Origin of the sequence: Pleionea mediterranea, assembly GCF_003148745.1 — a bacterium.
Taxonomy (GTDB): Bacteria; Pseudomonadota; Gammaproteobacteria; order Enterobacterales; family Kangiellaceae; genus Pleionea; species Pleionea mediterranea.
Genome location: NZ_QGGU01000004.1, coordinates 192,917 through 250,587, shown reverse-complemented (window position 1 = coordinate 250,587; position 57,671 = coordinate 192,917). Strand labels below are relative to the sequence as shown.

Annotated in this window: 44 protein-coding genes and 1 pseudogene (1 of these 45 cut by a window edge); 21 read left to right on the top strand and 24 right to left on the bottom strand. The window is 43.9% G+C overall.

The window, feature by feature from the left end:
• A protein-coding gene (locus C8D97_RS06675) for an efflux RND transporter periplasmic adaptor subunit (RefSeq protein WP_109762974.1) crosses the window boundary here: on the bottom strand, positions 1-897 show its 5' portion. It extends 246 nt beyond the left edge of the window; 897 of the gene's 1,143 nt are visible here — the first part of the coding sequence; its start codon is at positions 895-897; its stop codon lies beyond the left edge, outside the window.
• A 224-nt stretch (positions 898-1,121) separates the two neighbouring features.
• Positions 1,122-2,972: a DUF885 domain-containing protein gene (locus C8D97_RS06670; protein WP_109762973.1), complete on the bottom strand. Its 1,851-nt coding sequence runs from the start codon at positions 2,970-2,972 to the stop codon at positions 1,122-1,124.
• A 713-nt stretch (positions 2,973-3,685) separates the two neighbouring features.
• Between C8D97_RS06670 and C8D97_RS06665 the strand changes: the two genes are divergently transcribed.
• The 8 genes from C8D97_RS06665 (at position 3,686) to C8D97_RS06630 (ending at position 13,730) form a co-directional block, all read left to right on the top strand.
• Positions 3,686-4,369: an RDD family protein gene (locus C8D97_RS06665; RefSeq protein WP_109762972.1), complete on the top strand. Its 684-nt coding sequence runs from the start codon at positions 3,686-3,688 to the stop codon at positions 4,367-4,369.
• Positions 4,366-5,346, top strand: coding sequence for a stage II sporulation protein M (locus C8D97_RS06660; protein WP_109762971.1), 981 nt, complete (start codon positions 4,366-4,368; stop codon positions 5,344-5,346). Before C8D97_RS06665 ends, C8D97_RS06660 begins: the two co-directional genes overlap by 4 nt.
• Complete coding sequence (locus C8D97_RS06655; protein WP_109762970.1) at positions 5,343-7,004, top strand: DUF4129 domain-containing protein; 1,662 nt, start codon at positions 5,343-5,345, stop codon at positions 7,002-7,004. The genes C8D97_RS06660 and C8D97_RS06655 overlap by 4 nt, the downstream gene beginning before the upstream one ends.
• The gene (locus tag C8D97_RS06650; RefSeq protein WP_109762969.1) at positions 7,001-8,392 is read left to right on the top strand and encodes a DUF4350 domain-containing protein; all 1,392 of its coding nucleotides are present in this window, start codon (positions 7,001-7,003) and stop codon (positions 8,390-8,392) included. The genes C8D97_RS06655 and C8D97_RS06650 overlap by 4 nt, the downstream gene beginning before the upstream one ends.
• Positions 8,389-9,432, top strand: coding sequence for an AAA family ATPase (locus C8D97_RS06645; protein WP_245411406.1), 1,044 nt, complete (start codon positions 8,389-8,391; stop codon positions 9,430-9,432). The genes C8D97_RS06650 and C8D97_RS06645 overlap by 4 nt, the downstream gene beginning before the upstream one ends.
• The gene (locus tag C8D97_RS06640; RefSeq protein WP_109762968.1) at positions 9,429-10,775 is read left to right on the top strand and encodes a DUF58 domain-containing protein; all 1,347 of its coding nucleotides are present in this window, start codon (positions 9,429-9,431) and stop codon (positions 10,773-10,775) included. Before C8D97_RS06645 ends, C8D97_RS06640 begins: the two co-directional genes overlap by 4 nt.
• Before the next feature lie 241 nt (positions 10,776-11,016).
• A complete protein-coding gene (gene prmA, locus C8D97_RS06635) occupies positions 11,017-11,907 on the top strand; it encodes a 50S ribosomal protein L11 methyltransferase (protein ID WP_109762967.1) in 891 nt (296 codons plus the stop codon).
• 53 nt (positions 11,908-11,960) lie between these two features.
• On the top strand, positions 11,961-13,730 hold the full coding sequence (locus C8D97_RS06630; RefSeq protein ID WP_109762966.1) for a DUF3426 domain-containing protein: 1,770 nt from the start codon (positions 11,961-11,963) through the stop codon (positions 13,728-13,730).
• 120 nt (positions 13,731-13,850) lie between these two features.
• Here C8D97_RS06630 and C8D97_RS06625 read toward each other — a convergent pair.
• Positions 13,851-15,320 (bottom strand): annotated as a pseudogene (locus C8D97_RS06625) (serine hydrolase).
• 392 nt (positions 15,321-15,712) lie between these two features.
• On the opposite strand from C8D97_RS06625, the gene C8D97_RS18505 reads away from it, so the two are divergent.
• The gene (locus C8D97_RS18505) at positions 15,713-15,844 is read left to right on the top strand and encodes a hypothetical protein (protein ID WP_280951653.1); all 132 of its coding nucleotides are present in this window, start codon (positions 15,713-15,715) and stop codon (positions 15,842-15,844) included.
• Positions 15,845-16,184: 340 nt separating this feature from the next.
• Here C8D97_RS18505 and C8D97_RS06615 read toward each other — a convergent pair whose 3' ends face one another.
• From C8D97_RS06615 to C8D97_RS06585, 7 genes are all read right to left on the bottom strand, one after another.
• The gene (locus C8D97_RS06615; RefSeq protein WP_170115166.1) at positions 16,185-16,772 is read right to left on the bottom strand and encodes an ion channel; all 588 of its coding nucleotides are present in this window, start codon (positions 16,770-16,772) and stop codon (positions 16,185-16,187) included.
• 473 nt (positions 16,773-17,245) lie between these two features.
• Positions 17,246-18,745: an amidohydrolase family protein gene (locus C8D97_RS06610; RefSeq protein WP_109762962.1), complete on the bottom strand. Its 1,500-nt coding sequence runs from the start codon at positions 18,743-18,745 to the stop codon at positions 17,246-17,248.
• 161 nt (positions 18,746-18,906) lie between these two features.
• Positions 18,907-19,497 (bottom strand): HNH endonuclease, encoded by a 591-nt coding sequence (locus tag C8D97_RS06605; RefSeq protein WP_170115165.1) that lies wholly within the window; start codon positions 19,495-19,497, stop codon positions 18,907-18,909.
• Positions 19,498-19,507: 10 nt separating this feature from the next.
• Entirely contained in the window at positions 19,508-20,467 is a 960-nt protein-coding gene (locus C8D97_RS06600; protein WP_109762961.1) for a DNA cytosine methyltransferase, read from the bottom strand.
• A 171-nt stretch (positions 20,468-20,638) separates the two neighbouring features.
• Entirely contained in the window at positions 20,639-21,004 is a 366-nt protein-coding gene (locus tag C8D97_RS06595) for a hypothetical protein (RefSeq protein ID WP_146196094.1), read from the bottom strand.
• A 303-nt stretch (positions 21,005-21,307) separates the two neighbouring features.
• Positions 21,308-21,613 (bottom strand): hypothetical protein, encoded by a 306-nt coding sequence (locus C8D97_RS06590; RefSeq protein ID WP_109762959.1) that lies wholly within the window; start codon positions 21,611-21,613, stop codon positions 21,308-21,310.
• A 64-nt stretch (positions 21,614-21,677) separates the two neighbouring features.
• Positions 21,678-22,973, bottom strand: coding sequence for a threonine/serine exporter family protein (locus tag C8D97_RS06585; protein WP_109762958.1), 1,296 nt, complete (start codon positions 22,971-22,973; stop codon positions 21,678-21,680).
• A gap of 363 nt (positions 22,974-23,336) precedes the next feature.
• Between C8D97_RS06585 and C8D97_RS06580 the strand changes: the two genes are divergently transcribed.
• Positions 23,337-27,785 (top strand): two-component regulator propeller domain-containing protein, encoded by a 4,449-nt coding sequence (locus C8D97_RS06580; protein WP_109762957.1) that lies wholly within the window; start codon positions 23,337-23,339, stop codon positions 27,783-27,785.
• A gap of 176 nt (positions 27,786-27,961) precedes the next feature.
• Here the strand turns inward: C8D97_RS06580 and C8D97_RS06575 are convergent, their stop codons facing one another.
• Positions 27,962-28,453 carry a tetratricopeptide repeat protein gene (locus C8D97_RS06575; RefSeq protein ID WP_170115164.1) on the bottom strand — a complete coding sequence of 164 codons (492 nt, stop codon included), beginning with the start codon at positions 28,451-28,453 and terminating at the stop codon, positions 27,962-27,964.
• Between the two features lie 306 nt (positions 28,454-28,759).
• On the opposite strand from C8D97_RS06575, the gene C8D97_RS06570 reads away from it, so the two are divergent.
• Complete coding sequence (locus C8D97_RS06570; RefSeq protein WP_109762955.1) at positions 28,760-29,443, top strand: Crp/Fnr family transcriptional regulator; 684 nt, start codon at positions 28,760-28,762, stop codon at positions 29,441-29,443.
• A 165-nt stretch (positions 29,444-29,608) separates the two neighbouring features.
• Here the strand turns inward: C8D97_RS06570 and C8D97_RS06565 are convergent, their stop codons facing one another.
• A complete protein-coding gene (locus tag C8D97_RS06565; RefSeq protein WP_109762954.1) occupies positions 29,609-30,331 on the bottom strand; it encodes a 1-(5-phosphoribosyl)-5-[(5-phosphoribosylamino)methylideneamino]imidazole-4-carboxamide isomerase in 723 nt (240 codons plus the stop codon).
• Between the two features lie 119 nt (positions 30,332-30,450).
• Between C8D97_RS06565 and C8D97_RS06560 the strand changes: the two genes are divergently transcribed.
• Together C8D97_RS06560 and C8D97_RS06555 are read left to right on the top strand one after the other, a co-directional pair.
• Positions 30,451-30,774 (top strand): hypothetical protein, encoded by a 324-nt coding sequence (locus tag C8D97_RS06560; protein WP_109762953.1) that lies wholly within the window; start codon positions 30,451-30,453, stop codon positions 30,772-30,774.
• 187 nt (positions 30,775-30,961) lie between these two features.
• Positions 30,962-33,346, top strand: coding sequence for a TonB-dependent receptor domain-containing protein (locus C8D97_RS06555; protein WP_109762952.1), 2,385 nt, complete (start codon positions 30,962-30,964; stop codon positions 33,344-33,346).
• A gap of 64 nt (positions 33,347-33,410) precedes the next feature.
• Here C8D97_RS06555 and rarD read toward each other — a convergent pair whose 3' ends face one another.
• Both rarD and C8D97_RS06545 read right to left on the bottom strand, forming a co-directional pair.
• The gene (gene rarD / locus C8D97_RS06550; protein ID WP_245411405.1) at positions 33,411-34,322 is read right to left on the bottom strand and encodes an EamA family transporter RarD; all 912 of its coding nucleotides are present in this window, start codon (positions 34,320-34,322) and stop codon (positions 33,411-33,413) included.
• A gap of 3 nt (positions 34,323-34,325) precedes the next feature.
• Positions 34,326-34,781 (bottom strand): thioesterase family protein, encoded by a 456-nt coding sequence (locus tag C8D97_RS06545; RefSeq protein ID WP_109762950.1) that lies wholly within the window; start codon positions 34,779-34,781, stop codon positions 34,326-34,328.
• A 58-nt stretch (positions 34,782-34,839) separates the two neighbouring features.
• Here C8D97_RS06545 and C8D97_RS06540 point away from each other — a divergent pair, with 58 nt between their 5' ends.
• From C8D97_RS06540 to C8D97_RS06530, 3 genes are all read left to right on the top strand, one after another.
• On the top strand, positions 34,840-35,928 hold the full coding sequence (locus C8D97_RS06540) for a YheT family hydrolase (RefSeq protein ID WP_109762949.1): 1,089 nt from the start codon (positions 34,840-34,842) through the stop codon (positions 35,926-35,928).
• A gap of 81 nt (positions 35,929-36,009) precedes the next feature.
• Entirely contained in the window at positions 36,010-39,093 is a 3,084-nt protein-coding gene (locus C8D97_RS06535; protein ID WP_109762948.1) for a hypothetical protein, read from the top strand.
• Between the two features lie 357 nt (positions 39,094-39,450).
• Positions 39,451-39,795 (top strand): DUF5362 domain-containing protein, encoded by a 345-nt coding sequence (locus tag C8D97_RS06530; protein ID WP_109762947.1) that lies wholly within the window; start codon positions 39,451-39,453, stop codon positions 39,793-39,795.
• Between the two features lie 264 nt (positions 39,796-40,059).
• On the opposite strand, the gene C8D97_RS06525 is transcribed toward C8D97_RS06530, so the two are convergent.
• Positions 40,060-40,629, bottom strand: a complete 570-nt coding sequence (locus tag C8D97_RS06525; RefSeq protein ID WP_109762946.1) for an outer membrane beta-barrel protein — start codon at positions 40,627-40,629, stop codon at positions 40,060-40,062.
• A 237-nt stretch (positions 40,630-40,866) separates the two neighbouring features.
• Between C8D97_RS06525 and C8D97_RS06520 the strand changes: the two genes are divergently transcribed.
• Positions 40,867-41,466 carry a hypothetical protein gene (locus C8D97_RS06520; protein WP_109762945.1) on the top strand — a complete coding sequence of 200 codons (600 nt, stop codon included), beginning with the start codon at positions 40,867-40,869 and terminating at the stop codon, positions 41,464-41,466.
• 102 nt (positions 41,467-41,568) lie between these two features.
• On the opposite strand, the gene purH is transcribed toward C8D97_RS06520, so the two are convergent.
• The 4 genes from purH to polA all read right to left on the bottom strand — a co-directional run bounded on the left by purH (position 41,569) and on the right by polA (position 47,556).
• Positions 41,569-43,140: a bifunctional phosphoribosylaminoimidazolecarboxamide formyltransferase/IMP cyclohydrolase gene (purH, locus tag C8D97_RS06515; protein WP_109762944.1), complete on the bottom strand. Its 1,572-nt coding sequence runs from the start codon at positions 43,138-43,140 to the stop codon at positions 41,569-41,571.
• 102 nt (positions 43,141-43,242) lie between these two features.
• The gene (gene fis / locus C8D97_RS06510; RefSeq protein WP_245411412.1) at positions 43,243-43,521 is read right to left on the bottom strand and encodes a DNA-binding transcriptional regulator Fis; all 279 of its coding nucleotides are present in this window, start codon (positions 43,519-43,521) and stop codon (positions 43,243-43,245) included.
• Positions 43,522-43,535: 14 nt separating this feature from the next.
• On the bottom strand, positions 43,536-44,522 hold the full coding sequence (gene dusB / locus C8D97_RS06505) for a tRNA dihydrouridine synthase DusB (protein ID WP_109762942.1): 987 nt from the start codon (positions 44,520-44,522) through the stop codon (positions 43,536-43,538).
• Between the two features lie 295 nt (positions 44,523-44,817).
• Positions 44,818-47,556, bottom strand: a complete 2,739-nt coding sequence (gene polA, locus C8D97_RS06500; RefSeq protein ID WP_109762941.1) for a DNA polymerase I — start codon at positions 47,554-47,556, stop codon at positions 44,818-44,820.
• A gap of 523 nt (positions 47,557-48,079) precedes the next feature.
• Here polA and C8D97_RS06495 point away from each other — a divergent pair.
• Both C8D97_RS06495 and C8D97_RS06490 read left to right on the top strand, forming a co-directional pair.
• Positions 48,080-48,640 carry a TRAP transporter small permease subunit gene (locus tag C8D97_RS06495; RefSeq protein ID WP_109762940.1) on the top strand — a complete coding sequence of 187 codons (561 nt, stop codon included), beginning with the start codon at positions 48,080-48,082 and terminating at the stop codon, positions 48,638-48,640.
• Positions 48,637-49,986, top strand: coding sequence for a TRAP transporter large permease (locus C8D97_RS06490; RefSeq protein ID WP_109762939.1), 1,350 nt, complete (start codon positions 48,637-48,639; stop codon positions 49,984-49,986). The genes C8D97_RS06495 and C8D97_RS06490 overlap by 4 nt, the downstream gene beginning before the upstream one ends.
• A 430-nt stretch (positions 49,987-50,416) precedes the next feature.
• On the opposite strand, the gene C8D97_RS06485 is transcribed toward C8D97_RS06490, so the two are convergent.
• Positions 50,417-51,514, bottom strand: coding sequence for a TRAP transporter substrate-binding protein (locus C8D97_RS06485; protein ID WP_109762938.1), 1,098 nt, complete (start codon positions 51,512-51,514; stop codon positions 50,417-50,419).
• Between the two features lie 349 nt (positions 51,515-51,863).
• On the opposite strand from C8D97_RS06485, the gene C8D97_RS06480 reads away from it, so the two are divergent.
• Positions 51,864-54,998, top strand: a complete 3,135-nt coding sequence (locus C8D97_RS06480; RefSeq protein ID WP_109762937.1) for a DEAD/DEAH box helicase — start codon at positions 51,864-51,866, stop codon at positions 54,996-54,998.
• Positions 54,999-55,019: 21 nt separating this feature from the next.
• Here the strand turns inward: C8D97_RS06480 and C8D97_RS06475 are convergent, their stop codons facing one another.
• A complete protein-coding gene (locus C8D97_RS06475; RefSeq protein ID WP_109762936.1) occupies positions 55,020-55,439 on the bottom strand; it encodes a group II truncated hemoglobin in 420 nt (139 codons plus the stop codon).
• 74 nt (positions 55,440-55,513) lie between these two features.
• On the opposite strand from C8D97_RS06475, the gene C8D97_RS06470 reads away from it, so the two are divergent.
• Positions 55,514-56,497 (top strand): carbon-nitrogen hydrolase family protein, encoded by a 984-nt coding sequence (locus tag C8D97_RS06470; RefSeq protein WP_109762935.1) that lies wholly within the window; start codon positions 55,514-55,516, stop codon positions 56,495-56,497.
• Positions 56,498-56,536: 39 nt separating this feature from the next.
• Here C8D97_RS06470 and C8D97_RS06465 read toward each other — a convergent pair whose 3' ends face one another.
• From C8D97_RS06465 to C8D97_RS06455, 3 genes are all read right to left on the bottom strand, one after another.
• Positions 56,537-56,806 carry a type II toxin-antitoxin system RelE/ParE family toxin gene (locus tag C8D97_RS06465; protein WP_109762934.1) on the bottom strand — a complete coding sequence of 90 codons (270 nt, stop codon included), beginning with the start codon at positions 56,804-56,806 and terminating at the stop codon, positions 56,537-56,539.
• Positions 56,803-57,063 carry a CopG family ribbon-helix-helix protein gene (locus C8D97_RS06460; protein ID WP_210204876.1) on the bottom strand — a complete coding sequence of 87 codons (261 nt, stop codon included), beginning with the start codon at positions 57,061-57,063 and terminating at the stop codon, positions 56,803-56,805. The genes C8D97_RS06465 and C8D97_RS06460 overlap by 4 nt, the downstream gene beginning before the upstream one ends.
• 149 nt (positions 57,064-57,212) lie before the next feature.
• Positions 57,213-57,671: transposase (locus C8D97_RS06455; protein ID WP_425348729.1), on the bottom strand; the 459-nt coding region annotated here is incomplete at its 5' end.

Sequence of the window (57,671 nt, the reverse complement as noted above, 5' to 3'; positions counted from 1 at the left end):
ATCTTTTGTTACCGCATCATTTGCAATCACAAACACATAATTTTTATCCGCGGTGGGAATAAGTGCTTCTTCCGGGATCATTAAAGTGGTACGCGGGTTCGCCTGTAACGTAACGCGCATTAACAAACCCGGTTTTAATTGTCCTTCGGCATTATCAATATAGGCGCGCACCACCACCGAGCGGGTGATGGGATCAATCCGGCTGTCGATGCTCATTACTTCACCTTCAAAGATCCTTTCGGGAAATGCCCGCGTTCTGGCCTCAATCATCAAGCCCGGTTTGACGGCTGACAGAAACAATGCCGGAACCGAAAAATCGAGTTTTAAAGTGCGATCATCATCGATGGTTGTGATGAGTTTGCCCGGCTGAGTTACCGCACCGACACTGATATTACGCAATCCCAATACACCATCAAACGGCGCAACAATTCGCCGTCGTTCAATGCGCGACTGAATAGCGTCCATTCTGGCCCGAGCCGTTTCCACTTCACGCTGTTGTTGATCCAGCGTTGACTGGGTGGCAGCATTTTTTTTCGCCAGAGGTTGCAAACGTTGCACCTGCTTTAATGCTTCCGACAATCGTGAACGTTCTTCAGCCAACAGGGCTTTTTCTTCCGCATGATCCATTTCAACCAATAACTCACCCTGTTTCACACGTTCGCCATCGGTAAAGTTTACCGCGGTAACCCGTTCGGTAACGGTTGCCGTTAACTCGACGCTCTCATTGGCTTTTAATGTGCCCAGTGCTTCTACCTGATCCACCAGTGATTGCTGTTTTACTTCAGCCACAATCACCGATACCGGAGGTTGCTCAGCTGCGGTTAAAGCTCCGGCCAAAAACAGAGCAATGCATGCGCAGCCGCGGGTGAGTGTTAATCGACGCTTTATTGAGTGCATAACGGTTTTCAACCTTTTAAAAATACTATTACCTTAACAATACGAAACTATTGCCCGCTTAGAGCCAATGGGCGATACGCTCGCCCATTGGCTCTTTATAACGACTAAATTGCTTTCAAATACGGAAACATTTGATATTGCTTGAACTTACTAAACGACGGTTTGCTTAACAGTTATTTTAGTAAACGTTGCTACCATTGGTTTCCGTAATTCGATAAGAAGCGTTAACCAGCAAGTTCGACTGTTTGTGCCTGGTCGATTGCCAACGTTTCTGTAATGTATGTGTTAACGATCTTTTCCAGAATATCCAGAGGCACGGCACCATTTTTTAACACCACATCATGAAAGTCTCTTAGATCAAAACGATCACCCAGTGCATTTTTGGCTTTTTTCCGCAGCTCAAGAATTTTCAACATGCCTACCTTGTAAGCCGTAGCCTGACCCGGCATAACGATATATCGCTCTATTTCCGACACCACATCACTTTTCGCCATGCCTGTATTGGCCAGCATATAGTCTATGGCCTGTTCGCGCGGCCAGCGTTTGGCATGAATGCCAGTATCCACTACTAAGCGTACAGCCCGGAATAATTCCGCTTGCAAACGTCCCAGATTATCCAGCGGGTTTTGCTGGAAACCGAGTTCCCACGCCACTTGTTCGGAATACAACGCCCAACCTTCAACATAGGCGGTAAAAGGCGCAAATTTTCGAAACATGGGCACATCTTCCAGCTCCTGCTGAATGGCTATTTGAAAATGATGGCCGGGCACCGCTTCGTGGTAGGCCAAGGTGCGCATGCCGTATTTCGGTGTGGCTTTTATGTCGTACAAATTGGCGTAAAAAATACCGGGACGAGAACCGTCCAGAGCCGGTTGCTGATAATAGGCACCGGGCGATGTTTTCTCTTTAAACTCCGGAATTCGCTTAACCTCTACCGTGGCTTTTGGCCGAACCCGGAAGGCATCATCAAGGCCGGTATTTATTTCATCAATAATGGTTTGATAGTCTGCCAAGATCTGTTCACGGCCGGCATCGGTATCGGGGTAATAAAAACGCTCATCATCCGCCAACTGCTTCATTGCAGCGGTAAAGCCATCGGTGGTATCGAAGCCTTGCTGTGCCAGAATATCCAGCATGTCGGCCTGAATACGATCCACTTCACTTAATCCCATCTGATGTATTTTTTCGGCAGAATAATCCGTTGTGGTAAACAGTTTTAACGCAAGTTTGTAAGCCTTATCGCCATCGGGCAGCTTCCAGATACCGTCACGACTGTCGGCTTTATCGCCAAGCGATTCAAAGTACTGAATAAATCCATCGTAAGCCTGATGCACACTGTCGATAATCGCCTGTTTTGCATCAGCCAGAATTCGCGTTTGCTCAGCCGGTTCAATGTCGGCCTTTTCCATTTTTTCCTGCAGCGAGGTGTAGAGAATATTTTGCTCCACCGGTTGCGCGACAAACTCTTTCATTTCCACCAGTACCCGATCAATCACAAACTGCGGTGGAATAATGTCGTTTTGTTCACGCAGTGTTAGCCCACGGCCAATCTGCTCGAACTTGGTTTTTACCGCGTGTAACCGGGCCACGTAATCTTCCGCATCTTCCAGCTCATTCACCTGATGCTGGGCATCCATAAACGAAGGAAAGTTCGATTGCGCACCGAACAGCTGATTTACCGGATAATTGTGGAATCGATAGGGTTCCATCTGGACCATAAAGTCCATTAAATAAAGTAAGATCTCACGGGATAAAAGTTGATCCTCGGTCATGTCCTGTTTGTCGTAACTGAGCAACATTTCGCGAAAATGTTTAACTTTGTCAAACATTTCGTTGGTTTGCTCTGGCCCGGCGTCATCCAGTTTACTCTGATGACCTTTGATGCCGATATTTTCCAGCACATGCAGGCTGCTCAGGGTTTCCGGGCTGTCTTTAACCATTTCGTACAACACACGGTTAAAGAATAGATCCAGCGTTACCGGACGAAAATTTAGGTTGTACCAAACAAATCCGGAAACCAGGACAATAGCCAGCAATATTAAGCTAACCAGCCAGATGATTATTTTTTTTATCATGAAGGAACCCAACCAAGGTTTGTTATTAGGCATTAAACATAACAAAACAACGGTTAGATATCAGAAAAAAGATGTTGCAAAGTTTAAAGCAAAAAAAAAGCCCCGCTGACTAAGCGGGGCAATATTAGGGGTCGAAATATCAGTCAGTTCAACTAGGATGAAAACTAAAGTCTACGCTGCCTGAATGCACTCATTCTATAGCGGTAACAGTGATTAAAGGTATCCACGGATAACAACTGGGTGCGATCCACGGCTTTAACCGGACTTATATCAAGCCTGACCGAAACAAAGTTCTAAACCAGACTTTGATTATAAAAGACTGAACTTCTATAAAAGACAGTACTCTTGAAAAAGACATGTGAATAACCTTAGCCTTCAAATCGACCTTATCGAGTTGCCGCTTAAACTTAAAGCAGCAAAAGGTAATTTTGAGAATCGGTACTCAATTTATTCCAAATCATCGCCAACTGGTTGATTCATAATCGAATTATCGCCAATTAGGCATCCCAAAAAAAATACAGTACACTGCTGATCAGGAAATTAGCCTTAGTTCATCTGTCTTTGCAATTCAGGGTGCCAAAGGCTCGCTAACTGACTCAATAATAATGATGGATATTTTAATGGCCACGCGGTTTTCACAATTAACAGACATAGTTTTAACAATGCACAACCGTTTTACGCTTTGCGCCGATTCGCTGCAGTAACGCTCACCGATGCTCGACACCAATCATCAGGTAGAAGTACCCGAAGGACTTGAAATCAACCTGCCAGTGGCAGGGCCGGTTCCCCGAGCTTTGGCATTTATGCTCGATATGCTGATCCGGATTGGCATTTATATGTTGCTGAGTTTTGTGCTGGGCATCATGGGGCACTTTGGTCGCGGCATTCTGTATGTGTTTGTTTTCCTACTGGAGTGGTTTTATCCGGTGTTGTTTGAAGTATTAATGCAAGGCGCGACGCCTGGCAAAAAAATGATGGGACTGGCGGTTGTTCATGACGATGGCACCCCGGTGAGCTGGAGCGCTTCGCTGGTGAGAAACCTGTTGCGGACCGCGGATATGTTCCCACTGCTTTACCTCACCGGTTTACTCAGCATGATGCTCAATAAACAGTTTAAACGACTGGGTGATCTGGCCGCAGGCACCCTGGTGATCCATAAAAAATCCTACAGTCATCGCGGAAAACTCAAAGTTTGCCCGGCAAAACAATCGCCCGTTGCGCTAACGCTGGATGAACAAAGCGCTATTTTGCACTTTGGCGAACGCAGTCAACAACTCAGCAAGGCACGCAATCATGAGTTGGTATCGCTGCTTGATCCTCTGGTGGACGGAAACTCCGACGAACAAAAAACCGAAAAGCTGCTCGGTATTGCCAACTGGTTGAGAGGACACCGATGAGACAGCAGGAGTTTGAACAACAATACCAGTCTCAGTGGGCAGCTTTTGCCGAAAAACTGTCTTTGCTTGAACGTCGTAAACAACGCCATCAACTGCCAGATGACGATCGCAATGATTTTCCACAAGATTATCGGGCCATTTGTCACTCATTGGCCATTGCCAAAGAGCGCCAGTACAGCCCTCAGCTAATTGAACATTTAGAAACGCTGGTATTACGTGGCCACCAGATTTTGTATACGCGGCGCACTCAACTGTTGCATCAAATAGTTGCCTTTATCGCCAATGGCTTTTCCTACCGGTTACAACAACATTTAAAATTATTCTGGACCACCCATGCCATCTTTTATGGCCCTGCAATTATTTTATTTATACTGACGTTGTTAAATCCCGATATGGTCTATTCCATTATGCCACCGGATCAGGTCAACCAACTGGAAGCCATGTATGATCCGGAACAAAAATCGATTGGTCGTCTGCGTGAATCCGACACCGACTTTTTAATGTTTGGTCATTACATTAAAAATAATATTGGCATAGGTTTTCGAACCTTTGCCACAGGTATACTGTTTACCCTCGGCTCACTATTTTTTCTCATCTTTAATGGCGTCTACTTTGGTGCCGTAAGCGCGCATATTGTTGCCATTAAATACCAGTCTACTTTTTTCTCTTTTGTTATTGGTCATGGCTCATTTGAACTGACGGCGATACTGATTTCAGGCATGGCCGGAATACTGCTTGGCTGGTCACTGATTGCGCCCGGTAACATCAGCCGACTGGACGCTTTAAAATTAGCCAGTAAAAAAGCCATTGAATTGATGTATGGTGCCATTTTATTTTTAGTGATAGCGGCATTTATTGAAGCCTTCTGGTCGTCCAGCAGTAACCTGACCAACACCACAAAATACATTGTGGGTGGGTCACTCTGGTTTCTGGTTTACCTGTATCTGCTTTGGCCGCGCAAGGCGGTGCAATCATGAACTTGCAGTCGATCACCGCCAAAGTAAAACCACGACTCGGATGGGAAGCGCTCGATCTCGGCTTTCGTATGGTGCAACATCATTGGCGAGATTTATACACGCTCTGGTTTGGCATTACCCTGCCAATTTTTATTCTGGGAGTGTTGCTGTTCCATAATCATCTGCTGTGGTTTTTAATTGCTTTCTGGTGGATAAAACCATTATTTGATACCAGTTTATTAAACTACATCAGTCAGGCACTGTTTGATCAACGCCCCGGTTTTAAACAATCCATTCAACAATTCCCGAGTTATGCGTTTAAACAATGGTTCGCTGCATTAACCTGGCGCCGTTTCAGTTTAACCCGACCAATGGATCTGGCAGTGAGTCAGCTGGAAAATTTATCGGGTAACTCACGCAGTCGTCGACTCGGCACTTTACATGCGTTTAATGCAGGTGCCTGCAGTTGGCTAACCTTGTTATTTCTATTTTTTCATCTGTTATTTTATGTCAACCTGCTGTTACTGGTTGTCTGGCTAACGCCGGATATTTATCTGCAACAACTGGGCGATGATGTAATCGACTGGTTATGGAGTTCCGAGTCTATAAGCGGTCAGATTATTCAGGCAACACTGATATACCTTTTACTTGGATTTTTTAGCCCATTTCATATGTTGGGCGGCTTTTCGATTTACATCAATCAACGCACCATTTTAGAAGCCTGGGATATCGAATTGGTATTTCGACAACTGGCACAGCGCATTAACAAACAGCAGCATAAAACACGGCGCAGAAATCGGGTTCAACTGTTGTGCGTTCCTGTTTTATGTTTGATGATGATTACACTGTCCGAAAGTCAGGCTGTTATATCTGAAAACCAACCCGTTACGTCAGAAAACCAGACTGCTATATCTGAAAACCAGCCCGTTACATCAGAAAACAAGGAACTGAAGCAAGAGCAACAAAAAAATCTTACCAAGCAACAGGCCAAACAGCAGATAAACGATATTTTGGATAACGAACCTTTCCGGCGCCATCAACAGCAGAGCCAGGTAACTTTTGATTTTGACTGGGACTGGAATTCCAATGACCAGAAGCAGGAGTCCTCTGACTTTAACATTTTAAGTTTTTTTAAAAGCCTCGCTACCATTGCCGAATGGTTGCTCTGGTTAGTGGTTATTTTTATAGTGTTCTGGTTAATCGTAAAACTTACTGACTTAAAGCACTTTTTCCGGTTTGGTAAAAAGAAAACCATTAAACAAAATCAACCGGATCTGTTATTTGGTCTCGACATGCGTGCCGACTCATTACCTAAGCACCCGGAAAAAAACAGCTGGCAACTGTGGCAAAAAGGGCAACACCGACAAGCCTTATCCTTATTGCTTAAAGCCACCATTGTGCAACTAATAGAACACTGTCATTGTGATTTTGAAGCGGGCGATACCGAACTGGAATGCGCGGCTCTGGTACGTCGACGCGCGCCAAAAAACTGCTCCGCTTACTTTGATGAATTGATACAGATATGGCGCTTATACGCCTACGGCCACCAACTGCCAAAACCGGAAAAAGTCGAGCACTTATGCAATAGTTGGCCGAGCCTGTTTTCAGACAGTCGCTTTAATCAAACGGTATCTATGGAATCATCCGTCGCCAGCAATAATTCGGGGGCTGCCACATGAGTGACAACATCAGCTCCGCCATAAACGAAAGAAGACGACGTCCATTGTTGAGCTTTGAACTGAGCGTGAACAGCTCCACCTGGATTTTCAGTGGTGTGATTTTATGCCTGGGTTTGCTTGGCAGCTGGCTGCTGACTTTTGCCAACAAAACTTTTTACGAAAAAAATATTGGCGCTAGCTATGAAGCACGAAAAAATCCTTTTCTGGCGGCGCAGTTCTTTCTACAAAAAAACAATACAGAAGCAAGCTTTGATCAATCTTTCAGCCGACTCGATAAGCCACTTGATCCCAGCAGCAGTATCATTATCAGCAACAGTCGCAAACCATTAAGCAAGGCACGGATAGAAAATCTAAAACACTTTGTGCAACAGGGTGGTCATCTGATCCTGAAAGCCACCGAGTTTTACGACGATGAACGCCGTACCAGCGATGCGCCGATTTTACAATCACTTGGTGTTCGACTTTATCCTTTTCAAGGCTGGATATCACAGCATAAAGATGATGAACCCAGCGAACATTCAACCCATGATGGTACTGACAATAATGAGAATGATTTTAACGATACTGATTTTAACGATACTGATTCTAACAATGATAAGCCAAACGATTCAGAAGTCTCATACTATGAAACAAGCTACGATAACACCACTTATTTAAATATTGATCCGGATCAGCCTGCCACAGAAATTGTTTTCAACCATGCATCTACTTTGATGGACACCAGCGGAAATGCTGTATGGATAGATGGTTCCGACAACGCCACTCATTTGTTGCGATACGCAATGGGCGATGGGTTTATTACCGTGTTAAGCGATATGTCCATCTGGCAGAATAATCGTATTGATCAAGTTGATCATGCGCTGTTTTTGCATCAGCTTACCCAGGCCAGCCCGTCAGTTATTATTATTTATAATCCTCAGTTTGATTCACTGCTGAGTTTACTTTGGCAACACGGTTATTATGTGGTTATTGCGTTAGGTGTTTTAATGCTTATGCTGATTTGGCACTTTCAGGTTAAAACTGGGCCCGTATTTGCTCAGTTTTCAAACCAAAATCGGCAGCTGTTGCAACACATTAGAGCCGCAGCCGAGTTTAAATGGCAACAATATGGTAAACAATATGGCCAACAAACGGGCCAACAGAAAAATGGTCAGCAACTGCTCAGCAATACGCGGCACACTGTTTTAAAAGCGATTCAGCGCAAACATCGTGGTTTTTCAAACTATTCCGAAGAAAAACAACTGAGTCTGCTGCAACAACATTCAGCACTCGATCGCCAGCAGTTACAACTGGCGCTGCTAACCGAGCCCAAAGATCAAAAACAATTTACCCAGTGCATTCGTTCACTGCAGTTACTTCGACAAAAACTTTACGGACAACGATTATGATTGATAACGAAACACCACAAGCTGACCAGTCAATGTCTGATGGTACTCTTGATAGAAATTCGGATAACACCACTGATAATAATAGCGTTTCCCAGTGCGCGGAACTGATTAGCCAGATGAAACAACAAATAAGTCAGGTTTTAATCGGTCAGGATCAAGTATTGCAACAGTCACTGGTGTGTTTGTTTGCCAGTGGTCACTTGCTACTTGAAGGTGTACCCGGTATTGGAAAAACCTTGTTGGTAAAAGCACTGGCAAAAACCTTTGGCGGCAAGTTTTCTCGCATTCAGTTTACCCCCGATTTAATGCCCAGCGATGTAACTGGTCACGCCATTTATGATCCAAAGTCGGAGCAGTTTAAAATGCGTAAAGGCCCGGCATTTACTCACTTGCTACTGGCCGATGAAATTAATCGCGCACCGGCAAAAACTCAGTCATCACTGTTAGAGGTTATGCAGGAACAACAAATCACCATTGAAGGCAACGCTTACAAAACCGAAACGCCGTTTATGGTAATGGCCACTCAAAATCCTCTCGAGCAGGAAGGCACTTACCCATTGCCTGAAGCCGAACTGGATCGCTTTTTAATGAAAGTTCAGGTGACCTACCCAACCACGGAAGACGAAGTCACACTGGTGAAAAATGTCACCACCGGGCAATTAAACAGTTACCGTTTACTGTCAGCCATTAAACCGATTGCCGAACCCGCAGACATTGAACAGTGCCAGATGGCGGCTGCCAACATAGACGTTGACGACAGTCTTTTCGATTACGCTGTACGCATTGTTGCTGCTACCCGAGACTGGTCTGGCATAAGAGTTGGCGCCAGCCCACGAGCCAGCATTGCTCTTATTCGATGCGCACGCGCACTGGCATTAATTCGTCAGCAAAATTTTATCACCCCCGATGAAATCAAATCGGTGGCCATGCCGGTGTTACGCCATCGCATTCAGTTATCAGCCGAACTGGAAATTGAAGGCGTTGCAGTGGACGATGTGATTGACGATATTCTCAGTCAGGTAGATGCACCAAGACAATGAGACCGTCACAAACATTTTTAATTGGTTTAGCCTGCTGGTTTGTTCTGGCATTAATCATTGCCGCCTACGCCATTGCCGAATCTGCTTTTGAATATTTGCCCAGACTAACCAGCCTGGGCATAAACTTCTGGCTGTTTGCTGGCGCAAGTTTTTTATTAATTGCTGTTATGGATCTATTTTCCTTACGACAATTATCGTCCCTGACATCCAGTCGCAAGGTATCTCACAATTTGGCGGTGAGTGCATTTACCGATGTCACCCTGTCGATCAAAAATCCATTGTCGCGCTCTGTGCAATTATTTGTAAACGATCACTACCCGGAACACAGTGAAATAAAAGGACTGCCCTATCAAGTAAACCTGAAAGGTCACAGTCACTGCAGCGTCACCTATCAGTTTGCCCGTCATAAACGTGGCGATGCAGAATTTGGTTCTACCCGGCTGTTAGCCAGTTCACGGTTAAAGTTATGGCAACGACTTGTATTAACCGCGAAGCCACAAGCCATTAAGGTTTACCCTAATTTTGCCGCCATTCATCAATACATTTTATTATCGGCGGATCAGCAAACTTCACAACTGGGTATAAGACTGGCACATCGACGGGGCGATGGTCTGGAGTTTCATCAATTACGGGAATATCGCCTGGGTGATACCTTGCGGCAGATTGACTGGCGCGCCAGCTCGCGACTGAAGAAACTCATTTCGAAAGAATATCAGGAAGAAAAAGATCAAAATATAATTTTTCTACTCGACTGCGGTCGCCGTATGCGGACACAGGATCAACAGCTGAGTCATTTCGATCATTCATTAAACGCACTGCTTTTGCTGAGTTATATTGGTCTTAAACAGGGTGATGCGGTTGGTTTGTTAACCTTTGGTGGCATCAATCGATGGTTGGCGCCACAAAAAGGCACCCACATCATTAACACTCTGCTTAATCAGGTTTATGACTGCCACCCAACCCTTGCCGCATCGGATTTTATTGAAGCAGCCACAGAATTAAACAAACGCATTCGCAAACGCTCTCTGGTGGTACTGATTTCAAATTGTCGAGATGAAGACTGGGTGGAACTTGAACCCGCCATCAACTTATTGAACAAACACCATCTTATTTTGCTGGCAAACTTACGCGAACAGTCGCTTGATGATGTGCTGGATAAACCCGTTCAACGTTTTGAACAGGCACTCACCTACGCCGAAACAACCGAATATTTACAACAACGACAGCAACTGAATAATCAAACCCGGAACAAAGGTGTGATAACTCTGGATACGGTTCCCAAACAATTGGCGAGCCTGCTAGTGAACCAATATTTTGACATTAAGCGCAGTGGCAAACTCTGATATGATCGGCTCCTTGGATATAATCAAGACCTTGAATAGGCTCAAAACCTTAAATGGTCGCTGTAAATTGAACTTCCCGATAACGCCTTCTGCGAACACTCGCTGGCTCGAAAACACCATGGCTGTAAAACCAACCATGACTCAATAATTCAGTTACCGTTATCCAATTACAATAACTCTGTTTAAATATCTCAGTTTTAATAACTCTGGTTCCAGATGACAGAAACAACAGGTGAACAAGATGCCCTGGTTACAATTAAAATTCGCAACTGAACAAGCACAGGTTGATGAGGTTTCCGATTACATGATGGCGCTTGGTGCCTTATCGATTACCTACGAAGACGCCGAAGATAATCCTATTCTGGAACCTTTACCGGGCGAAACGCCCCTGTGGCAAGCACTTATTGTAACGGCATTGTTTGATGCGACTGTCGATACCACCGCAACACTAAACGAAATCAAACAAAGTGCGCACTCGAGCGCTATTAAAAACCCAACATTTGAAGCTCTGGAAGACAAAGACTGGGAACGTGCCTGGATGGACAGTTTTCACCCCATGCAATTTGGTCAGCGGTTATGGATAGTACCCAGTTGGCGGCAACCGCCAGAACCTGATGCGGTCAATCTGTTGCTCGATCCCGGTCTTGCTTTTGGCACCGGCACTCACCCGACAACCTCCTTATGTTTGCAATGGCTTGATGGTGCAGATTTAAGCGATAAGTCTGTGCTCGATTACGGTTGTGGCAGTGGTATATTGGCCATAGCTGCGGTATTGCTGGGTGCAAAGCAGGTGACGGCCATTGATATCGATCCGCAGGCGCTCACCGCAACGCTCGATAATATGCAACGCAATAATATTGCCGAGCATCTTATTGAACGCGGCCAGCCCGAACTCGCAGAAGGCAAAACCTACAATCTGGTGGTCGCCAATATTCTGGCCGGTCCGTTAAAACAATTAGCGCCTTCCATCGCAAGTAAAGTAAGCGAAGAAGGTGAGCTGGTATTGTCTGGGCTGCTGGCCGAGCAAGCAGAAGAAATTAGCCAAGTTTATGAAAAATGGTTTACTATGAAGCCAGCGATCATTGAAGGCGACTGGATTCGGCTTGAAGGCATTAAACGACCTGACCGATAAAGCGCCTTATTATTATCGATCGATAAAATAAATTATAAGGAAGTCTGCGCCCGATGTCGCAATCAATTTATACGCGCTGTCCTGAATGCTCGACGGTTTTTCGCGTAACAGAACAGCATTTAAAACTTGCCAAAGGCCGTGTTCGCTGCGGTGCCTGCCTGCATATATTTAAAGCCACCGAACATCTGGTGCGACCAAAAGATGCCGCACAAGAAGGTTCTGAAAAAAATGAGTCAACAGCCGATCGCGGCGAAAAACCTCATTCCATGGATAAGCTGCACGAATTGCAACAGCAAGCCTACCGCGAAGAGTCAACCGATGAGACAGAGGATTCACACGACCTGTTAACCGCACCACCCTCTGCCGAAATGGACATTCACTATAGCGAAAAGAAAGCTCAGACAACGCAGTACCCCATCGGTAATTTTGCAAAAGAAAACAACAATAAATCCGAGCAAGACCCTGCTGGATCTGATGACGTTAGTGTTAGAGACGATAGTTCTACTGAAAACAGTGTTAAAGAAGAGATTCACCCAGTAGAACAGGAAGCTGAGCCAAACAATAACCAGGAAGCTAAATTGTCAGACACGGCAGAGCCGTTCGAACCAAGCATGGATGACATTGACGCCTTTGTTGAAACACCCGACTCAACCACTCTCAATAACACTATCGATACCAATATTGATGGCCCAACGACGCCTATGGATGTTGAGGAAGCAACCGATGCTTCGTCACAGGGATCAGAGACGTCCAATCATGATGCAAACTGGTCGCAGGCTCCCGATCATGGCGAATTTGAATTCGATGATGATGAACAGCAAGACTCTTTAGAACACAGCTCTTTAGAACAAGACGCTCAACAGCAACAAGCTACAGAACAGCCTCAATCTGGGCAGGAAGATTTAACTCCGGAGTCGACGCAATCATTTAACACCTCTCCGCTGGATGTGGACGATGCAGCTGAACTCGAGTCAGATGAATTCGAATCCACTGAATCGCAGTTTGATCAAGCGAGCAGTGATGACACAGACGTTAATGATTTTCAGAATACTGATGAGCAACTTTTTGCAGAAGCTGAAACCGAGACAAACATTTCAGAACAATTCATTGATCAGGAAAACGAATTTGATCATGAAGACTTTCCTGAACAGGAAGAAAGTTTTGAACCAGACAACGGCTTTGAACAAGAAAACGATCTTGAGCAAAAAGACAGCCTTGAGCCAACAGAATCTACACTAGATGATACTGAGTCTCAAACACCATCATCGCGACAGCAGTTAAACACAGGTTTAAGTGATCAGGATCTGGAGCCGGATCCACTGGATGAATTTGACGATATAGTCACCCGCAAACAGCATAAATACAAATGGCTGGCGGCATCCGGATTATTACTGATACTGGTGAGCTGGGGTGGTTATACCCTGTGGAGTGAGCGGCAAACGCTGGCCTGGGATGACACCTGGGGGCCGTTGGTTCACACCCTGTGCAAAGCTGCGCCTTGTGCCATTGAACAGCGACGAGATGTGGCGGCGATAGAATTGTTACAGCGAGATATTCGCCCCAGTGACAGTGATCCGGATATTTCCGACTTCCGGTTGATGATCCAGAATAATGCATCGTTTGAACAACCTTATCCAACCGTTGAAATTCATTTCACCGATACACAGGGCAAAATATTATCCACCGAAGTGCACACGCCGGATCAATATTTATCAAATGAATTAAAAACAACTCAAATGCCACCAAACCAGAAAGTATTGATTCTGGTTAAAGCAAAGCAACCTCATGCACAAGCGTTTGGCTTTGAGTTTCAGTTTAAATAAATGTAAAACGATAAAATTATAGACCGTTTTATAACTTACTCTCTCTAACAAGATACGCCAGTTCATCTGAAATCCAGTGCGACTAACTGACGTATCATTTGCTAAAAACGATTTACAAATCTATTTACTCAATTTTTCCAGACGACGTTTTGCTTCTTTAAATTCTGGATTAATTGCGAGTGCTTGTGTCGAATTTACCCGGGCGCGCTCTTTATCGCCGATAGCCAAATATGCTTCCGCCAAACTGTCATAAACATTTGCGGACTTACTATGAAGGGCTTTATTGAATTCGAATGCTTTTATGGCATTGTCAAATTCTTGCTTTTTAACAAAAAAATAGCCCAGTGCATTAATACGGCTCTCATCAATCGAAAAAGTCTGCGAGAGTTCTTCCTTAGTTTTAACCATCAATTGCTTGAAATCAGCAAACTTTTTGTCCGTAATCAACTTGTAAATCTTATCACTCAGTACAGGATTAAACGAAATATTAGTATCACCGCCTAGTATATCAATAGCATCAAACGCAATTCGTGGCAGTTCATCGTCAATTCCATTATTCGTTAAGCTGATGATAATTCGACTGGACTCAGGAAAATAGGCCAATAGCGACTTAAAGCCTCGCCAATGACCTCCGTGGGCAATCAGTTTTTCTCCCGTAGGTGCGGTCCGCAAACTCAGGCCATATCCATATTGTTTTTTACTACCGTCACTTAAGGGCACGGGACTTGTCGCTTCCTTCCAGCTCGCCTTAGTGATGACTTTGTGATTGAGTAATGCCTTTTGCGACTTCAATAAGTCTTCTACTGTTGAATAAATTCCACCGGCCCCTGAAACATAGAGTCTCGGAATCTGATCATAAGGTCGTAGTTGGCCATCAAATTGTCGACGGAAGCCATAGGCTCGATTTAAAAGCTCACCTTTATTAGAAGGATGCAAAACCAAGGTATCATTCATATTCGCTGGTTTAAATATGGACTGATGCATAAATTTATGGAATGAGGATTGAGTTACTCGCGCTATCAATTCTGCCAAAACCATGTACCCAGTATTGCTGTACGCCATCTGTGCTCCAGGATTAAAGTGAAGCTTCGGGGCTTTCTCAACAATAATATTAAATGCATCATGATGCGTAACCGCTGATTTAATTTCACCTGCTCTGAATTTTTTTTCTAGCAGTTTCAATGCATCGGGTATCCCTGACTGGTGCGTTAATAAATGCCGAATAGTAATAGTTTTATAAGGAAATTTCGGGAGATATCGATGAACTGGATCAGAAAGCTTTAACTATTTTTTATCTCGCAAGTGTAAAACTGTAACAGCCGTAAACTGCTTGGCAATCGATCCAATATCAAATTGATGTTGTTGAGAAAGTCGGCTTTTCGTCGCATCGCCATTGATCCCATAAGATGCGCTGAATGTTACACCGTCATTTTCATAGATCAAAAAGCTCCCATTGCAGATGTTAGCTTGATAACAGGAGTCGAAATACTGTTTTAACACAGCTTCCTTTGACTTTTGTTCACTTGTTTTTGCGTTAGCCAGCAAACACACAAAGCTGATTAGCAAAACTAAATATCGATTTATTTTCATTGGAATTCTCTACCTCTTTTATAAACAGAACTAAAGGTTAACCAATTAGTGTGCCAAACAAATTACTCATTAAAATTCATAAAGTTACAGGAAGCACTGTCGTTTTTTATCTTTATTGGCGTATTAAAATCGAAGCACACGAAGAACAAATTTGTATCAGAAGCGAGACACTTTCTTTTTAATGTTATCGTAAATTTATAATCGATAATTCTGAAACGGAAGTGCGCCAAAAGTTACAAATATATTTCTTCGTAGCTTTTGTTGTTAGTACTATTTTGGTGGACTACTAAGTAATGGCTGTCCTTTTTATATTTAGGTAAAACTGCTTAACCTCACCAAACGAAACGCCAGCCAACACAAGCACGGTTTCCAATTTAGTACTCAGGATTATTTTGAACTGGTGGAAACCAGTGGTCGCATCATACGGGAAGGCAAAACGCGGTTATATTGCCGACAATCTGCCGCCCATTTTAGAGCGCTTAAGTTTAGAGCCCGAAGGGTTTATTCAATTGATGAAGCGTTAGGATGATATAGCCTGCCTTAAAGCCATCGGCACCCCGTCCACCCTTACTTTATTGAGTCCACTGAACAAAAATTTATTAAAGGCATTGGACTCAGTCGAAGGCTGTACATCTAAACCATCCAATAACAAATCTTCAACACACATCACCATACAAATCGAAAGGCTTCGAGAGTGGCGCTCGCCTTAACCAGCCACCAATAGAAATATTCACTCCTGATTAACTCAAAACATAAAGTATTTACAGTCAATATCTTCAGATGATGACTCATTAATAACCGAACCCTATGACTTTGGTAACTTAAAAAATCCTTTTTAAATTATGGCTGTCCTTTCTATATTTATTATTTAGTGCCGTCTGATTGTTTTTTCATGGGGAGGCTTGCAACAAGGCCAACTAAAAAAGCGAAAGTGGCAAAGCCCAAAATTGCTTCAATGGTTGAGACGATCTCCGCTCCTAAGTTGCCTGGAACCAAATTTCCGTAACCAAGTGTTGTATAAGTTATAACACTAAAGTAGAAATGGTGCCATAAGCCTTCAATTGGTGTTTTATCAGCATCAACAACAACACCGAGCGCCATATATAGTGATGCAAAAACACAAATGTGATTGATCACCATTACAAAAATAGTAATTACGAAGGTCTGGAAAGTGACTTCACCTTTTCTAGCCATTGCAGCGAAATGAAAGACCGGACCGATAAGTGGCACTGTTCTAAACAAGAATACGGGTAGAATAATTGTCAGTGCGATAAAAATCCAAGGTGTCCAGTAAGCAGTAAAATATATGCTGATAACTAACAAGTTGAAGATTATCAAGAAACAGCTTTCATTCTTTTCATTTACCGCGATCCAAGAGTACAAGACTGAAAAAGGTCGAAACTGTCTTGACCAGTGGACAAATGTTTCAATTTTGTCTTGAAATTTACTCATATCGTATAACAACATATTATATTCAAGAAAGCTTAAATAAACAGCTTTCAATTTTGGCTTATTAGCCTACAGAGCTTTCACAGTAAGCGCTAGAGAAAAAGTTACGTTATTTAATAATGCTGTATAGATCGCTCAGTAGCATGAGATCTCATTATACGCGCTGATGTATTTTCATGAAAATAAGTCGGTTAATTTCGTCCAATACAAGAGACTAACGGTAATAAGGATTGTTAGATCATTTCAAACCTTAAAACTCAATTAAATTGCGATCCATCCAATTTAGGCTGGCTTTAAAATAACCCCTGTTTTAGAAATACTTGGGAATATATGGTCACTCCATAAAAATCAATGTTTTTTTTTCGTATTGATTTCTTATTTTCTTCCGCTAAAGAAAAAGCCGAGCCCCAACAGCAGCACAGATTGAATTGAGAGTAATTATTTACTGATATTATTACTCTCAATATCACATTTGGTTACTTTGCCATAAATCTTTCTCGCTCGTAGGCATTACCGTCGATAATAACAAACTCAATAGAGTTGTAAGCATCAATAGTTTCTAATGGGTTTCTTTTAAGTAACAGCAAATTCGCTCTTTTACCTGCTTCAACTGTGCCCTCAATCTTATCAACATTTAAAAGTTTAGCATTATTGATAGTAGCCGCTTCTAATATTCGCCCTAATGAAACTCCTACTGAATGCATGTGTTTCAGCTCAAGAAAGCTCGACAAGCCAGGCTGAGCCGCGTACGTTGGAGATGACGGTGTGTCTGACGCCAGTACAAGTGGGTAATTTTTCTGGTTCAAGTACTGAACCGAGCGCTCCCCTCGAGAAATAATGCCATCCATTATCTTATGTAGAATAGGAAGCGGTGGATTTCCGAAGTCATTGATAATTTCTTGTTTGAACCATTGAGCATCTTCACTTTGATACCAGCTAAGAATGGAAGGTGGTACAACAAATGAAAAATCTTTCGAAGATAGCGTATTTGGGACGGTAAGGGCTTTAAGTCCGTCCATAACATTAAAAGTAGGCTGGTAAGCGATTTGTTTCTCTATCACCGTATCTAAAGTTGCTTGAATTGCATTCGGTACGTTTTCGCTTTTTGCATGTTCATTCCAATTCCACAGTCCGTGAGCGATGACATCAATATCGTACTTTAATGCAATGTTCTGCATATCGACGGCGTTTGCATGTGCATAAATTGATAAGCCATGCTTCTTTGCTTCAGTTATTATTGCTTTTACTGTTTGATCTTTCATTAAAGGCCAATGACTCTCGGTTCCAAAGCCATCTTCAAAAAAGAGTTTCACACACGAACCACCGTCTCTTGCTATTTTATCGACAATTCGCTCAGGAGTATGCTCGGCACGATTAACTCCTTCAGGAATTGAATCATTTGGCTCTATAACGAGATATGGGAATGCCTTATAAGGATCTCCCAATCCGAGCACATTCACGGGGTAGCCGTCTGCTATGGGAATCATCCCGCAAAAACTTAGACTGGGAGAAATATCACTATTCTGAAACTGCTGAATCGCACGGTTGTCGCCAGCAAGATCTTGGATTCGCGTGATGCCAAAATATAAATAACTTTTAGGTTGTTGTAAAAAGTATGTTTTCTCTAAATCCTTTAGATAATCCGATTTTTCTCCTTTGATCATGCCAGGCATTTCTGACACATGCACATGTGAATCAATAAGCCCCGGAATTAAATATCTACCTTCTCCATTAATTATCTTTGTATTCGACGGTATGTTAATCGGACTTTTTGATATAGTCGAAATTTTATCATCGGCTATCAAAACGTAAGCGTCTTTGACGGGAGATGAATTATTAGGGGAAATGATAGTTACGTTTTTCAAGTAGATATCAGATGCGCTAACCAGAACTGGCATACTCATAATAAGAGCGGTGAGTTGTTTGAGCATTTTATGTCCTATACAATTATTCTCAGCAGAATATTCAAATTTCATCACTAAATCTCGCAATACTAAGTAATGGCTGTCCTTTTTATAATGTTATGTTTGACAGACGAAGTAAATGAAATTACTGATTAACTGATATTCGCCCACCTCGGTGAGCGAAAACTTTAGTATTGCTTATTGACTCAAGGAAGGCTCATATGTGTTACATGCTATTCACTATCAAGGAATTCTTTGGCTTTTTTTGGAAACTTTCCAATCAACCATTTAAGTAATTCAACCTGATCATCGCCTTTTGCTCGCCTAACTTGAATTAATAACTTTTGGCTTGTTGGGCGATCAAGAGTTAAGTTTGATGCTCCTTCATTACATACTGAACACAACGCTCTAAGGTTTGAAGGTTCGTCATCTCCTCCTTGAGACTTATCAATAATATGCCCGATATGTAATCGAGTTTTTCTCGTAGGGTCATAAGGGTGAGGCTCACCAGCCACTACACCGCACATTTGGCAAGTAAAACCATTCCTATCTAGAACAAAGGCTCTTGTTTCTTTGGAAATTGCACGTTCAAATGCTGGTTGAGGTTTAGCGTCTTCAAGAAGATATTGCCCAGGTTTTAGCTCACTCCGATCATTATGCGTAAGAATCTGATAGCCTTCTTCAGATCGTAATTCTCTGACACGCCTAGCCCATTCACTTTGATTTCCAGATACTTCGCGCAGTTCTTCCGAGTCCATGACTCGACCAATATTAGTGAGGAAATGTTCCCTTAATTTTGCCTTTGCACCTTTCTTTCTAGTCATTTCTTATCTCTTAGCCTGCAACAGCAAACAATTTTCTTGCAGCTAAACATTGCTCTATTTGTGCTGCCACTGCATGAGCCACAGGGGGAGGAAAAGCATTACCTACTTGACGATAGGCCGGAGTTTTTTTGCCTAAGAATTTCCAATCATCAGGGAACCCTTGTATGCGAGCTACCATTTCAACGGTTAAACGAGGCATTCCAATATGGTCTTTTTCAGGAGGCTCATTGGCAATAGTCATTCCATTTACACCAAGAGTGGCCCATGCTTTTTTGGCTCTGGTTGGCCCAAGGTCTGGGCCGCCATGTTTTTTTGAGCCACCAACAATAGTGGGGGCAATATCGTCAGCTTGCTTTGCCCACGTATTAGCTCCACGCCAACCATTTTCTTTCATTTGGTCAAGCAGCAGCTCTCCAACTGTTGGAGGATTGAAGTCATTTGGAGTACACCAATGGAAGTTGTCTGCTAGCTCTTTTTTAATCGCAACAATTACAACTCTAGGCCGTAATTGGGAGACTCCATAATCTGAGGCATTAAGTAATCTCCAATCAACAACGTATCCCATTCGCTGAAGCTTTCTTTTTAGTTTGAGGCGATAGTCTTCAAATACAGCATCTAGAAAGCCTCTTACATTTTCTAGCATTACTGCGTTTGGACGAATCTCATCTACAAGCCTAACCGCCTCTGGGAATAAGTCTCTTTCATCGTTCTTTCCAAGCTGCTTTCCAGCTTTGGAAAACGGTGGGCAAGGAACGCCTCCGGCCAATAACTCAACGCCTTTATATGATGAACCATCAAATTCTTTAACATCTCCTTCAACAACATTCCATTGCGGCCTGTTGTATCTCAAGGTTTCACAGCAGCGATTGTCAATTTCTACCAAGGCTTGAGCATCAAAGTTGGCTCGCTCCAACCCTAGAGCTTGTCCTCCAGCGCCTGCACATATTTCTACACATGATAAATTTGACACAATGCCATCCTCAAAGTCTGTTTTGTCATATTCTAATTTACTGCCTCTTTACTGTATACATGAACAGCACTTATATCTTGGCATGTAACGCTCAGCTAAATTGAGCGCGTCTTTTGCGCTTCTATTTTCAGCGCCTGGTTAGGCGCTGCCACTTTAAGTGGGTGATGCGGGTTACTTGAGGAACATTTCAACATCACTTAATTTCTCAGGGAGTTTGGGTCCGTCATGCATTCCGCTTCCGAAGAATCTAAAGCCTTCGGCGTAAAGATGTCGCACCTTTTTCCATTGCTTCGTGTCAGATTTTTTTGGGGCTGTAAAATTTCTTCCCATTCGATATACGATTCCGCCACATTCAGGACAGATACTTCTTTCGCCTTCAGGTTTATCTGGCTGCTTGAAGCTCTTGCAGCAAGAAAAACAGGCATGAGCTACCAAATATTCAGGACCACGATTATGAGCATGAGGTTCTGGAGGAGTAATGACACGAGTACCAGTTTTCTTTCTTATTTCCATGCGTCGATACTTTTCTTCGTTCACGGCCATCTCTTCACTCGCCTAACAGTATATTATATTCACGAAAGCTCAAATAAACCGCTTTCGATGTTCGCTTATTAGCCTACAAAGCTTTCACGGTAAGCGCTAGAGCAAAAGTTACGTTATTCAATAATGCTGTATAGATCGCTCAGTAGCATGAGATCTCATTATACGCGCTGATGTATTTTCATGAAAATAAGTCGGTTAATTTCGTCCAATACAAGAAACTAACGGTAATAAGGATTGTTAGATCATTTCAAACCTTAAAACTCAATTAAATTGCGATCGATCCAATTTAGGCTGGTTTTAAAACACCCCCTGCTTAACCACATTCAACTCAACTATTTTTTGCTGCTCAATAAAAATCTGACAAATGTAGCGATCCGTTAAGGGCACAGTGTCTGAATGAGAAACCCAACGTTGCGTTAAATCGGGCGATTCCTTTTCTGTCAGTGTCGAGTCTGCTAAAAACTGATCAATCACTGTTTCATCATTACCCGCCGCCATTTGCGAGCAGAATTGATAAACCTGCGTTTCATTTTGATGATTGATGTAGGTTACACCAGCTACAGCGCCCGCGAGCAATAGCAACAATATAGCAACCAGTTTCATAGGTTATTCCTTAAATTGGTTATCAGTCTGTTCTCACTGTGAATTTCAGTTTATTTCTCTCGACCTATAACTCAGCATCAAACTCATCCATACTGGCTTTTGGCAAGGTCACCAATGATGAAATCAATAACCCCGCCACCAGTGAAATACCCACCAGTGTCATATTGAATGCTGTGTCCAATCCGCGCACCACATCGTGCTCAATCAGTGCGATTAAACTTTTAAAACCAACCGAACCGGGAACCAGAATAATCAGCCCCGGTAACATCAGGGTAGCGCCCGGGATCCCGGTAAAACGCGACACGAGATTGGCGCATACGCCTACCGAAATCGCGCCAAGAAATGCCGTCATGGCGTTATTAAAGTACAAGGATGCGTATTTTGCCGAGGCAAAGGCCACCACACCACCCAATATAACCCAGCCAAAATCACGCAGCCGAGCCTGAAACAGTACCGCCAATGCCAACGCACCCACCATCACAGCCAGCCACTCGGTCCAAGGTGCCAATGGCTCTATCAGGTTATTGGTTAAAGCCGTGCTGACTGGCAATAACTGGGCAATGTAGTTACCACTGACCATGCCAAACGCCATCAAAATAAACACAATACCAGCGCCGAATAAACGCGAAGTGCCTGACATCAAGTTTTGAGTCGCTAGCTCAGCCATAGCGATAGTGAGTGATAACCCCGGCAATAACACAATTAATCCCGAGACAATCGAAATATACACCTCGGTGCCCGGTAAAAAGTTAGCGGTAATATAAGCGACAACGGTTGCAACCAGTGCCGCCGTTGCGGGCAGTAAGTGCGCCAAAATAGAAACCTTGGCTGATAGCAAAGTTAATATACCGAGCGAAAAACCGGCTGCCAGAGCCCCCACCATTTCAAACCAGCCGCCACCAAATAAACGGCTGACGGATGCAGAAACCAGTGCGAATGCCGCGATCACCAGCCAGTTGGGGTAGGATGGTTTGGCATTATTGATTTGCGCCAGTTCGTCGGCCCCTTCGGCTGTGGTCAAATTCCCTTCCATGACGTTATGGGCAACCTCGCTGACCCGTCGCAACTTCTCCAGATGCGCTTCGCCCGGTGCGACACGGATAACATAGGTTTGCGCGCTGTTGTTTTTGCGCATTAATGTCATGGTAATACTGGTGGGTAACGACAGGCACTGCAATCCAAAGCCCAGCTTACGCGCACAGGCCGACAAAGTGGTCTCCAGCTCATAGGCCGGTACACCATAGGTGTGAAGCGCTTTCGCCAGGCGCAAAATAAACCCCACGGGCTGATGCCGCTTTGGTGCATTTGGGACATCATCGAGCGAACGCTCGTCGGTGGCGGCTTGCGGCATTTGTGCCATATTTACCCTCCAGAATTACTGACGACAGCGACTAAATATTTCATACTAAGCCACTGAACGATAAGGTCGTTTCATTATAACGAACTTGAGTTAAACTAGAGCGTTAAACGAAAGCATTTTTATCTATTATCTGTCGCCACTGGTGAAACGGTGTTTGCAACCACGTTTAATAGCAGGTGCTTTTAAACAAGGCGCAATAAGTAATGAATGTTTATTCTATTTATATCGTTCGACCTTGCCTAAATTGGCGAGATTTTAAAAGCCACGTTATATGTCACCGTGATGGCAAATAATAAATACGCTCATATATTAGCCCATACTTAAAGTAGAGCATATAGTAGAACATAATAGCTAAGTTATTGAATGACATTTAAATTTTCTACATCAGTAAGTGCCTCAAATACTCTGAATCGAAGGATCCAGAGGCTTGCAGCAGGCTGTCTGTTGATTATGTCGCTATTGTCACCTGGCCTGTTAATCGCCAATGATTATCTGCAAAACTTAAGCTTTAACCACATTACCAGTGCCGACGGTCTGCCTCAAAACACCATCAGCAGCATGTTGCAGGATCGTCATGGCTTTTTATGGCTGGGCACTCACGATGGCCTACATCGCTACGATGGCTACGAATTTAAGTCCTATAAATTTGATGCCAGGGATCCCAACTCCATTTCCAGCAATGTTATTACCGATATTATTGAAGCCGAAGACGGCACACTCTGGATTGGCACCGCGCAAAATGGCTTAAACAAGCTGGATGTGCGCACTGGCAAATTTACCCGCTTTATTGCCTCGCCCACCGACTTTAATAGCCTGAGTCACAATTACGTTACCGCTTTGTACATTGATCATCGCGACAGGCTTTGGGTCGGCACCTTTAACGGACTCAATTTGTATCAACCTGAAAGCGGTGACTTTGTTCATTTTTATCACAATCCGCTCGACGCCGAGTCCATTCCTACGGGCAGTGTTACCGCTATTACGGGAGACGGCAAAGATAATTTATACGTCGCCACTTCCGATCTATTGAGCTGGTTTAACACCGAGCAGTTATCGTTTGAACGGTTCGACTCCCGTGATGCGCCCAGTCGTATTAATGCTCTGTTTCTCGATGAAGACAAAAGCCTGTGGGTCGGCACGCAACTGGATGGTTTATACCACCTGAAAAGCAATAACGATCGCTTCAAACAATACGTTCATAATCCGGGCGACGATCATTCCCTCAGCTCGAATAATATCCAGGCCATTTTACGCGACTCCAAAGGCAACCTGTGGATTGGTACCGAACAAGGTGGCATCAATTTAAAGCCAAGAGCCAGTAATGAGTTTTATCATTTTCAAAAAAATGCCGCCGACATCCACAGTTTATCCATTAATGACATTTGGACTTTAATGGAAGATCGCAGTGGCCAAATCTGGATTGGTACTGCCGGTGGCGGCTTAAATAAAACCACCCCTCACTTTCAAAATTTTTCGCGATTACAACACAGTCCATTTAACGCCAATAGCCTGGCTCATAATTTTATCTGGAACATAAAGCAGGATGAAAAAGGCTATATCTGGTTTGCGACACTAAACGGTATTGATCGTTACGATCCCAAAACTCGCAGCTTCCAACATTTTCAAAAGTTTTACGATCAGAACGGCAAAGCGGTTAGCAATCGCATCACTACCTTAACCATCGATCAAACCGGCAATGTCTGGTTTGGCAATCAACAGGGACAGGTTGCCCGGTTTAATCCGAATCAAGATCCAACAAAGGTTCGGGTATTTGATCGCAGCAGTTTTATACACGGCAATTTCAGTAACAATCGCATTCGATTAATCACATCGGATCGCATGAATAACATCTGGATAGCCACCGACGAAGGCTTGGCATTGCTTGATCATCAAAGCGGTGAATTTATTGAAGACTTTCGTTACGCCTCTGTCGGTGAGTTAGGCACCTCATCGGTTTACACCATGTTTCAGGATGATCAGGGCATTATGTGGTTTGGCACCTGGGACAGCGGATTGCAACGCTATGATCCTGAGTTTCGTAAAACCACCACCTTTCGGTATCAGCCGGATAACGAATTCAGTTTAAGTGATAATACGGTTCGATCAATTTATCAGGACAGTCAGGGCAATTTATGGATTGGCACCTACAACGGACTCAATCTGCTGAAACATCAGGATCGCATCAATAATAATTTTAAATTTTATTCGTTTCATGAATCGGATGGTCTACCCAACAACTCTGTTTACAGCATAACCGGAGACGACTCGGGTTATTTATGGCTGGGCACCAATCGCGGCATCAGCCGATTCGATCCATCATTGAGTAATGGCGATCAAAGCAACTTCAAAAACTTTTCCACCACCGATGGTCTGCCCGCAGATGAATTTAACGGCAATGCGGTGCTTCACTCCGACAACGGCCTGCTTTACTTTGGCAGTGTTTCCGGTGTTGCCGTGATCAATCCAAATGGTATTACCGCCAGTGAGTACAAACCGACTCAGGTGTTCACTCACATTTTGGTTAATGGCGATCATTACTTCGACAATAATGGCTGGCATCCTCTGTCATCGATAGAATTGCAACACCAGCAAAATAATTTACAAATCAATTTCAGTGCGCTCGATTTACAAACGCCCGAACGAATCATTTACGCTTATCGATTACAGCCTTACGAGCAGGAATGGAACTACATAACAGGAAAAAATCAGGTGCAGTACGGCAACCTGAGTTCCGGTCAATTTACCTTTGAATTTCGCTCAACTAACAGTGATGAAATCTGGGTTGATCGGATCAATCAACTTGCCATCACCATTCACCCACCAATGTGGGCAACCTGGTGGGCTTACAGTCTGTATTTATTGGCCCTTATGTCCATTATCGGCTGGTTTATTTATAAACACGCGAAAAAGCTACGCGAACAACAAGCGTTAAATGAACACTTGCAACGGGTTGATAAATTAAAAGATGAATTCCTTGCTAATACCTCTCACGAACTCCGAACACCACTAAATGGCATTATTGGCATTGCCGAATCACTGCGTGAAGGCATTGCAGGCCCGCTTAACCGCAAAACCCAAAGTCATTTAAACCTTATCATTGACAGTGGCAAACGTTTATCCCATCAGGTAAATGAAATATTAGACTTTAAAAAACTCAGGCATCAGGGATTGTTGCTGAATAAAGGGCTTGTCGATTTAAGAGTCGCGGCAAAAGTGGTCATTAATTTATTGAAACCACTGGCCGAAGAAAAACAATTGCAGTTGAGCCATGCTCTGCCTCAATTTTTACCGCCGGTTTACGCCGATGAAAATCGTTTACGCCAAATACTTTATAACTTGCTGGGTAACTCGATTAAATACACGCAACAAGGGTTTGTTGAACTCACAGCCCGTGTTGTGGATGACCGGGTTGAAGTCTGCATTAAAGACAGTGGTGTAGGTATTCCGCAAGACAAGCAATCTGTCATTTTTAAACCCTTTGAGCAACTGGAAGGCTCAAGCAAAAATTTAAAAAGTGGCACCGGCCTTGGCCTTGCAGTTACCCGGCAACTGATTGAATTACACGGTGGAAGTATTTGGCTGAAATCGAAAATCGATGCAGGTTCATCGTTTTACTTTACTCTGCCCATCAGTGAACAAACACACAGTGAAGCATTGCCGGTTATTTCGGAAGAGCCGCAACTGCCTTCGCCGGTCACTCGCGCCATGAAAGTAGCTGCGGATAAAACGCAACAATCGCACCCCAATGCGCACATATTAATAGTCGACGATGATGCGTTAAACCGTCAGGTATTAAACGACTTTTTAACCATGAATCAATACCGCACCAGCGAAGCCGCAGACGGACTGCAGGCGTTGCAACTGATTGAAAACGAATCTTTCGACTTGATCATTCTTGATGTCATGATGCCGCGCATGTCAGGTTTTGAAGCCTCGGAAAAAATTCGTGAACAATATTCGCTGCTCGAACTGCCGATCCTGTTATTGTCGGCAAAAAACCAGCCTGAAGATATTAACACTGGCCTTGCTGTAGGCGCGAATGATTATGTCAGTAAACCGATCGATCGAAAAATACTGATGGCCCGAGTTTCCAACTTGCTAATGTTAAGACAGGTGTATCATTCGCAGCAGGAGCGCGCGCAACTTAGAGCCATGGAACAAACTTGTGATCATCTCAGTCGATATTTTCCACGACCACTGGTTGAAAAAATTCTCGACGGTCAGGACATCAAAGATATTCAACCCGAACGTCGTTGCATTACTGTTCTGTTTGCCGATCTGGTTGGCTTTACCGAGTTCTCCGATCGTTTTGAACCGGAAACCGTGACCGATGTGCTGAACGAATTTTTAACAAAAATGAGTAAAATTGTTGCTCGCCATTATGGTTTATTAAATGAAGTATTGGGCGACGGGCTGGTTATTTTATTTGGTGCACTTGAGCACCTTGATAAAGAAACACAGGCCATTAAAGCGATCGAGTTAGCCAAGGATATGCAACAATGCATTGTCGAGCTTGCAGAAAAATGGCGCGTTACCGGACTGGAACAAAACTTAAACTTAAGAATTGGCATCCATCAATCTTACGTCACACTAGGTAACTTTGGCTCCAAAGAAATGATTGTATTTCGCGCCGTAGGCAGCGGCGTTAATCTTGCTTCCAGAATACAAAGTTTATGTGAGCCGGGCCAGGTAATGGTAAGTTACCCGGTATTTGCACAGACCGAAACACGATTTGATTTTGAAGAAGTCAGCGAAGTGACGTTTAAAGGTTTTAACCACAGTCACCGAATTTTCAATTTAAAATCACACTAGTTAGGTTTTAGGTTTTAGGTTTTAGGTTTTAGGTTTTAGGTTTTAGGTTTTAGGTTTTAGGTTTTAGGTTTTAGGTAAACAGACACAATAACTTTGTTTTATAGAAAAGTCTTTTTTAAATAATAAATTAATAACGGGATTGTTTTTGCGAAAAGAAGTATTCAGGAACAGTCGGTTTACTGTTTGGTAGTGTTTAAAACCGGCAATTTGGCCATACGATAGTTTTTCTTTTCAATCCATTCTCTTACCTGCAAAATCCAGGCGTCACTTAATGCCCGATCATCAGCACTAAGTAAGTCGGTTAAATCCTTTAACGACTTTTGCGCATTTCGCTTAACATTTTTTGCCGCCGGGCTTGTATTGTTGGCAGCTAATGAAAACCATACCGAAGCCATCATTTTATTTTCGGCTACGCCACTGCCCCGATAATACATCACCCCAAGATTATATTGTGCCCCCGCGTGATTGCGGATAGCAGCCTGAAAATAGTATTCAACGGCCTTTGGAAGGTTTTTTCGAATTGAAGTGTCTTGTGGTGGTGATAAATAGAGATTACCAAGTAAAAATTGCGCGTTAGGATCACCCAGCTCCGCTTGATGCTTCAAGTGTCCAAGCTGCGTAAAATATATTGATGTTCCGCCCTGCCGATGATTACTGGTACCAGCCATCACCCAACAGCTCATTAACAACAATAGAATTGTTAAAAACCTGACTGCCATATAGTCAGTTAAACCCGTTGTCTTTCCATCGAACTATACTACCCAATTCACCCTAATAATGGTGCTGTCTTAATTGAAGGCTTAATAAAATAAATCATTCTACCCCATTGTTTTCATAGAACTTACCTTTAATATAGCTATCAATCTATACTATTAATTACTATTCTGTAACAATTGGTACTATTCACACTTGCACTACAGGCCGTCAGATAGTTTTCTATAGGCCTGACAACCGTGTAACTGTGGAATAGCGCCATGTTTGAAGCCAGTCGAATACAGAGCAAATATTTTATGGAATTAACCGAATTTCCGATATTCAATGACCTTGATCGTGAGATTGTTCACGACATCAGCCAACTGCTCCATTATCGTCAACTTCCGAAAAAATCACAGATTGTGGTGGAAGGTGACCCATCACACAGCATGTATTTTATCTTGGAAGGACGGGTCAAAGTATACCTTGATGACGACTCAGGCAAAGAAATTGTGGTAAATATTCACGAAAAAGGACAGTTTTTTGGCGAATTGGGCCTGATAGAGGGTATTCCGCGAACGGCATCGGTCATGACATTAGAAGAGACTCGACTTGGCGTTTTGAATGAAAATGAGTTTAAAAAACTGATGGCGGATCACCCAGCTTTTTCATTAAAGTTGATGCACAATCTGGTGTCACGCCTGCGAGAAGCCACCGAAACCATTCGCAAGTTAGGTTTAATGGATGTTTATCGAAGAATAGTAGTGACCTTTTTGAATATGGCAGAAGAACAGGACGGCCGCTGGATCATTCGTGAAAAGCTAACCCAACAAAACATTGCCAGTCGTGTTGGTGCGTCACGAGAAATGGTAGCCAGAATTTTAAAAGATCTGCGTACGGGTAAATACATTTCGACGGAAGAAGGTTGCATTGTTATTCACAAAGCCCTGCCACATTCCTGGTAACAACTGAAAACCTTAACTTAGTATTCTAAAAGAGCAATTTTTTAAATGTTAAGTGTTTATCAAAACAGGGCCTTCTATAAGTCATTTGTCTTAGAAGCTATTTCTTTTAGCGACTAATTGCCTTAAAAAACTTATAAATTGCTAGCAAAAAAAAATTTCTAACGATTAATGCTTTAACATTGAAATTGCATCGTGGTAACTGAAAAATCCATCAAACATGGGCTTGCCCAATGTTACGCCGTGCAGTTTATGATAGCCGGGTTGCGACAAGTTTTTTAGATCATGCACGGACTGTACACCACCGTGGGCAATCACCGGTAAATTAATGCTGGCGGCCAGTTCACTCGCCGCCGTCAGGCTGTGACCATTCACTCGCCCCTGCTCCGGAACCTCGGTGAACATTAATGCTGCCACCCCTTCGTCTTCCAGGGCTTGTGCCCAGTCCTGAAAACTCATTCCCATAAACGGGCAATAACCCTGCTGCCATAACTGGGCACGCACATCCATACCGATGATTAGATTTTGCCCTAGCTCAACCAGTATCAGTTCCATTTCATCCTGCTTTCGCAATAAACGACCGCCCAGCGTTACCCAGTCGGCGCCAGCATCAAGCCATATTTGAATGTCTTCCGAACTGCAAACACCACCACTTACTTGCAGTTTCATATCGGGAAATTGACGTTTGATTTGCTGCACCAAGGATAAATGTTCCGGTTGCCGGTTTCGAATCGCATCCATATCCACCAATTGGATCTGTCTGGCCCCCATATCACTGAAAGTGCCGCACAGAGCAATGGGATCTTCCATTACCTGTTTCGATTTATCGCCAACCCCCTGGGTATGAACACAGCGGCCAGACTTAACATCAATCACTGGTATCGCTAACATCGTTGCTCCCCGAATTTTTATGACTCATATTTCAACTATAGCGCTTATTTGAAAAAAATCTTCCGTTAAATTTCGACACAAAATAGTCAAATAAAGGCAATTGATCGCAATCAATTTTAGTGCCAGAATTAGCCACCATTATTCACCACACGTTGGAACTGACATTGCTGTTACGTAAGCCGTTGTTAATCTGGTTGTTTACTGCAGTTTGGGCACTCGCTCAACTGTCGGTGATCGATCATGTTTACAGCGATCAGCATTCTGACGAAACATTGTGTGAGTGGTGTGCCAGCAACAGCAGCGGGCAAGATGATGCTCCGGTTGCTACTGACTCAGTAACACCTGAGTATGTAAAACAACTCCAAACAAACTGGTCACCTGGCAACTTTCACTTTGATACGGTTGCCTATTTAACCCCGCAATCTCGAGCACCACCCCGCTAACCTGTTATTTCAATCCTATTAATTCGGTTTAACCAAACACAGATTTTCACGTTTTGTGAAATTCTACGGTCTCACAACCCGAGCCCATGGCATAACCTTAATCGCACCCATATTGGGTACGACTCTCGGTAAGCAGCGTTAAACCGTAACTTTGCGCTTAATTTTTTTGATTTAAACAGGTTTAACCATGAAACATACAGTTCAACATTTATTAGTGGCAATAGCACTAGGCACATCCATGCCTTCAGTGAACGCAGCGGATAGTACCTCTAACAACAGCAATGCAGAAATCAATTTACCGTATCAGGCACAGTTGGTGGATCATCAACAACGCCCCATAGCCAATGCTCGAATTAAGGTGCGCAACAACGACGCCACCAGCCGCACCGATCAACAGGGTAACTTTTCGCTAAACTTGCCAGCGGGCCGGTATACGATAGACATTGAAGCCGGCAGCCGCGACCACTTCCATCAAACGATTTCTGTCACCGGTGACAGTCAGCGCGTTCAATTACATTTGGACGCGAACCATCAGCGCAAAATAGTGATCACTGCTAATCCGCTTGAGCATACAAAACTGGATATGGCGACACCGGCGATTGTTCTATCCGGTGATGAACTGATTATGAAACGCTCGTCAACCATTGGCGACATGTTGCAATTGCAACCCGGCATGAGTGTGTCAAGCTTCGGCCCTGCGGTGTCACGACCCGTTATTCGCGGGCTTTCAGGCGGTCGCGTGCTTATGACCAGCAACCAGATGACGGTGCAAGACGCTTCCACCAATAGCGCCGATCACGATGTTTCGTTAGAGCCACTATTGGCTGATCAAATCGAAGTATTAAAAGGCCCGTCAACACTGCTGTATGGCAGCGGTGCCATTGGCGGCGTCGTCAATGTGACCGATAAGCGCATTAATCCTGAAGGCGCCGACGGCGTTTCTGGCGGTGTTGAACTTCGATTAGGCGATAGCGCGACGTCAGAAGAATCTATCGTTGCCACATTGAATGGCGGCAACAGCTCTTTCGCTTGGCACATTGACGCATTCAGCAGTGACTATGGTGACTTGGAAATCCCGGGTTTTGCTGAGTCTGAGTATCTACATGAAGCCGAAGGTCATGAAGAAGAGCACGAAGGTGAGGAACACGAAGGCGAAGAGCACGAGGAACACGAAGAAGAAGCCTTTGGTGTACTAGAAAACAGTCGTTCAGAAAGCACGGGCGGCAGTTTCGGCGCCACCTGGAATGGCGAATGGGGCTACTTTGGTGTTTCTGTTAATGCCATCGATAAGTTTTATGGTGTACCCGGACACGCGCACCACGAAGAAGAGCATGAAGAAGGTGAAGGCGAAGAGGAACATGGTGAAGAAGGCGTGTTTATCGATCTCGAGCAAACCCGCTGGGATATCCAGAGTGAATTTAATAATCCTGTTAGCGGCATCGACTCCTGGTTTATTGGTTGGTCAATGACCGATTATCAGCACGTCGAGCTAGAAGGCGATGAGCAAGGTACCGTTTTTGAAAATGAAGCCACTGAATTGCGTAGTTATATGAAGCATCGCGCCATGAATGACTGGGAAGGAATTTTTGGCGTTCAATTGACCCAGCGTGATTTTTCTGCCATCGGTGAAGAAGCCTTTGTCCCACCTTCTGACAGTAATATGCGCGCGTTTTTTGTGGTTGAAGAAAAACGTTTTGGTGACTACAAAATTGAGCTTGGTGCTCGATTAGGATACCAATCCATTAAAGTGAATGAGTTCGGTGAGGAAAGCTTTGATACGTTAAGCTATTCGGCGGGCAGTGTTTACGATTTAACTGACTCACAAAAACTGGCGATTAATCTTGCCCACGCAGAGCGTGCACCGACGGTTGAAGAGCTCTATTCATTTGGCGAGCATGCTGCAACACAAACCTTCGAACGGGGCAACCCAAATCTGGATAAAGAAGTGTCGCACAACCTTGATGTATCATGGCGCTTTAATGGCAACACATGGTCTGGCGAAATAAACGCCTACTGGAATAAATTCCATGATTTCATATTTGGCCAATACCGTGAAAACACAGGTTTTGTTACGGATCTCAATGGTCAATCGGTTGCCATAGAAGAAGACTTACCGATCATCTTTTATGCTCAAGACAACGCATCGATTCGCGGCATAGAGATCCAAGCCGACACCATGATCGTTGATAACGACGTTTTTGGTCTTAAGCTAGGATTAATGGCCGACTTTATCGAAGCCGAATTCGAAGATGGTGCCTATGTACCGCGCATTCCGCCATTGAAATACGGGTTTAATTTGCAGTTTTCGCAAAATGCCTTCACTGCGGATTTAAGCTGGACACACTACGCGGATCAAACCCATATCGGTCAAGGAGAATTACCGACCGACGGGTTTAATATTTTGGATCTGGAACTGGGTTATCGTATCGTTAATGACAACCACGATGCCATGATTTTCCTACGTGGCAAAAACTTGCTGGATGAAGAAGCGCGTGATCACGCTTCCTTCTTAAAAGATTTGGCGCCGCGCGCTGGTCAAAACTTTGTTGCCGGGCTGCGCTATCAGTTTTAATTTAAGCTGAAGCGCTAATCAATCGATTATCGGAAACATATTTTAATAAAGCAATCGGGCGTGGTTATAAATTGGCCACGCCTGTTCTTCTCCGAAATCGTTTAATCATGCTATCGGTCAAATACACCGACAACGCCAACCAGATTAAGCCAAAAGTAATTCCCTGCTGCCAACCAAAAGGCTCCTTATAAACCACAACGGCCAATAGAAAGGTCATGGTTGGGGCAATAAACTGCAAAAAGCCTATGGCGTACAAAGGCAGTCGTCTGGCGCCAATGGCAAATAAAATCAGCGGAACGGCCGTGACAATACCGCCTGCTGCCAACGTAAAGTCGGTGGTACGGGTATCGTTTAAAAACATGGCGTCGTTTTGCCATAAAAAATACAAAATCACCGCCAGGGCAAATGGAAAAGCAATTAAGGTTTCCATTAACAGGCCATTTAATGAATCCACCGGCGTCTGTTTTCGCACCAGACCGTAGAGTCCAAACGTCAACGCCAGAGCCAAGCTCAGCCAGGGCACCTCGCCCACCATGATTATCTGGTTGATCACCGCCACTGCGGCAATCGCTACCGACGTCCACTGCAATTTATTCATGGTTTCTTTTAACAGCACCACGCCAAGCAGAATCGATAAAAGCGGATTAATAAAATAGCCCAGGCTGGTATCCAGCACCCGGTCGTTTACCACCGCCCAGGTAAAAATAAACCAGTTATTGGACACTAGTAAGGTACTGGCTACCAATGCCCAGAATAATCGTCGATTTTGCCAGATGGCTTTTATGGCAACAGGCGCTTTTAGCAGCCACATAAACAGCAACACTGTTGGCACACACCAGGCAATCCGATGCATTAAAATTTCCATCGCGTCCACATGCGACAGGGCTTTAAAGTAAATCGGCACCAGTCCCCACCAGATGTACGCTAGCATGGCGGCTATGTAACCTTGTTTTTCTTGTGTCATTACAGCACTCATAAATTAACCTATCAGGTAGGTACCGGTACCTAGCGCAATCAATGTTTGTTGTTCGTTGTGCAGCTCCATTCGAACTACAGCCACTTTGTTGCCCGACCGCAATACTTTCGCCGAAGCAATAAAGCGTTCTCCTCGCCCCGGTCGTACATAATCAATCCGAAGGTCAATGGTACCAAGCCGGGACAGCTTTTCTAATAACTCTTGCTGATGGGTTTCCGGGTTACGTTGCATAAGCCCGATAGCCGCCATGGTTCCGCCAGCCACATCAATCGCCGAGGCGATCACACCACCGTGCAAAATACCCTGTATGTAATTGCCCACCAACTCAGGTTTATTATGAAAGGACACTTCACAACTGTCTCTGTCCAGCTTATCGAAATGCAGACCTAACAGTTTATTAAAGGGTATTTTCTCACCGAATGCTTCGGCAAGTTGCTGAATTAGCTCAGGCTTTGGCATAAGATCATCTCAGGGTTACAATGGCGGCAACTATTGTAACGCATTGTGCAACGACTTTATGCAAAGTTTCCGTCCACCATTCTGGCTCCGTAATCCTCATCTGCAGTCGATCCTTGCGTCATCCCCGCTGCGCAAGCGGCAGTTGAAACAGCAATCGCAACACTGGATCAACCGCAGTCGCTCCCTACTGTTATCCGGCGGTAACGGTGCCCATCTTCTGGGGTATTGGACACCGGGCGAAAACCAGCAGGCACCGCTGGCTATTCTATTGCACGGCTGGGAAGGCACAACCGACTCAGGCTACTTACTCTCCTGTGCCAATCGTCTGGTTAATGAGGGATATCAGGTGTTGCGCGTGGCACTGCGCGATCACGACCAGTCCCATCATTTAAATCGAGAGCTGTTTCATTCCTGCCGGCTCGATGAAGTGGTTAATGCCATCAGCAATGGCATCAAACGCATCAACGCCGAGCGCAATCATCTGATCGGCTTTTCACTGGGCGGCAACTTTGCCATACGGATCAGCGAACAGTTGTCTTCCGATATGAGATCTCACGATGACAATTCTTTTCAAGGCAACTATTTACAAGGCAATTCTCTTGATAATCAATCTCTTGATGAGCAAACTCTCGATGATAAACATCCGCAGAACAATCTGCTCAACAGTACAATTGCGATTTGTCCGCTGATGATTGCAGCCGACACGATGAAAAAATTGCAATTAGGCCCCGCTATTTACCATCATTACTTTTCTAAAAAATGGCGACGTTCTATTCGCAAAAAGATGAACCTGTATCCACAAGATTACACGCAGCTCGATTTACAGCGCGTTAAAAGCTTACAAGATCTTACCGATTACTTTGTTCGGCACCATACCGACTTTGCCAGCACCGAACATTATTTTGATGGTTACAGCATCTACGCCGATCGGCTTAGCCAATTGTCGATCCCGGTTGAGATCCTGATGAGTCTGGATGATCCCATTATCAACCCTTCTTTTTTAAAGCCTCTGGAATCGCTGCCGAGTGTTCGTGTGACCTACACACAACACGGTGGCCACTGCGGTTTTATTAAAAACAGACAACACCAAAGCTGGGCGGATGATTTTGTGGTGGAGAAACTGAAAGCAACCGCTCATTCGGAATAACGACCGCTGTTCCTGTAACTGCTTGACATGGAGGAACTTTTTCTCTAACAATCATTGAGTCAATTGTAATATAGTGTTTGTATGAGAATTATAAAGCCCGGTCAGCGCAAAGCGAAAAAAGCCAAGGATCTCAAAAGCCAGTCAAACGATGGGGCGGATGTATCTGCCGTTGAAACCAGCCACGACCCGGTAGACAATCCCCCGCAGAACCAACAGGCTGATGCGGCAGCAACAGAGCTGAGTGATTCAGAGCCCGATTCTGTTAACCCTGCAAAAGATGCATTGGATATTTCCGAAACTGCCGACGAAGAACACTCAATAGGATCCTCACCAGAGGATCAGCAAACCTCACTAGATATCTCAAAAGACAATTTAAATTTAGACTCTAATTCTACCCATGATTCTGAGCCTGATACTTCGCCCGAAGCTAACGACAGTCATTCCGCTAAATCACCGGATGAAACACAAATAGAATCGGAAAACTTTGAGCAGGCGGCCACTACTAACGAACAAAGTGATTCTGATACGAAGGAATCAACGTCCAATCACGAACCCGTGGTTGAGCAAACCACAACCGATGACTCCATCCTCGAAAATACCACCATTGTTGATGCCATGGTTGATGATGTTGAGTTTGATGAAGCTAAGACTGACGATTCTGAGATTGATGATTCTGATGACAGCTCTGATGACGGTTCTGAACTTAATAACTCTGATACTGAAGACTCCGAACTGAATAGTTCTGAGAATAGTCACACTGAGACAAACCAGACTGAGAATGATCGCAATGAAAATCATCACATTGAAAATAATGACGTTAACAACAATGAGCCTGACGCAGCCTCTGATGAAAAAGTCGAGCTAACATTAGAAGCGCAAGTCGATGAAACTGCCGATAGCCCAAATGAAACTGAAAGTCCTATACAGGAACAGGGTGACTCCCAAACCAATGCCCCGGAAGTGGATGATTTGGTTGCTGAAGAAGGTCATATCAATGAGCATTTGCCTTACGATGACGCTCAGCAGGAGCATCTGGAAACCATCACTCCAGATATAGAACCCGATATAACGCCAGAAGTGGCATCTGACATATCACCGGAATTGTCCACCGAGCTGGAACAAGCGGCTTCTGATCCAACCCATTCTGCTCCAATCAATTCTGCTGCAACCCTTTCTGATGTAACCGCTTCAGAAAATACCCATGAATCTAGCTCTACATCCTCTTCATTAGCGGAAACCACAGATATAAACGCAACGGATGCCGTTAATTCCGCTGATGCCATAGTTGCTGATGAACAAGAAAACCACCAGTCAACAATCAGCTCTGACCAAAACGATAAAGAACCTGACGAATCAACTGATGAAACTGATGTGCATCCGGTAAGCCCTGAACAAACTATATCCGGCGTTGAACCTGAACAAGCTCTTGAACTTGAATCCGAACAGGCTCTCGAACTTGAACCTGAACAAACTCTTGATCCTGAACATAAGCCTGCCGAGACACCGGAAGAACTTCCTGAGCAAACGCCCGAAGAATTACCCCAACAATCCCCTGAAGAACTACCGGACCAAACACCCGAAGAGCTGCCAGATGAATCACCTGAAGAATACCCTCAGCAGCAACCGGATGAAATGCAACACAATCAGCAATCAACATCAGACACTCTAAGCAAAGACGACTCTGTTGAAGCGACTGCTCTTTTACCAGAACAATCTTCTTTATCGGAACAATCATCCGAACAACCATCAGCACCGGATGCAGATAGCAGTTTAGCGTCAAGCTCGGAAATTACAGAACTGGAAGCCGACACTGTAGAACCATTACAGCAAAAAGCAGAAAGCGGGGAAACCAATAACCATCAACTGCCCGAGACTTCCACTCAAGCTGACTCTACCCAAACAGAGACATTGCAAACAGATTCATTGCAAACAGAAACCTCTGAAGAAAATTCGGTTAACAATGAGATAGAACCGGACAAGCCAGATACAAACACTAACGAAGTCGAACAAAACACGGCCGACTATCAAACTGATACTGACGAAGATAATAAGACCGAACAACAAGCTGTAAACTCCGATGATGATCCCGAGACAATTGCTCCCCAGCCAACAGACAACAAAATTTCCGACGAGCATTCAGAGACAGCATCTTCTGCAGAAACAGTAGAAACACAATCACCAAACGACGATCTAAGTACAGAACAAGAGGTCAGTCAGGCAACCAATCAAAATACTGCAACGGTTACAACTAACTATCGACAAACAGAAGATGACGGTCCTACTGCCAGTGAAAAAATAAAACAGTTTTTAATAAAAGTTGATTCTGGTGTTCGTTACTTTAAACAGTGCTATCAGGAAGACAAACATGGCGCTATAAAGTGGTGGCTTAAAACCAATAAAGAACAAGATGAATTAAAACAAGCTATCTCGCGTTTGTCTTACCAAATGAATGATGAAGATTTTACACTGGATAAAATCTGGTCAGCTCTATCCGACTTCACGCTAAAGCCAGAAGACGTAAACAAGCTCAAATGGTTTGAAGATGCGCACCATAAAATCATACAGATCACCACAGCATTAAAAACAGGGCGAAAAGTTGAGCGCCCTGTTTTACAGAAACTTCAAAATCAATTGCGCTTTATTGCCAATTCGGAAGAATTTTCTCAAAAATACGGTTTGGAAAAAGCTCGAAAAGAGGTATTTAAGATGTACAAACACTTAACTCAAGTGCTCGATGAACTAAAAAAGATCGAGCGCGAAAAAATGGCCAATAAAGAAAATGAGCAAAAACTGGAAGCACGTCGTTTAGCGAAAGAAAAAGCGGAAGCAGAAGCGCAAAAAGAAAAGCTGGAAGTCATTAAACACAAAGAAGCCCGACTGCAAGCACAGGAAGAAAAGAAAAAAGCACTGGCATTTAAAGAAGCAGAAGAAGCCGAAATGCTGAGAGAAGAAAAACTTGCCGAGTTGAAAGCACAAGAAGCTGAGCAACAACGACAGTTACAACTACAAGGCTCCTACCTTGATATGCAGGTGCAGGATAAAATATCCGCGCTTTCAATAAAAGAGTTGTCCGCCATGCTCAGCAGCCGGGTTAATCAATCGGAACTTTCCGAAGATGATCAAAAGTCGATTGAAGACCTAAAAGTAAAACTAATTGGTCATTAATTATTGACTGTACAACATTAGTTTTCATCAAAAGTTATACCTAAATCCTGACTGATTTTAGCTAACTTGGTTCACACAACAGACACTTAATGGCACTAAATTGACACAAAGCGACTCTAAAATATTTATTACCAATAGCAACCAACCTTAAGGCTCTCAACTAAGAAAATCACATCTCTAATAGTTGTATAGCCATACCTATTAAAAGATATGTTTTTATTACTAGACGAAGTTGATTTTTCATCATATGACAAAGAAAGTAAAAATATTCAGTTGTTTATTGCTTTTTGATTTGGTAATTTGAATCTGGGTATGTAGGAAAGAAACACTAACAATAAAATATAAAGAGGAAATCTTATGGATGTACGATCGTTAAGCAGTGCTCTTCACTCGGCCAAGGGCTGGATGAAACTCGTTGGCGTTATGATGATCATTTACGGCGTATTAACTGCGTTATCTATTGTCGGGATTATTGTGGCATGGCTGCCAATTTGGATGGGTGTACTATTATTCCAATCCGCCAGTGCTGTCGAGCGAGCGCATCAATCCGATGACGCTGCCGCACTTATGGAATCTTTATCAAAACTAAAAACTTACTTTACCATTATGGGTGTATTAACCCTGATAGGACTCGTACTTATGTTCGCCGCTTTCTTCTTTGGCGGAATGGCAGCTATTATGGGCGGTATGTCTCAAATGTAGTTGTTGTAGACTATGGTAATTTAAAAGGCATCTATCAAGATGCCTTTTTTATATTTGACGGTTAAACTTTCAAATATTTCACGTGTACTGTTTATCAAAATATCCTTTCGTTTCATCTTATAATTTTTAAGTTAACAATAAACTTCAATATTGATTATTTTCTTCGGCCTTATCTTTTCCAGCGAACGTTAATTATACAAAAAAAGAGAGCTCTAAGAGCTCTCTTTTTTTGCGAAGTAATATCTAAAAATATTTTATTAGTAACTATTTAAAGTTATAGCTAACACCTACGCCAAATCCATCACCATCAAAATCATCGGCTTTCGCTTCTACATAAGCGCCAAAATTTTCAGCAAGACGTTGACGTAAACCTAAGGTTAAACCGGTGAATGAATTGCCATCAATACTATTATGTGTCACTTCACCATAAACTTGAGTAACACTGGATAATTGATTTCTTACACCAAAACCAAGTTGATAACCGTCATCCGTTACTTTTGCATCGCCCGACTTCACTTCGAAGTCAAGATAAGAAAAATGGCTGTATAAACTGGTGTTGTTGTTTAACGCATGTTTATAACCCAAACCTAAAGTTAGTGTATTAAAATCGGTATCATCCGGTCCACCTAATACGGAAAAGTCATCCGATAGACCTTCATAAGAACCTCTAACAAAGAAGTTTTTATTTAACTCGGCATTACCTCGGATCATAAACCCATCGGCATCCTCGTATTCACTGTAACCACCTTCAACAAAATTAAACGAGGGTTCATTGGCTGTTGCAGACAGAGAAGCCATTGCTGCGATAACACTGGTTGCAAGTAGTTTTTTCATTTTACATATCCTTCATTTCATTTTTGACTGGAATTTAATTAAGCATTTAATGCTTGATGACCATTCTACAAACTAAAACTGAATAAAATCTTAATAAAACCAATCTCATTATGAGACATTTGTCATAAATTTATAATCAAAGCCAAATATGAAACTGTGGCTTACCTGACTGGTAAGTTTGTACAAAATGCATATATAATCGAAATAATTTCGAGTTTTCAAAAAGGACCCAGAATAATGAAAACCATTTGTTCGATTTTTGTACTGCTATTATCAACACCATTATTCGCTAACGAACCGATAGAACCGAGTTTTACCTATTTAGAAGTTGGCTATACACATATTCCCGATGATGAAAGTTCTACGTTGGATCTTGATGGTGGTGACATAAAGTTTGGATTTATGCTTGGCGATAATTTTTTTTCTTATATCAGTCGGCGTGAAGTAGAAACCTCTGACGACCCGGTTTATAGTGAAACCTGGAAGGATTTAGCGTTGGGTTATAAGTATGATTTAGATCAACGTTCTGCAATTTATGTAGCGGGGATAAAAACCAAAATTGATGCCGTTGACTATCTAGATTTTTTCGATCAACATTTTATATCGAAAGCCAAAAGTTTAGCCTTTGGCTATCGCATTCGCTTTAATCAACAATTTGAGCTGGGTGTCGAAGTTATGTCACGAAAATACACCTTCTGGGACGATTCAACATTGGATGAAACAGAAGGATTTGTGAAAGGCACTTATTATATTTCTGAACGTTTTGGTTTTTCTGCAAAATTTGGACAAGAGCTTGAGCGTGATTTGTATCAGTTGGGATTACAGTTCGACTTCTAAGTAACCGGTTGTTACTTTGTAACTCCCCATTAAAAGTTATTACCCACAAAAAAGGCGATGTATTTTACATCGCCTTTTTTGTAATAATTACATTTGAAATGATTAGTGCCGAAAATGACGCATGCCGGTGAAGACCATAGCCATATCATGTTCATCTGCGGCTGCAATCACTTCTTCATCACGCATGGAACCACCGGGCTGTATTACCGAAGTAATACCCGCTTCGGCAGCTGAATCAATGCCATCACGAAATGGGAAAAAGGCGTCCGACGCCATTACAGATCCTTTAACCACCAAGTTTTCATCGGCGGCTTTAATTCCGGCAATCTTTGCCGAGTAAACACGACTCATTTGTCCGGCACCGACACCAATAGTTTGTTCATTTTTTGCATAAACAATGGCATTCGATTTAACAAATTTAGCAACCTTCCAGCTAAACAATAAATCACGAATTTCCTGCTCGGTTGGGGTACGTTTGGAAACTATTTTCAGATCGTTCATACCAATGCTGCCAAGGTCGCGATCCTGAACCAGTAAGCCACCATTCACTCGTTTAAAGTCCAGACCTGGCTCAGCACTTTGCCATTCACCACAGGCCAGCAATCGAACATTCTTTTTGTTGCTGACAATTTCAATGGCGTCTGCTGAAATTTTTGGCGCGATGATTACTTCAACAAACTGACGATCAATAATCGCACTGGCGGTCGCTTTATCCAGCTCGCGGTTAAACGCAATAATGCCACCAAACGCAGACGTTGGATCCGTTTGATAAGCCAAATTGTAAGCCTCTAAAATATCTTTTCCTTTAGCAACACCACAGGGATTAGCGTGCTTCACAATAACACAGGCCGGCGACTGAAAACTTTTAACACATTCTAACGCGGCATCGGTATCCGCTACATTATTAAAGGACAATGCTTTGCCTTGTAATTGTTTCGCAGTAGCAACGCTGGCTTCTTTGGCATTGTCTTCTACATAAAACGCTGCCTTTTGATGAGGATTTTCACCGTAACGCATATCTTGGGCTTTATTAAACTGCAACGAAAAGGTTTCAGGAAAATCGTTTGCCTGTTCTTTATTTTCAAGACGAGCACTTAAATAATTTGCAATAGCGCCATCGTATTTTGCGGTGTGTGCAAAGGTTTTAGTGGCGAGCATAAATCGCAAATCAAACTCTGTTCCACTGGATTGTTTCAATGCGCTAATGACTTTTGAGTAATCATTATGATCCACCACCACGGTTACATCATTATGATTTTTTGCCGCCGCTCTAAGCATAGTCGGCCCACCAATATCGATGTTTTCAATAGCATCGTTTAGTGTGCAATCATCTTTTGCCACGGTTTGCTCAAACGGGTATAAATTGACACATAATAAATCGATGCCTTCTATGCCGTGCTCGTTCATCACAGCATCATCAGTACCACGACGACCTAACAAAGCACCATGAATTTTTGGGTGAAGCGTTTTAATGCGCCCGTCCATCATTTCAGGAAAGCCGGTGTAAGACGATACTTCGGTCACCGGAATATTGTTCTCCGCTAATAATTTAGCAGTACCACCAGTGGAAAGAATATCGATGTTCATGTCGGACAGTTGTTGTGCAAATTCAACCACACCAGTTTTATCCGAAACACTGATCAGTGCGCGTCGAATGGGACGTAAACTTTGCATCAAAAAGCCTCTTTATAAAGCGGGTAAGACGGTTTGTTGGAGCGAAAGGAGTTGAAAAGAAAAAGCCGGAATCAACTCAAGTCAATTCCGGCTGGTGTTCAATTAGTTCAAGCCGTAAATTTTTAATTTTTTACGCAGTGTTCCACGATTTAAACCAAGGATAATTGCCGCTTTGGTTTGATTTCCACGGGTATAGTCCATCACACGCTCTAACAAAGGTGCTTCGATTTCTGCCAACACCATGTCATAAAGCTCCGATGGCGTTTGACCGTCTAAAGAATCAAAATAATTTTTGATTGCGGTGTTAACACTTTCGCGTAAAGTCGGTTGTTCCGTTACTGACGCTGTATTTACGCTTTCGGTTGCTGGTACGGTTTCCATTGTTTCTAGTATGCTCATGCTACTTTTGCCTGTTTCAATTTTTGTTGTTGAAAGAACTGCTTCACAGCCGATAGCTGTTCGTTAGCTTGTTCAATGCGAACAAACGCATTACGAAACTCACGACTATCGATCTGCTCCTTCAAATACCAGGAAACATGCTTCCGGGCGATGCGTGTTCCCTGACCTTCACCATAAAACGAATGCAGATTCGCAACATGCCGCAGCATGATGTCTTCTACTTCGTCTATATTGGGTTCTGCAAGCTTGCTACCGGTTTCCAGAAAATGCTGTATTGCTCTAAAAATCCAGGGGCGCCCTTGCGCGGCTCGGCCAATCATAATGGCGTCTGCACCTGTGTAGTTCAAAACCTGTTGCGCTTTTTCTGGGGAAGTAATATCCCCATTGGCAATGACCGGTATCGACACTTGCTGCTTAATTGCGCGAATAGTGTCGTACTCTGCTTCACCTTTGTAGCCACAACTTCGGGTGCGACCATGGACGGCCAAAGCTTGAATTCCTGCCTGCTCCGCAATTTGTGCGATGGTTAACCCATTTTTGTTGTCACTGTCCCAGCCGGTGCGAATTTTCAAAGTGACCGGAACTGAAACCGCCTGAGTTACCGCCGTTAAAATGCGTTCAACCAATTCAGGGTCGCGCATTAAAGCGGAACCTGCGGCCTTATTGCAAACTTTTTTTGCCGGACAGCCCATATTAATATCAATAATCTGAGCGCCCTGCTGGACGTTATAAACCGCCGCTTCTGCCATCATTGCGGGTTCAGCACCTGCAATCTGGACGGAGCGAATACCGGTTTCGCCACTGTGATCCGAACGCAGCAGACTTTTCCGGGTATTTCGAAGTTTCGGGTTTGCCGCAATCATTTCCGATACCGTCATGCCTGCGCCGAGTTCTTTGCAAAGCATACGAAACGGACGATCGGTTACACCCGCCATAGGTGCCAGAACTAACTGATTGTCCAGTTGGTACGGACCTATCTTCATCAACGAAAGTTAACCCTTTCCGGAGCTGGTTAAGAAAGCGCCAAATCATACACTTTTTAATCGAATTTGAAAATCAAAATATCTACAGAAAAGGGCTTGATTTTAAGGATATTTGATAAAACAAACAGTTAGCGAATGTTGAATCATTGATGGTTGATTTGAGGCAATGAAAAATCAGCTAAAAAGCGACGTTTGCCTTTGTTTTTTATGGTTTTTGCGTTTGCAACGAAGGGATTGTGTTACAAAATTTGCAAGTCACAATCCCTTTTATTAGCTGTCATGCTGATGAATTCGATTAATGGGCTTCATCCCAGTTGTCACCAACCCCGGCTTCCACCAACAGTGGCACACTGATTTCTGTGGCAGACTGCATTAACTCAATGATTTTACTGGAGCAACTTTCAACCGCCTGTTCCGCCACCTCAAACACCAGTTCATCGTGTACCTGCATCACCATTTTGCAATCCGGGCGAGATTCCGTGATCCATTGATCCACACTGAGCATTGCCAATTTAATAATATCCGCCGCACTGCCTTGCATTGGCGCATTGATTGCGGTTCGCTCAGCGCCCTTTCGACGCATACCATTACTGGCATTAATTTCTGGCAGATAAAGACGGCGGCCATACAGGGTTTCCACATAGCCATTTTCTCTGGCGGATTCTTTGGTCTGTTCCATATAGGCTTCGACACCCGGGTAACGGGCAAAGTAGGTATCAATATAATGCTGCGCTTCTTCACGCCCAACACCAATTTGTTTCGCCAGACCGAACGCCGACATGCCATAAATTAAACCAAAGTTTATCGCCTTGGCACTGCGACGCTGCTCCTGCGTGACCTGCTCAGCCGACACTGAAAAGACTTCCGCTGCGGTTGCGGTATGAATGTCTTTTCCCTCGGCAAACGCACTCAATAAACCTTCGTCCTGTGACAGATGCGCCATAATGCGTAATTCAATCTGCGAGTAATCCGCTGCCAATATTTTGCGACCCTTTGGTGCAATAAACGCCTGACGGATGCTGCGACCCGCTTCATTTTTGATGGGAATATTCTGCAGATTCGGATCGGTCGAAGACAATCGCCCGGTTGCCGCCACTGCCTGATGATAGGAGGTGTGCAAGCGACCGGTTTGATGATTGATCATTTCGGGCAGCTTATCGGTATAGGTACTTTTTAATTTGGATAATCCGCGGTACTCCAGAATCACGTGCGGTAATGGGTAATCCAGCGCCAGCTCCTGCAATACATCTTCCGCTGTGGACGGTTGCTTCTTCGGTGTCTTTTTGATCACCGGCAACTCCAGTTTTTCAAACAAAATGCGTTGCAGTTGCTTTGGCGATCCCAAATTAAACTCTTCACCCGCCAGCTCAAAAGCTTTTTGCTGTAACTCAGCCATGCGCGCGGCAAAGGTCTGACTTTTTTCCCGCAATAATTGACCATCAAGATAGACACCGGTGCGCTCTATTTTTGACAACAAAGACAACAACGGCATTTCAATGTGCTCAAACACACCTTTTGGGCCTTCTTGTTGTTCAAGCATTGGCCATAACTTCTGGTGCAACTGTAAGGTGATGTCGGCGTCTTCGGCGGCGTATTCTGCGGCTTTTTCAATGTCTATCTGATTAAACATAATTTGCTTGGCACCTTTACCGGCAATGTCTTCAAAATGGATGGTGTCCATGCCCAGATAATTCATCGCCAAAGAATTCATGTCGTGTCGCGACGCTACACTGTTATAAATGTATGACTCCAGCATGGTATCGTAGGCAATGCCGTTTAATGCAATGTCATATCGCGCCAACACACTTGAGTCGTACTTCAGGTTTTGCCCCACTTTTTTAATCTCGGCGGATTCCAGAATGGGTTTTAATTGCGCCAATGCCCAGTCACGGTCGAGCTGCTCTGGCGCATCCAGATAATCATGAGTCAGCGGTAAATAAGCGGCAACGCCAGGTTCAGTGGCAAAGGAAAGGCCAACCAGATCAGCCACCATATAATTAAGGCTGGTGGTTTCCGTATCAACGGCAAACAACTCGGACTGCTGCAGTTTTTTGCACCAACTTTGTAACTGCTGCTTGGTCAAAATGGTTTCATAATCCCGTTTAACGGAAGATTCCTTATTCTCAGCAACGGTTTCACTTGGCTCACTGGCATCGCTGGAAATTTCATGCAGCCAGGTTTTAAACTCAAACTTTTTAAACAACTCGGCCAGTTTTTTACTGTCGGGTTCACCGTGCTGAATATCCACCAGTGAAAACGGCAATTCCACATCGGTTTTAATGGTCGCCAGCTCATAGGATAAAAACGCCATCTCTTTATTATCCGCCAGTTTCTCCGGCATTTTTTTCGCGCCGCGAAACGACAGGTCACGCACGGCTTCCAGATTGTTATAAATACTTTCCAGATCACCGATGCCCTGTAACAACGCCACCGCTGTTTTTTGGCCCACGCCAGCAACCCCGGGAATATTGTCGGAAGAATCGCCCATCAGTGCGAGATAGTCGATGATTTTATCGGCGCCAAATCCGTATTTTTCTTCCACCCGTGCCGGATCGGTGATCGGATTATTTTTGTCCATGGTGTTGATTAAGGTGACGTGCTGATTGACCAGTTGAGCCATATCTTTATCACCGGTGGACACCAGGGTATCAACACCGGCTTCGGTGGCTTCTTTAGCTAATGTACCAATAACATCGTCGGCTTCTACGCCATCAACCACTAATAAGGGTAAGCCCATGGCTTCAATAATTTGATGTATCGGTTCAATTTGCACGCGCAAGTCATCCTCCATTGGCGGACGATTCGCCTTGTACTCGGCATACATATCGTTACGAAACGTTTTGCCTTTGGCATCAAACACTACAATCACTTTGGCGTCAGGGTAATCGCGTAAATGCGCCCGGATCATACTGATCACACCACGAATGGCGTTCGTCGGAAAATCGTCACTGGTGCGTAACCCCTGGATCGCATGATAAGCGCGAAATAGATAGGACGAGCCGTCAACCAGGATGACCGAGTAGTTCGATGACATGGATATAAACCTGTTTAGCTGTGTTTGGCGCACATTTTACCGATTCTGGCGTATCTTGCGAGCGCTATTAATCTTAGGAGGCATTGGACACCCGCTACTTCATTTCCCATAACGTCACTTTTTCATAACATCACTCTTCATAGCATCACTCTTCATAACGTCACACTTCATAACCTCTGTTTGCCATTTAATGAGGTAAATTATCTCGCCAGCAAATAGTCAGTTAGCTCTTTTTATTAAGGTAAGTTATAAGAAGAGAGCGCTAAGCCATTATTTAATAACGATATATAAAATTTCGCGTTGTGTGAATAACTTTTGTTCAAATGGCTTTAATGGAAAGATCATTCACAAACGGCTTTATTTCCGTTACAGTATCGCCACAAACAAAAAACAAATATTTCTATATAAAACAATAACCTATAAACTTAACAACAAAGTTATCCACATAAACTATCCAAATAGCGATATTTTTCCATCCTGTGGATATTTTTGTTTATAAACTGTTTGGGGAGACACCACACCCATGTGGACTCAAAATTCACCGTGGAATCAAATAAAGCGCGGCTTGTCCTGGATCAGTCGGTTCAGTGGCAAGGGCATTGCCTACCTGACTCTATTAATGGTGCTTGCCATGTTTGGCAGTACCCTGATGAGCAATTTGTTCAACATCAATTTCATCTGGCTGCAGGAATCCGTCACCTGGATCCACGCTGCCGTGTTTATGATGGGCGCCGCTTATACCCTGCAACATAATGAACATGTGCGGGTGGATATTTTTTACCACCGGTTTTCGGCGCGAACCCAGGCCAGCATCGATATCGCTGGCACCCTTTTGTTTTTATTGCCGGTCTCGGTATTTATTCTGATGACCAGCTGGAACTATGTGATGCGCAGCTGGCAACTGACGGAAAGCTCCGCTGAAGCCGGCGGATTACCCGCGGTGTATCTGCTAAAAACACTCACTGTTGTGATGCCTGTTTTGCTGATCATTGAAGGCCTGCATCAATTGATGATCAACATCGACAAGTGGCGTGCAAGCCCGCCACAATCCAGCATCAATAAAACACAGGAGCGTTCATCATGATGGAATGGCTCCCCTTTATTATGTTTGCGCTGGTGTGCCTGTCATTGATGGCCGGTTATCCGGTGGCTTTCTCTTTAGCGGGTTCGGCACTCATTTTCGCCGGTATTGCAGTGGCATTTGACTGGATAAATCCGGTGCTGCTTAACGCCAGTTTTAACCGAACCTTTGGCATTATGAATAATCAGGTGTTGGTTGCCGTGCCGCTGTTTGTGTTTATGGGCATCATGCTTGAACGCGCCAAAATTGCCGAAAACCTGCTGGAAACCATGGCCCGATTGTTTGGTGGCCTCCGTGGTGGGCTGGCCATATCGGTCATCATAGTGGGTATGCTGCTGGCTGCCAGCACCGGCATTGTTGGTGCCACTGTGGTTACCATGGGCATGTTGTCATTACCGGTTATGCTTAAACGCGGTTACGATGAATCATTATCCACCGGTACCATTTGCGCATCGGGCACATTGGGTCAGATTATTCCACCCTCCATCGTTTTGATCCTGCTCGGTGAAGCCATCTCTTCTGCCTATCGCAGCTCTTACGGTGGTGATCCGGTAAATGTGGGTGACTTATTTATCGGTGCGCTTATTCCGGGCGTTTTACTGGTACTCGCCTATATGGCTTATGTACTGATCCGGGCATTTATTAATCCGTCTCTTGCGCCCAAAGCGGAACACACCGACAGCATTTCAATGGCTCAGGTGATCAAGAGTTTATTATTACCACTGATATTAATTTTTATTGTTCTTGGCTCTATTCTGGCAGGCGCAGCAACACCAACCGAAGCCGCTGCCATTGGTGCAGCCGGCGCCATGTTACTGGCCATTGTGCAACGCCAGTTCAGTTGGGAACGTCTTAAAGATGTGATGTTTTCCACCACACGCACCTCTTCCATGGTGTTTATGATTCTAATTGGCGCATCGATTTTTTCACTGGTGTTTCGTGCACTCGGTGGTGATCATCAGGTTCAGGTGTTTCTGACCGAAATGCCCGGCGGTGTTGTTGGCGCGGTAATAGTCGTGATGCTGGTGATGTTTTTACTGGGCTTTATTCTCGACTTTATTGAAATCATTTATGTGGTGGTGCCGATTGTTGCACCCATTTTATTGCAGATGGGTGTCGATCCTATCTGGCTTGGCATTATGATCGCCCTTAACCTGCAAACATCATTTTTAACACCACCGTTTGGTTTTGCCCTGTTCTACTTAAGGGGAGTTACACCTAGCTCCGTGCCCACCGGAAAAATTTACCGCGGCGCGCTGCCATTTATTGCCATTCAGGTGGTGTTGTTGATTTTACTGGGTGTGTTTCCCGAGTTGGCAACCTGGCTGCCAGAGCAACTTGGGGACTGATTACTTGTTTGGAATATTTTAAAAACTGCATCTAAAAAATAGAAATCTGACAATATTAGAAATGTCGTACTTTCAAGCTCGAGTTATAAAGCCAATACATTACTCATGAATTTAAATATTGTATTGGCATTTAATTACACTTACGCTGTTTCGCCTAGCCGGGCGACCTTCTTTTTCAAGAGCCAAAAAGAAGGCAAAAAGCCCTCCGTTCCAGCAATTAAGCCCTAACGGGTTCCTCAAAATAACTCATACCTTAGACACACCATTATTGACAGCCTTCCATGGCTGGCAATAACTTTCACTGGCTTCCATGCCAGCGAATGTGTTCGGTATGCATTATTTTGAGCTTAATTAAGTCTCTCTTCAAACCTAAAACCTAAAACTAAGTTAGAAGACGTTTTCTACTGATTGGTTTTACTTTAGCCAATCATCACCGAAGGCTGTAAAACGATTGCTCGGACACTTTATGCCAGTCGTACACCTGCTTTTTATAGTTGCTGTAAGACTGATACACACGCTCGGCAAAAGCATCGGTGGCAGCCAGCTCTTTTACCACATCGTGGGATAAAGCTTCAAAACGCGCCAGCACATCTTCAGGCAATTTTTTCAGTTGCACATTGTGCTCATTCACCAGTGACTCCAACGCCTGATTATTCTTTTCGGTGAAATACGCCAGCATGTCAGAGTTTGCCAGTGTGCAGGCCGCTTTTACAATCGCCTGCAAATCATCGGGCAGTGCATTAAAGGCATCCAGATTAATGATGGCTTCCAGAGTGGTGCCCGGCTCATGCCAACCCGGATAATAATAGTATTTGGCGGCTTTATGCAGACCAAACGCCAAATCGTTATAAGGACCAACCCATTCGGTTGCGTCGATGCGGCCCCGGTTTAACGCCGAGAATAATTCAGCGCCCGGGATCAGCTCCGGTGTACCGCCTGCGCGTTTAAACACTTCACCGCCAAGTCCCGGAATACGCATTTTTAATCCTTGAATATCGTCAAGGCTATTAATTTCCTTATTAAACCAACCGGCCATCTGTACCCCGGTATTCCCCGCTGGCATGGGCAGTAATCCTAACGGCTGATACAGCTCTTGCCACAGTTCAAGACCGCCACCTTTATACAGCCAGCCATTCATCTCCTGTGCGTTTAAACCAAACGGAACCGCAGAAAAAATTGGCGCGACCGGCAACTTGCCTTTCCAGTAATAAGACGCACCGTGCCCCATTTGCACCGTGCCAGCGGCAACCGTGTCGAACACTTCCAGCGCAGGCACCAGATCATTGGCGCCCATTACCGTAACCTTCATACGACCGCCACTGAGCTCATTGATTTTTTGCGCAAGATATTCGGCGCCTTCGCCCAGTCCCTGAAAATTCTTTGGCCAGGTGGTGATCATGGTCCACTCGATAACGTCAACCTTACTGCTGGCTTGTCCGGTGGCACACTCTTTCGGCTCTGAGCTGCAGCCGCTCAATCCCGCTGCCGCACCAATGCCCACTGCACCCACAAATGCTCGTCGCTTCATAGTCCCCTCATTATTGTTTTATCGTCGGATAGTCTTATAGTCGGATAGTTCTTATAGTCTGATAACTTCTAATCTTCTAATGACTTAAAACCTGTGCTTGTTTAATTCGCACAGGTTTTAACTCAACCACTTATCAATTGGATTGCTGAATTATTCACTGTTCGTAGCTGGGTTGCAACGGTACTCTGACACATATCTCTAAACAGAGTCGCCCGAGTATTACCTTATTCAGTTTTACAGAATTTACTCATAACATTCCGTCATAGCACGGTTAAACGCATGATCTTTTTGCCTGGTTTGATATGATGGTTCACTTAACTCAAAATTATGGACGCATCACCGCTTCAGTATGCTTGTAAAACCTCTCGCGTTTAAAGGCCCAACTAACCACCTGACCGATCTGTTTGGCGAGCAGCAATTGTTTGATGGCTTGCAACTGTTACTCAAGGATCGTCTCAGTCAATGGCACTTTGAACAGGCCACCAATTGGGTCTCGGCTCAAATAAACGACGGACAGACTTATCAAACTGAAATAAGCTGGCCGCTTTCGGCAGAGGGCAACCATTGCAGTTGTTCAGAGCAAAAAAATTGTGTTCACATGGCGGCGCTGGCCATCGAAACAAAAAGGCAACTGCACCAAATCGCCTACCCTCATAAAGACGCCAGCGATGAGCTAACGCTCTGGCAACAAACCAAATACTGGTTGTTATCACAGCATCATGATCCTTTTCCAAATATGGCGCGTCACCGACTGGTGTATTTATTAAAGCACGAAGCGGATCAATTTTATATCTCCTGTTACAAAGCCTACTTAACACAGGAAAACCGTTATCTGTTAAAAGATAAGTTTGATTACCAAAACTTATCTTTTACTAAACTGCCGAAGTTTGTTTCGTTGCTGGATCAAAAAATTCTTTATTTATGTCAGCAATCCAACCTTAAGTTTAATAAACATTCAGACAGAGCAGATTTAACAGAACCGAATTTATTTTATCTGCAAAACGATGCACTAAAAGACCAATCACAAGAAAATAATATTCACGACCAGATCTTACAATTGATGTTAAGCAGTGGTCGTTGTTTCTGGAAGGCGAGTTCGCGACCGGCGTTAAAACAGTCAATAATCAATAAAGTTGTTGATCATAATCAAGCCGACGAACATTTTAGTCATTCCGATATCGATTTGCCTGGCATTACACCCCATCATTATTTTGATATTTCTCATAACCGGGTGATTACCCTATTGGAAAAGACGCGTCACTTAACGCTTGATGCGCAAACCATTCAACCCTGTTTAACAGTGGCGTCTTTTGAGTTGGACTTTCCCTGGCGACAAAAAGCGCCGCTGTCACTGAATGTGGGTCAGATCAGCTTTCAACAAAATGATTTATCGTTTAGTTATCAACAGGCGCTCGATGAAGAAGCAACGCTTGCCGATACTCACAAACAACAACTGGCAGCCTGTTTACGCACACTGGAATCCACCGCAACCGTTTCCGCATCCCATGATCTTGCGGTTGCTGAACAATTTGATATTGCCGATCGCTGTTTAAATCTTAATACCGGTCAACTGGCAGTCTGGCTGGTGGGTCTTAAACAGCTCGGCTGGACAATTAATATAGATCGCTCCTTTCACCTGAATAAACAGAAAGTTGACGACTGGTATCTCGATGTCAGTCGCGATCAGGACTGGTTCGAATTGGAGTTGGGCATAAAAATTAATGGCCAGTCCTTTAATATAATGCCCTACTTGGTTCAGCAAATTCGTAATGGTCAAATTAATTTAAACCGGATTGATGATATCGATGAACTGACGGTGCAACTCGACAGCGGCGATCAGGTAGTACTGGAAGCCGATCGCATTAAGCACATTTTAAAAACACTGGCGGAGTTATTTGACAAAAAACCACTAACCGATAAACAAACTTTACGTTTGCCCAACTCACACATAAGCCGACTGTCGCAACTGGAGCAACAACAGCAACCCTTGCAATGGCAAGGTGATCACTGGCTTAAACAACAGGCAGAACGTATCAATAATGCCAGGCCCAATACCATTGCTCTACCCAAACAATTAAACGCCGAACTTCGGCATTATCAGAAAGAGGGCGTTAACTGGTTGCAATTTTTGCAGCAGTTTCAGCTTGGCGGCATATTGGCCGACGATATGGGGTTGGGTAAAACGTTACAGTCCCTTGCGCACTTACTGATCAATTACGCCACTCATAATACCCGTGCGCCGACACTTATTATTGCCCCCACCAGTTTAATTGCCAACTGGCAATCGGAAGCCAACAAGTTTACGCCGAGCTTAAAGTGCATGACGTTTTATGGCACAGAACGTCATCGTTCGTTGGAAGAGTTTTCCGATCACTCATTAATTATCACCAGTTACGGCGTATTACAACGCGATGTGCAACAACTGAATAAAATTGAATTCGATACCATTATTCTTGATGAAGCACAGGCCATTAAAAACGCCAAAACCAAACTGGCAAAATGTTGCTTTAGTTTGTGGGCAAAACACAGATTCTGTTTAACCGGCACGCCGATTGAAAATCATTTAGGTGAACTGTGGAGTTTGTTTAACTTTTTAATGCCGGGATTTTTAGGCAGTGAAGCGCAATTTAATCGGCTGTATAAAGTCCCCATTGAAAAAGAGCACAACGATGCGATCCAGAAAACCTTAGTGCAACGGATTCGACCCTTTATGCTTCGGCGCACTAAAGATAAAGTGGCGAAAGAATTGCCACCAAAAACCGAGTTTGAAAGACTGATTGAAATGGACGACCAACAGGCCGACTTTTATGAAGCGGTCCGATTATCCATGGCGGAAGATATTCAAAAAGCCATACAGCAACAAGGCGTTGGTAAAAATCAATTAAGGATCAGCAACGCTTTATTACGATTACGCCAAATTTGTTGTCACCCTCAACTGGTGAAATTAAGTTCCAGTCATTCCATTGAACAATCGGCCAAACTCAGCTGGCTGGAAAATGCATTACCGGAAATGATTGAAGAAGGCCGTCGCATTCTTCTGTTTTCTTCCTTTACCAGTATGCTGGATATTATTGAACAACGATTAAATGACTTATCCATTAACACCCTTAAGCTCACCGGGAAGTCCACCAAACGCGGCGAACTGGTTTCGAAGTTTCAACAGGGCAAAACGTCGGTGTTTTTAATCAGTTTAAAAGCCGGAGGCTCGGGTCTTAATTTAACCGCGGCGGATACGGTTATTCATTATGATCCCTGGTGGAACCCTGCCGCAGAAGAGCAGGCCAGCGATCGCGCCTATCGCATTGGTCAGGATAAACCTGTGTTTGTGTATAAATTAATTACTCGCGGCACGGTTGAAGAGCGCATTTTAAAAATGCAAAAGAACAAACATTTACTGGCCGATAAAGTGTTATCCCATTCGATGGGCGACTTGCAAACCATCACCAGTCAGAACTGGCAGTCGTTATTTACACCCATCGAATAGTTTTGGATAGTTTTATCGTTTTTATTTATCCGTGTTCATCACCATATTGGCCGGACGAGACAGCTGTTGGTATAAATAGTCTTTAAACGCTTGGTCATAATCTTGTTTATCGATGGCTTCTGCCATGCAATTGAGCCAGGCATCACGCTCTTTTGGTCCTATGGTTAAATGGGCATGGGCACGCGGTATGCTGATGGGTCCGTATTTTTCCCGATACAAAGTCGGCCCGCCCATCCAGCCGCATAAAAACCGAAATAATTTATCGCGCGAGGTGTCCAGATCCTTCGGGTGCATGCTTAATATATGTTGTGCATGGGGTCTTTGCTCCATGGCATCATAAAAATCATTCACCAACTTTAATACGCCCGCTTCACCGCCTGCGGCTTTAAACGACGCATCGAGGCTGCCGTAAGGCAGTTTTTCGGCACTAAAATTCGACATAAGTGCGATCCTGTTTCAAAATAAGGACAGAAGTTTAAACAGTCCATCACGCCAATGGTATAGGGAACCCAATTATGTCATCGGAATATCTCAAGATAGCATTAGCACAAATCAGCCCGGTTTGGCTGAACAAAGCTGCAACCTTGCATAAAATTCAAAGTTACATTGAACAGGCCGGTCAACAGCAGGCTCATCTGGTGGTTTTTGGTGAAGCCCTATTACCCGGTTATCCGTTCTGGCTGGAACTTACCGGCGGCGCCCAGTTCGACAACGACCGACAGAAACAGATGTTTGCCCATTATGCAGATAATGCCGTCTGTATTGAATCGGGCGATCTCGACACGCTTTGCTCGGTGTGCTGGGACAATAATATTGCCGCTTATGTTGGGTGCATCGAAAAACCGGCCGACCGGGGTGGCCACAGTTTATATTGCTCGCTGGTTTATATTTCTTCCGACGGAAAAATACAGTCGGTCCACCGAAAATTAATGCCAACCTACGAAGAACGCCTCACCTGGTCGCCCGGTGATGGCAATGGTCTGCGCACTCATAAACTGGGTGCATTTACAGTGGGAGGCCTAAACTGCTGGGAAAATTGGATGCCCATGGCAAGACAATCACTCTACGCACAGGGTGAAGATTTACACATTGCCGTGTGGCCCGGTGGTATTAACAATGCCGAACTCATCACCCGATCCATTGCAAAAGAATCCCGCTCATATGTAGTATCAGTCAGCGGATTATTTTCACTAAAAGACATACCCGATGACACACCGTTAAAACAGGAAATTGTTGATACCGCGAATGAAAAACTCAAGCAACCCACCGATACTATTGCCAATGGTGGCTCCTGTGTCGCTGGCCCCGATGGCGAATGGGTTTTACCACCAGTCATCGATGAAGAAGGTTTGCAAGTAGTCACCATCGATCATCAACATGTGATGCGCGAACGACAAAACTTTGATCCATCAGGGCATTACTCACGACCCGATGTACTGCAGCTGAAAGTTGATCGCACGCGACAATCGACGGTTAAATTTAGTGAGGATGAATCATAGATTTCAAAGATCGAATGCTTCTCAGAAAGATGTTCGCAGTTAACGATATTCTTTACCATGCCAAACTTTCAGGATATAAATGATATCGCCTCTAAGGCTGTATCGAACAATATAATTTCCAGCAACCAATTCTCTTACATCTGGCTTTTCATCAAGTATCTTTCCGAGTTCAGGATTAATTATTAGATTTTGTATAGTCGACATTAATTTGCGCGCGTACTTTTCAGCTGCGGATGGATTTTTTTCGGCGATAAACTCGCGTAGTCTTACTAAATCATTGAAGGACTCATGAGTAAATTTAAGTCTCATTTTTTAGGAGGAGCCTTTTCGTCAGTCTTTCCCCAGCTAGCTAACCAATCCATAACATCATCGCCATCGATAGTGTTACCCTCTTCAATATCTCCTAAAGCGCGACGTGTTTCTAACAACATTTGCTCTCGGCGTTCCATTCGCTCAACATATTGACTTATCGCATCTTTAATAATCCAACCTTTCGAGCGATGAAGTTTTTCTGACATGGACTCCAACTTACTCATCAATTCATCCGACATACGTACACTGGTCATAGCCATAGCACTTACCTTTTTCTCTTACAGATGTATTACATTGTAATACATTGCATTGCATGAGTCACGAGTCAGTTTCCACATCCAGCTTTCTTCTCTTTCCACTTCTATAGAGCCAATACGAATCAATAGGGTCAGAATCAATAGGGTCAGAGTTTTTGATCATACTGCCGCTTCCAATATTGCTCTGACTTACGATCTCCACCGCGCGGTCGAGGCTTTGCTGTACGCCCCGTTGTCTGCTCAATTTGTTGTATAAATCTCTCGCTACCGAGTACCCATCCCTTATGGGTCGCATCACGTATTTCTTTTAATGTTTTCTCTGCCATTCGGCCTCGAAACAATGTTCGATAATTCTTTAGCCGCTCTTCTTTAGTTTTACCTAAAGCAGTATACGCATCATGAGGTGTGATCAATTCAATCTCTTTTCCCATAGCGTTGCCTTGATAGCTCGACCAGGAGTACTCCGAGGCGTGCTCTACCATTCCGGCTCTAACTGGATTCAGTTCGATGTAACGATGCACGGTTAGCAGATAGTCTTCACTATCGACCAACGTCGATTTATACCGTCCTTCCCACAACGTTCCAGTCCGTGAGTAGGTATGATT

What these genes read in the sequence shown, in the direction of transcription:
- C8D97_RS06630 (WP_109762966.1), top strand. Translation starts at nt 11,961, where the DNA reads ATGTCGCAATCAATTTATACGCGCTGTCCTGAATGCTCGACGGTTTTT.
- C8D97_RS06670 (WP_109762973.1), bottom strand. Translation starts at nt 2,972, where the DNA reads ATGATAAAAAAAATAATCATCTGGCTGGTTAGCTTAATATTGCTGGCT.
- purH (WP_109762944.1), bottom strand. Translation starts at nt 43,140, where the DNA reads ATGCAAAGTTTACGTCCCATTCGACGCGCACTGATCAGTGTTTCGGAT.
- C8D97_RS06520 (WP_109762945.1), top strand. Translation starts at nt 40,867, where the DNA reads ATGAAAACCATTTGTTCGATTTTTGTACTGCTATTATCAACACCATTA.
- C8D97_RS06535 (WP_109762948.1), top strand. Translation starts at nt 36,010, where the DNA reads ATGAGAATTATAAAGCCCGGTCAGCGCAAAGCGAAAAAAGCCAAGGAT.
- C8D97_RS06525 (WP_109762946.1), bottom strand. Translation starts at nt 40,629, where the DNA reads ATGAAAAAACTACTTGCAACCAGTGTTATCGCAGCAATGGCTTCTCTG.
- C8D97_RS06530 (WP_109762947.1), top strand. Translation starts at nt 39,451, where the DNA reads ATGGATGTACGATCGTTAAGCAGTGCTCTTCACTCGGCCAAGGGCTGG.
- rarD (WP_245411405.1), bottom strand. Translation starts at nt 34,322, where the DNA reads ATGAGTGCTGTAATGACACAAGAAAAACAAGGTTACATAGCCGCCATG.
- C8D97_RS06650 (WP_109762969.1), top strand. Translation starts at nt 7,001, where the DNA reads ATGAGTGACAACATCAGCTCCGCCATAAACGAAAGAAGACGACGTCCA.
- C8D97_RS06665 (WP_109762972.1), top strand. Translation starts at nt 3,686, where the DNA reads ATGCTCGACACCAATCATCAGGTAGAAGTACCCGAAGGACTTGAAATC.
- C8D97_RS06545 (WP_109762950.1), bottom strand. Translation starts at nt 34,781, where the DNA reads ATGCCAAAGCCTGAGCTAATTCAGCAACTTGCCGAAGCATTCGGTGAG.
- C8D97_RS06575 (WP_170115164.1), bottom strand. Translation starts at nt 28,453, where the DNA reads ATGGCTGGTACCAGTAATCATCGGCAGGGCGGAACATCAATATATTTT.
- dusB (WP_109762942.1), bottom strand. Translation starts at nt 44,522, where the DNA reads ATGAAGATAGGTCCGTACCAACTGGACAATCAGTTAGTTCTGGCACCT.
- C8D97_RS06495 (WP_109762940.1), top strand. Translation starts at nt 48,080, where the DNA reads ATGTGGACTCAAAATTCACCGTGGAATCAAATAAAGCGCGGCTTGTCC.
- C8D97_RS06615 (WP_170115166.1), bottom strand. Translation starts at nt 16,772, where the DNA reads ATGAGTAAATTTCAAGACAAAATTGAAACATTTGTCCACTGGTCAAGA.
- C8D97_RS06645 (WP_245411406.1), top strand. Translation starts at nt 8,389, where the DNA reads ATGATTGATAACGAAACACCACAAGCTGACCAGTCAATGTCTGATGGT.
- C8D97_RS06565 (WP_109762954.1), bottom strand. Translation starts at nt 30,331, where the DNA reads ATGTTAGCGATACCAGTGATTGATGTTAAGTCTGGCCGCTGTGTTCAT.
- C8D97_RS06640 (WP_109762968.1), top strand. Translation starts at nt 9,429, where the DNA reads ATGAGACCGTCACAAACATTTTTAATTGGTTTAGCCTGCTGGTTTGTT.
- C8D97_RS06605 (WP_170115165.1), bottom strand. Translation starts at nt 19,497, where the DNA reads ATGACTAGAAAGAAAGGTGCAAAGGCAAAATTAAGGGAACATTTCCTC.
- C8D97_RS06485 (WP_109762938.1), bottom strand. Translation starts at nt 51,514, where the DNA reads ATGAAGCGACGAGCATTTGTGGGTGCAGTGGGCATTGGTGCGGCAGCG.
- C8D97_RS06655 (WP_109762970.1), top strand. Translation starts at nt 5,343, where the DNA reads ATGAACTTGCAGTCGATCACCGCCAAAGTAAAACCACGACTCGGATGG.
- C8D97_RS06580 (WP_109762957.1), top strand. Translation starts at nt 23,337, where the DNA reads ATGACATTTAAATTTTCTACATCAGTAAGTGCCTCAAATACTCTGAAT.
- fis (WP_245411412.1), bottom strand. Translation starts at nt 43,521, where the DNA reads ATGGAAACCGTACCAGCAACCGAAAGCGTAAATACAGCGTCAGTAACG.
- C8D97_RS06460 (WP_210204876.1), bottom strand. Translation starts at nt 57,063, where the DNA reads ATGACCAGTGTACGTATGTCGGATGAATTGATGAGTAAGTTGGAGTCC.
- C8D97_RS06570 (WP_109762955.1), top strand. Translation starts at nt 28,760, where the DNA reads ATGTTTGAAGCCAGTCGAATACAGAGCAAATATTTTATGGAATTAACC.
- C8D97_RS06540 (WP_109762949.1), top strand. Translation starts at nt 34,840, where the DNA reads ATGCAAAGTTTCCGTCCACCATTCTGGCTCCGTAATCCTCATCTGCAG.
- C8D97_RS06465 (WP_109762934.1), bottom strand. Translation starts at nt 56,806, where the DNA reads ATGAGACTTAAATTTACTCATGAGTCCTTCAATGATTTAGTAAGACTA.
- polA (WP_109762941.1), bottom strand. Translation starts at nt 47,556, where the DNA reads ATGTCATCGAACTACTCGGTCATCCTGGTTGACGGCTCGTCCTATCTA.
- C8D97_RS06470 (WP_109762935.1), top strand. Translation starts at nt 55,514, where the DNA reads ATGTCATCGGAATATCTCAAGATAGCATTAGCACAAATCAGCCCGGTT.
- C8D97_RS06480 (WP_109762937.1), top strand. Translation starts at nt 51,864, where the DNA reads ATGCTTGTAAAACCTCTCGCGTTTAAAGGCCCAACTAACCACCTGACC.
- C8D97_RS06585 (WP_109762958.1), bottom strand. Translation starts at nt 22,973, where the DNA reads ATGGCACAAATGCCGCAAGCCGCCACCGACGAGCGTTCGCTCGATGAT.
- C8D97_RS06590 (WP_109762959.1), bottom strand. Translation starts at nt 21,613, where the DNA reads ATGAAACTGGTTGCTATATTGTTGCTATTGCTCGCGGGCGCTGTAGCT.
- prmA (WP_109762967.1), top strand. Translation starts at nt 11,017, where the DNA reads ATGCCCTGGTTACAATTAAAATTCGCAACTGAACAAGCACAGGTTGAT.
- C8D97_RS06610 (WP_109762962.1), bottom strand. Translation starts at nt 18,745, where the DNA reads ATGAAATTTGAATATTCTGCTGAGAATAATTGTATAGGACATAAAATG.
- C8D97_RS06555 (WP_109762952.1), top strand. Translation starts at nt 30,962, where the DNA reads ATGAAACATACAGTTCAACATTTATTAGTGGCAATAGCACTAGGCACA.
- C8D97_RS06490 (WP_109762939.1), top strand. Translation starts at nt 48,637, where the DNA reads ATGATGGAATGGCTCCCCTTTATTATGTTTGCGCTGGTGTGCCTGTCA.
- C8D97_RS06475 (WP_109762936.1), bottom strand. Translation starts at nt 55,439, where the DNA reads ATGTCGAATTTTAGTGCCGAAAAACTGCCTTACGGCAGCCTCGATGCG.
- C8D97_RS06660 (WP_109762971.1), top strand. Translation starts at nt 4,366, where the DNA reads ATGAGACAGCAGGAGTTTGAACAACAATACCAGTCTCAGTGGGCAGCT.